The organism is Vreelandella sp. L-25 (assembly GCF_056857535.1).
On sequence record NZ_JBSXNH010000057.1, the window covers coordinates 1 to 57,450 of the forward strand.

The 57,450-nt window shown below is 57.4% G+C and carries 52 protein-coding genes (1 of these 52 only partly in view); 15 read left to right on the forward strand and 37 right to left on the reverse strand.

Going from position 1 to position 57,450, the window contains the following annotated elements:
• Window positions 1–191: 191 nt before the first annotated feature.
• The 5 genes from AC13CN_RS06180 to doeA form a co-directional block, all read right to left on the reverse strand.
• Window positions 192–1,625: an aspartate aminotransferase family protein gene (locus AC13CN_RS06180; RefSeq protein ID WP_253027849.1), complete on the reverse strand. Its 1,434-nt coding sequence runs from the start codon at window positions 1,623–1,625 to the stop codon at window positions 192–194.
• A gap of 187 nt (window positions 1,626–1,812) precedes the next feature.
• The gene (locus tag AC13CN_RS06185) at window positions 1,813–3,309 is read right to left on the reverse strand and encodes an NAD-dependent succinate-semialdehyde dehydrogenase (RefSeq protein WP_253556930.1); all 1,497 of its coding nucleotides are present in this window, start codon (window positions 3,307–3,309) and stop codon (window positions 1,813–1,815) included.
• A gap of 224 nt (window positions 3,310–3,533) precedes the next feature.
• Entirely contained in the window at window positions 3,534–4,010 is a 477-nt protein-coding gene (locus AC13CN_RS06190; RefSeq protein WP_253556929.1) for an Lrp/AsnC family transcriptional regulator, read from the reverse strand.
• An 8-nt stretch (window positions 4,011–4,018) separates the two neighbouring features.
• Window positions 4,019–5,050, reverse strand: a complete 1,032-nt coding sequence (gene doeB / locus AC13CN_RS06195; RefSeq protein ID WP_253556927.1) for a N(2)-acetyl-L-2,4-diaminobutanoate deacetylase DoeB — start codon at window positions 5,048–5,050, stop codon at window positions 4,019–4,021.
• 26 nt (window positions 5,051–5,076) lie between these two features.
• Window positions 5,077–6,276 carry an ectoine hydrolase DoeA gene (gene doeA, locus AC13CN_RS06200; protein WP_044628651.1) on the reverse strand — a complete coding sequence of 400 codons (1,200 nt, stop codon included), beginning with the start codon at window positions 6,274–6,276 and terminating at the stop codon, window positions 5,077–5,079.
• A 299-nt stretch (window positions 6,277–6,575) separates the two neighbouring features.
• Here doeA and AC13CN_RS06205 point away from each other — a divergent pair, with 299 nt between their 5' ends.
• The 4 genes from AC13CN_RS06205 to AC13CN_RS06220 all read left to right on the forward strand — a co-directional run bounded on the left by AC13CN_RS06205 (window position 6,576) and on the right by AC13CN_RS06220 (window position 10,549).
• Window positions 6,576–7,511 carry a 2-hydroxyacid dehydrogenase gene (locus tag AC13CN_RS06205; RefSeq protein WP_062374044.1) on the forward strand — a complete coding sequence of 312 codons (936 nt, stop codon included), beginning with the start codon at window positions 6,576–6,578 and terminating at the stop codon, window positions 7,509–7,511.
• Between the two features lie 155 nt (window positions 7,512–7,666).
• Complete coding sequence (locus tag AC13CN_RS06210; protein ID WP_089675805.1) at window positions 7,667–8,311, forward strand: hypothetical protein; 645 nt, start codon at window positions 7,667–7,669, stop codon at window positions 8,309–8,311.
• Complete coding sequence (locus tag AC13CN_RS06215; RefSeq protein WP_074211577.1) at window positions 8,312–9,244, forward strand: LysO family transporter; 933 nt, start codon at window positions 8,312–8,314, stop codon at window positions 9,242–9,244.
• Between the two features lie 75 nt (window positions 9,245–9,319).
• Window positions 9,320–10,549, forward strand: coding sequence for a nucleoside recognition domain-containing protein (locus AC13CN_RS06220; RefSeq protein ID WP_044628655.1), 1,230 nt, complete (start codon window positions 9,320–9,322; stop codon window positions 10,547–10,549).
• A 196-nt stretch (window positions 10,550–10,745) separates the two neighbouring features.
• On the opposite strand, the gene AC13CN_RS06225 is transcribed toward AC13CN_RS06220, so the two are convergent.
• From AC13CN_RS06225 to AC13CN_RS06240, 4 genes are all read right to left on the reverse strand, one after another.
• Window positions 10,746–11,444 carry an NYN domain-containing protein gene (locus AC13CN_RS06225; protein WP_044628656.1) on the reverse strand — a complete coding sequence of 233 codons (699 nt, stop codon included), beginning with the start codon at window positions 11,442–11,444 and terminating at the stop codon, window positions 10,746–10,748.
• A gap of 142 nt (window positions 11,445–11,586) precedes the next feature.
• Window positions 11,587–13,779 (reverse strand): OsmC domain/YcaO domain-containing protein, encoded by a 2,193-nt coding sequence (locus tag AC13CN_RS06230; RefSeq protein ID WP_089675801.1) that lies wholly within the window; start codon window positions 13,777–13,779, stop codon window positions 11,587–11,589.
• A 142-nt stretch (window positions 13,780–13,921) separates the two neighbouring features.
• The gene (locus AC13CN_RS06235) at window positions 13,922–14,092 is read right to left on the reverse strand and encodes a hypothetical protein (RefSeq protein ID WP_228168313.1); all 171 of its coding nucleotides are present in this window, start codon (window positions 14,090–14,092) and stop codon (window positions 13,922–13,924) included.
• A 30-nt stretch (window positions 14,093–14,122) separates the two neighbouring features.
• Window positions 14,123–15,007: a LysR family transcriptional regulator gene (locus AC13CN_RS06240; protein WP_253556925.1), complete on the reverse strand. Its 885-nt coding sequence runs from the start codon at window positions 15,005–15,007 to the stop codon at window positions 14,123–14,125.
• A 119-nt stretch (window positions 15,008–15,126) separates the two neighbouring features.
• Between AC13CN_RS06240 and AC13CN_RS06245 the strand changes: the two genes are divergently transcribed.
• Complete coding sequence (locus tag AC13CN_RS06245; RefSeq protein WP_253027854.1) at window positions 15,127–16,137, forward strand: zinc-binding alcohol dehydrogenase family protein; 1,011 nt, start codon at window positions 15,127–15,129, stop codon at window positions 16,135–16,137.
• A 99-nt stretch (window positions 16,138–16,236) separates the two neighbouring features.
• Window positions 16,237–16,557, forward strand: coding sequence for a helix-turn-helix domain-containing protein (locus AC13CN_RS06250; protein WP_044628661.1), 321 nt, complete (start codon window positions 16,237–16,239; stop codon window positions 16,555–16,557).
• A gap of 11 nt (window positions 16,558–16,568) precedes the next feature.
• On the opposite strand, the gene AC13CN_RS06255 is transcribed toward AC13CN_RS06250, so the two are convergent.
• Window positions 16,569–17,156, reverse strand: coding sequence for a TetR/AcrR family transcriptional regulator (locus AC13CN_RS06255; protein ID WP_044628662.1), 588 nt, complete (start codon window positions 17,154–17,156; stop codon window positions 16,569–16,571).
• Between the two features lie 215 nt (window positions 17,157–17,371).
• Here AC13CN_RS06255 and AC13CN_RS06260 point away from each other — a divergent pair, with 215 nt between their 5' ends.
• The 6 genes from AC13CN_RS06260 (at window position 17,372) to betT (ending at window position 26,640) form a co-directional block, all read left to right on the forward strand.
• Entirely contained in the window at window positions 17,372–18,577 is a 1,206-nt protein-coding gene (locus tag AC13CN_RS06260) for an efflux RND transporter periplasmic adaptor subunit (protein WP_253027855.1), read from the forward strand.
• Complete coding sequence (locus AC13CN_RS06265; protein ID WP_062374068.1) at window positions 18,574–21,672, forward strand: efflux RND transporter permease subunit; 3,099 nt, start codon at window positions 18,574–18,576, stop codon at window positions 21,670–21,672. The genes AC13CN_RS06260 and AC13CN_RS06265 overlap by 4 nt, the downstream gene beginning before the upstream one ends.
• Window positions 21,672–23,096 carry an ATP-binding protein gene (locus tag AC13CN_RS06270; protein ID WP_089675795.1) on the forward strand — a complete coding sequence of 475 codons (1,425 nt, stop codon included), beginning with the start codon at window positions 21,672–21,674 and terminating at the stop codon, window positions 23,094–23,096. The genes AC13CN_RS06265 and AC13CN_RS06270 overlap by 1 nt, the downstream gene beginning before the upstream one ends.
• Before the next feature lie 21 nt (window positions 23,097–23,117).
• A complete protein-coding gene (locus AC13CN_RS06275) occupies window positions 23,118–23,864 on the forward strand; it encodes a response regulator (RefSeq protein ID WP_058577198.1) in 747 nt (248 codons plus the stop codon).
• Between the two features lie 119 nt (window positions 23,865–23,983).
• On the forward strand, window positions 23,984–24,397 hold the full coding sequence (locus AC13CN_RS06280) for a hypothetical protein (RefSeq protein WP_062374071.1): 414 nt from the start codon (window positions 23,984–23,986) through the stop codon (window positions 24,395–24,397).
• 203 nt (window positions 24,398–24,600) lie between these two features.
• The gene (betT, locus tag AC13CN_RS06285; protein WP_089675794.1) at window positions 24,601–26,640 is read left to right on the forward strand and encodes a choline BCCT transporter BetT; all 2,040 of its coding nucleotides are present in this window, start codon (window positions 24,601–24,603) and stop codon (window positions 26,638–26,640) included.
• A 75-nt stretch (window positions 26,641–26,715) separates the two neighbouring features.
• On the opposite strand, the gene adhP is transcribed toward betT, so the two are convergent.
• Window positions 26,716–27,744, reverse strand: coding sequence for an alcohol dehydrogenase AdhP (gene adhP, locus AC13CN_RS06290; protein WP_172416473.1), 1,029 nt, complete (start codon window positions 27,742–27,744; stop codon window positions 26,716–26,718).
• A gap of 120 nt (window positions 27,745–27,864) precedes the next feature.
• Window positions 27,865–29,385 (reverse strand): acetaldehyde dehydrogenase ExaC, encoded by a 1,521-nt coding sequence (gene exaC, locus AC13CN_RS06295; protein WP_058577196.1) that lies wholly within the window; start codon window positions 29,383–29,385, stop codon window positions 27,865–27,867.
• Window positions 29,386–29,502: 117 nt separating this feature from the next.
• On the opposite strand from exaC, the gene AC13CN_RS06300 reads away from it, so the two are divergent.
• On the forward strand, window positions 29,503–30,183 hold the full coding sequence (locus AC13CN_RS06300; protein ID WP_044628671.1) for a response regulator: 681 nt from the start codon (window positions 29,503–29,505) through the stop codon (window positions 30,181–30,183).
• Here the strand turns inward: AC13CN_RS06300 and AC13CN_RS06305 are convergent.
• The 22 genes from AC13CN_RS06305 to uraH form a co-directional block, all read right to left on the reverse strand.
• Window positions 30,180–31,556, reverse strand: a complete 1,377-nt coding sequence (locus AC13CN_RS06305; RefSeq protein ID WP_253556923.1) for an ATP-binding response regulator — start codon at window positions 31,554–31,556, stop codon at window positions 30,180–30,182. The genes AC13CN_RS06300 and AC13CN_RS06305 overlap by 4 nt on opposite strands.
• Complete coding sequence (nosP, locus tag AC13CN_RS06310; protein ID WP_082051410.1) at window positions 31,534–32,691, reverse strand: nitric oxide-sensing protein NosP; 1,158 nt, start codon at window positions 32,689–32,691, stop codon at window positions 31,534–31,536. The genes AC13CN_RS06305 and nosP overlap by 23 nt, the downstream gene beginning before the upstream one ends.
• The gene (locus AC13CN_RS06315; protein WP_044628673.1) at window positions 32,672–34,906 is read right to left on the reverse strand and encodes an ATP-binding protein; all 2,235 of its coding nucleotides are present in this window, start codon (window positions 34,904–34,906) and stop codon (window positions 32,672–32,674) included. Before AC13CN_RS06315 ends, nosP begins: the two co-directional genes overlap by 20 nt.
• A complete protein-coding gene (locus tag AC13CN_RS06320) occupies window positions 34,893–35,381 on the reverse strand; it encodes a putative pterin-binding protein (RefSeq protein WP_044628752.1) in 489 nt (162 codons plus the stop codon). The genes AC13CN_RS06315 and AC13CN_RS06320 overlap by 14 nt, the downstream gene beginning before the upstream one ends.
• A 196-nt stretch (window positions 35,382–35,577) precedes the next feature.
• A complete protein-coding gene (locus AC13CN_RS06325) occupies window positions 35,578–36,399 on the reverse strand; it encodes a DUF2189 domain-containing protein (protein ID WP_062374077.1) in 822 nt (273 codons plus the stop codon).
• 282 nt (window positions 36,400–36,681) lie between these two features.
• Window positions 36,682–37,110 (reverse strand): universal stress protein, encoded by a 429-nt coding sequence (locus AC13CN_RS06330; RefSeq protein WP_483053093.1) that lies wholly within the window; start codon window positions 37,108–37,110, stop codon window positions 36,682–36,684.
• Window positions 37,111–37,120: 10 nt separating this feature from the next.
• Window positions 37,121–39,721, reverse strand: a complete 2,601-nt coding sequence (locus tag AC13CN_RS06335; protein ID WP_137094658.1) for a TRAP transporter permease — start codon at window positions 39,719–39,721, stop codon at window positions 37,121–37,123.
• Between the two features lie 135 nt (window positions 39,722–39,856).
• Window positions 39,857–40,837: a TAXI family TRAP transporter solute-binding subunit gene (locus AC13CN_RS06340; RefSeq protein ID WP_044628677.1), complete on the reverse strand. Its 981-nt coding sequence runs from the start codon at window positions 40,835–40,837 to the stop codon at window positions 39,857–39,859.
• 425 nt (window positions 40,838–41,262) lie between these two features.
• Window positions 41,263–42,564 carry a TRAP transporter large permease gene (locus AC13CN_RS06345; RefSeq protein ID WP_054644999.1) on the reverse strand — a complete coding sequence of 434 codons (1,302 nt, stop codon included), beginning with the start codon at window positions 42,562–42,564 and terminating at the stop codon, window positions 41,263–41,265.
• Window positions 42,554–43,033, reverse strand: a complete 480-nt coding sequence (locus tag AC13CN_RS06350; RefSeq protein ID WP_044628679.1) for a TRAP transporter small permease — start codon at window positions 43,031–43,033, stop codon at window positions 42,554–42,556. The genes AC13CN_RS06345 and AC13CN_RS06350 overlap by 11 nt, the downstream gene beginning before the upstream one ends.
• A 60-nt stretch (window positions 43,034–43,093) precedes the next feature.
• Window positions 43,094–44,104 carry a DctP family TRAP transporter solute-binding subunit gene (locus tag AC13CN_RS06355; RefSeq protein WP_348665546.1) on the reverse strand — a complete coding sequence of 337 codons (1,011 nt, stop codon included), beginning with the start codon at window positions 44,102–44,104 and terminating at the stop codon, window positions 43,094–43,096.
• 258 nt (window positions 44,105–44,362) lie between these two features.
• Window positions 44,363–44,884 (reverse strand): DUF192 domain-containing protein, encoded by a 522-nt coding sequence (locus AC13CN_RS06360; RefSeq protein WP_054640950.1) that lies wholly within the window; start codon window positions 44,882–44,884, stop codon window positions 44,363–44,365.
• A complete protein-coding gene (locus tag AC13CN_RS06365; RefSeq protein ID WP_483053094.1) occupies window positions 44,881–46,014 on the reverse strand; it encodes an ABC transporter ATP-binding protein in 1,134 nt (377 codons plus the stop codon). Before AC13CN_RS06365 ends, AC13CN_RS06360 begins: the two co-directional genes overlap by 4 nt.
• Complete coding sequence (gene modB, locus AC13CN_RS06370; RefSeq protein ID WP_054640951.1) at window positions 46,007–46,675, reverse strand: molybdate ABC transporter permease subunit; 669 nt, start codon at window positions 46,673–46,675, stop codon at window positions 46,007–46,009. The genes AC13CN_RS06365 and modB overlap by 8 nt, the downstream gene beginning before the upstream one ends.
• Window positions 46,675–47,442 (reverse strand): molybdate ABC transporter substrate-binding protein, encoded by a 768-nt coding sequence (gene modA, locus AC13CN_RS06375; RefSeq protein WP_062360630.1) that lies wholly within the window; start codon window positions 47,440–47,442, stop codon window positions 46,675–46,677. Before modA ends, modB begins: the two co-directional genes overlap by 1 nt.
• A 3-nt stretch (window positions 47,443–47,445) precedes the next feature.
• The gene (gene pyk, locus AC13CN_RS06380; RefSeq protein WP_054640952.1) at window positions 47,446–48,930 is read right to left on the reverse strand and encodes a pyruvate kinase; all 1,485 of its coding nucleotides are present in this window, start codon (window positions 48,928–48,930) and stop codon (window positions 47,446–47,448) included.
• Between the two features lie 86 nt (window positions 48,931–49,016).
• Window positions 49,017–49,508 (reverse strand): ureidoglycolate lyase, encoded by a 492-nt coding sequence (locus AC13CN_RS06385; protein ID WP_273682123.1) that lies wholly within the window; start codon window positions 49,506–49,508, stop codon window positions 49,017–49,019.
• A 42-nt stretch (window positions 49,509–49,550) separates the two neighbouring features.
• A complete protein-coding gene (locus tag AC13CN_RS06390) occupies window positions 49,551–50,375 on the reverse strand; it encodes a bifunctional allantoicase/(S)-ureidoglycine aminohydrolase (RefSeq protein WP_100732247.1) in 825 nt (274 codons plus the stop codon).
• Window positions 50,376–50,389: 14 nt separating this feature from the next.
• On the reverse strand, window positions 50,390–51,316 hold the full coding sequence (gene puuE, locus AC13CN_RS06395; protein WP_044628690.1) for an allantoinase PuuE: 927 nt from the start codon (window positions 51,314–51,316) through the stop codon (window positions 50,390–50,392).
• Between the two features lie 264 nt (window positions 51,317–51,580).
• On the reverse strand, window positions 51,581–52,297 hold the full coding sequence (locus AC13CN_RS06400; RefSeq protein ID WP_062360622.1) for a GntR family transcriptional regulator: 717 nt from the start codon (window positions 52,295–52,297) through the stop codon (window positions 51,581–51,583).
• Between the two features lie 24 nt (window positions 52,298–52,321).
• The gene (locus AC13CN_RS06405; RefSeq protein WP_089675526.1) at window positions 52,322–53,521 is read right to left on the reverse strand and encodes a urate hydroxylase PuuD; all 1,200 of its coding nucleotides are present in this window, start codon (window positions 53,519–53,521) and stop codon (window positions 52,322–52,324) included.
• Between the two features lie 11 nt (window positions 53,522–53,532).
• Window positions 53,533–53,886 carry a hydroxyisourate hydrolase gene (gene uraH, locus AC13CN_RS06410; protein WP_062360619.1) on the reverse strand — a complete coding sequence of 118 codons (354 nt, stop codon included), beginning with the start codon at window positions 53,884–53,886 and terminating at the stop codon, window positions 53,533–53,535.
• A 138-nt stretch (window positions 53,887–54,024) separates the two neighbouring features.
• On the opposite strand from uraH, the gene uraD reads away from it, so the two are divergent.
• Window positions 54,025–54,570, forward strand: coding sequence for a 2-oxo-4-hydroxy-4-carboxy-5-ureidoimidazoline decarboxylase (gene uraD, locus AC13CN_RS06415; RefSeq protein WP_483053095.1), 546 nt, complete (start codon window positions 54,025–54,027; stop codon window positions 54,568–54,570).
• Between the two features lie 78 nt (window positions 54,571–54,648).
• On the opposite strand, the gene AC13CN_RS06420 is transcribed toward uraD, so the two are convergent.
• From AC13CN_RS06420 to AC13CN_RS06430, 3 genes are all read right to left on the reverse strand, one after another.
• Window positions 54,649–55,005: a phasin family protein gene (locus tag AC13CN_RS06420; protein ID WP_054640956.1), complete on the reverse strand. Its 357-nt coding sequence runs from the start codon at window positions 55,003–55,005 to the stop codon at window positions 54,649–54,651.
• A gap of 177 nt (window positions 55,006–55,182) precedes the next feature.
• On the reverse strand, window positions 55,183–55,872 hold the full coding sequence (locus AC13CN_RS06425) for a glutathione binding-like protein (protein ID WP_483053096.1): 690 nt from the start codon (window positions 55,870–55,872) through the stop codon (window positions 55,183–55,185).
• A gap of 79 nt (window positions 55,873–55,951) precedes the next feature.
• On the reverse strand, window positions 55,952–56,644 hold the full coding sequence (locus AC13CN_RS06430) for a glutathione S-transferase N-terminal domain-containing protein (protein WP_483053097.1): 693 nt from the start codon (window positions 56,642–56,644) through the stop codon (window positions 55,952–55,954).
• A gap of 408 nt (window positions 56,645–57,052) precedes the next feature.
• On the opposite strand from AC13CN_RS06430, the gene AC13CN_RS06435 reads away from it, so the two are divergent.
• Window positions 57,053–57,450, forward strand: partial view of an L-lactate permease gene (locus AC13CN_RS06435; RefSeq protein WP_089675528.1) — the 5' end (the start) only. Its footprint extends 1,294 nt past the window's final position; only the first 398 of its 1,692 coding nucleotides appear in the window; the start codon lies at window positions 57,053–57,055; the stop codon falls past the right edge of the window.

The following is a 57,450-nucleotide window of genomic DNA, read 5'->3' on the forward strand; positions in this document are numbered from 1 at the left end:
TGCGGCAGACACCCTTGCTGTTCAGCTAACGGTTCCCGCTATCAGGGTCCGTAGGGGACTTTCACCCCCAAGTCATCCTGTGAGGCACCACCCTCAGGAATAGCGCCAGTCAAGGCGCTGCGCGCCATGCCTGGCGCACAACAAAAACGCCGCTGCATCAGCAGCGGCGCTTAAACGGCTAACGCAGGCGATTAAACGGTAAAAGCGGCTTCTTGCTGGCCCGTTTTCAGGTCGCCGGAGCGCACTAACTCATCGGTCACGCGGTCGATGGCACGTTTGGCACGGCCAATCATCTCGTCCACTTCACCACGATTGATGGTCAGCGGCGGCGCAAAACCTAGAATGTCACCTTGGGGCATGGCGCGGGCAATCAGGTTCTCTTCCAGCGCGGCAGCGGCGACACGCGGGCCCACTTTCAGCGCGGGGTCGAAGTGCAGGCGCTGTTTGGCATCCGGAGAGAATTCCAGCGCAGCCATCAGGCCAACACCGCGCACATCACCCAACAGCGGGTGGCCTTCAAACGTCGCTTTCAGCTGCTGCTGGAAGTAGTCGCCGGTTTCAGCCGCGTTGCCCACTAGGTTTTCGCGCTCGATGATATCCAGGTTGGCAAGGCCTGCGGCACAACCCAGGGCGTGGCCTGAGTAGGTCCAGCCGTGGCCGATAGGACCGAACTCGCCGGTACCCTGCTCAAGCACTTTCCATACTTTGTCACCAACAATTACGCCAGATAGCGGCTGGTAGGCGCTGGTCAGGCCTTTGGCGATAGTGATCAGGTCAGGCTTCATATTGTAGTGGTGGCTACCGAAGTCGGAGCCGGTACGGCCGAAGCCACATACCACTTCGTCGGCAATTAGCAGCACGTCGTACTTATCCAGTACCGGCTGAATCGCTTCCCAGTAGCCTTCCGGCGGCGGCACAATACCGCCAGTGCCAAGTACTGGCTCGCCGATAAAGGCAGCCACGGTGTCCGGCCCTTCCTCCAGAATCATGGCTTCCAACTTGTCCGCGCAGTAGGCAGAAAATTCGAGCTCGGTCATGCCATGCTGCTCGGCGGCACGCAGGTAGTAGTGCGGCGCTTCGGTATGGCGGATGGTATCGATGGGCAGGTCGAAGTGGTCGTGGAACGCCTTCAGGCCGGTCAGCGAGCCAGACGCGATGCCGGAGCCGTGGTAGCCGCGCATGCGCGAGATGACCTTTTTCTTCTGCGGGCGGCCCAGTACGTTGTTGTAGTAACGCACGATCTTGAGCTGGGTTTCGTTGGCATCAGAACCCGACATGCCGTAGTAGACCTTGGACATGTTGAGGCCTGCGATTTTCAGCACGCGCTCGGAAAGCTCGATTTGCGGCTCGTTGGAATGGCCTACGTAGGTGTGGTAGTAGGAGAGTTCCAGCGCCTGCTTATAAATCGCTTCTGCTACTTCGGTGCGGCCATAGCCGATGTTCACACAGTAAAGTCCCGCAAAACCGTCGATGAACTCGCGGCCATCTTTATCAACAATATGAATACCTTTACCACCGGTAATAACACGGCCCGGTGCGTCGCCGTGGGCGAAATCACGCAGGTGGGTGGAGGCGTGGAAGGTGACTTTACGGTCGCGTTCGATCAGATCCTGATGCAAGCTCATAACATTCTCTCTTTACAATAAACCTCCCCACTGTTGGGGAGGGTGTTTTATCTTTGGTGACTGACGTAATGTTGGGCACCTAGCGGTGCCTTCGCCCGGCGGAGCCGGCCTCCCACAGGGCCTATTCAAGCACCTCAGCGGGTGTTGTGGGAGGGCGCTTCAGCGCGCGATGCTGTGGTTCTTAAACCTAGCTGCCCGATACCGAACCCAGCGCGCCCAGGCAGTAGTACTTCGTTTCCAGATACTCATCGATACCTGTAGCGCCACCTTCACGGCCAAGGCCGGACTGTTTGACGCCGCCGAAGGGCACGGGCGGGCCGGTCATCTTCACGGAGTTGACGCTCACCATGCCGTACTCCAGTGCGCGCATCAGCTTCCAAATACGACGAATATCGTGGGTGTAGATGTACGCGGCCAGGCCGTATTCGGTGTCGTTGGCCATCTCGATCACTTCGTCGTCGCTACTATAAGCGGTAATGCCGGCCACCGGGGCAAAGTTCTCTTCCCGCCATACTTTCATTTGCGGTGTCACACCGGTCAGCAGCACGGGCATAAAGAAGTTGTCGCCCGGTGCTTGGCTTTGGTCGCCCGCGATCATGGTGGCGCCTTGGGAGATTGCGTCGTCCACAATCGCGGCTGCTTTTTCGACCGCTTGGCGGTGAATGAGCGGGCCAAGATCGACTTCGCCGTGCAGGCCATTGCCCACGGTGAGGGCCGCCATACGCTCGGTGAACTGGGCCACGAACTCATCGTGAATCGATTCGTGTACTAAAATCCGGTTAGCAGCTAGGCAGTCTTGCCCAGCGGTTTGGAACTTGGCCGCTACCGCAGCATAGGCGGCCTCTTTCGGGTCCATATCTGGCCCGACGATAAACGGCGCGTTGCCACCCAGCTCCAGTGAAAGACGCTTCACGGTGTTAGCGCTTTGCTCGATGAGCAGGCGGCCAACGCGGGTGGAGCCGGTGAACGAGAGCGCACGAATACGCGGTTCGCTGCACAAAATCTTGGAGACTTCCGCAGGCTCGCCCAATACCACGTTGAAGATGCCTTCTGGGATGCCCGCTCGCTCGGCAAGTTCTGCCAGCGCCAGCGCCGAGAACGGCGTTTCGTTGGCGGGCTTCACAATCACCGGGCAGCCTGCGGCCAGCGCGGCAGCGGCTTTGCGGGTGATCATCGCCAGTGGGAAGTTCCACGGCGTAATCATCGCGGCAATGCCCACCGGCTCTTTAATGGTGCCGAGCGATGCATTGGGAATGTGGCTCGGGATGGTCTCGCCGTAGGTGCGCTTGCCCTCTTCCGCGAACCAACGCACGAAGCTTGCGCCATACTCTACTTCACCACGGGCATCGGGCAGCGGTTTGCCCTGCTCCAGGGTCATGATGGTCGCTAGGTCTTCGCGGTTGGCTTGAATGAGGTCGTACCAGGCCAGCAGGCGTTCGCAACGCTCGTCGGCGCGCAGTGCCCGCCAGTGGACAAACGCCGCTTCGGCGGCATCCACAGCAGCGGTAATCTGCTCTGCTTCCAGCAGCGGAATATGGCCAATGGCTTCGTTGGTGGCGGGATCAAAGACGGCCTCTTCACGGCCACCTTCGCCATGGGTCCACTTGCCGTTCACGTAGGCGTACTGCCGGAACAGGCGCGGATCTTCCAGGCGTTTAGCAAGCGTGGTCGATAGTGTGGTCATGGGCACCTCCCCAGGTTGCAGCCAATACGATGAGGCCAGCTAAAGGCGACACACCGTGCACATCAAAAGGATCATCCATCGCGGCTCAAGGGTCGCGCTAAATCGATGTGTCTAGCGTAAGGGAGAATCGCCACGAAGTGTTTTTGAAAGCGCCGGTGTTTTCCGGCACTTTTTTTGTGGCAAGACGTTTTATGATGGTTTTTTTTGGCCGCAAGGCAAAGCGGCTAAAGCGCAGCGCTGGGGTCGATGCCAATCGGCTGATGCTTGACGGTCTTCGTCACGATATACGTAAAGTAGCGCTCAATGCCCACCTCCGATACCAGCCATTTATCCATCAAGCGCTGGTAGCTATCGATGGTGCGGGCTTCGAACTTCACCAGATAATCGACGCCACCGCCGACGGCCACGCACTCGGTCACTTCGGGAGTTTGCATCACCAAGGCTTCAAAGCGAGCAAAGCTTTCGGCGTTGTGCTGCTTGAGCTCGATCTGCACCCATACGGGGTTGCGCGGCACCAGCACGTCAGCATTGATGCGCGCGGTATAGCCTTCGATCACACCAGCTGTTTCCAGCCGCTTTACCCGCTCCCAGCAGGGGCTGACCGAGAGGTTAATCGCCTCGGCCAGCTTCGACTTGGTGATTCGCCCGTCCCGGGAGAGGATATCGAGGATTTTTAAATCATAGCGATCCAGTTTCATCATGCCGAGGGCTACGCCTCCAGGCGTTCGACAACATCGGCGATCACCGCCAGGGTGTCCCCCATATTGATCAGCGAGGGCGCACGGCGGGCCATGAGAATGCCATCGCGCTCGGCCTTGTACGCCACTGGTGCGGTGCCGCTGCGGGTCATATCGTAGACATAAGCGATGGTTTGGCCCTTCTTCACTTCGTCGCCCAGTGCCACCAGCAGCTCCAGCACACCGGCGTGCTGGCTCTGCACGTAGCAGCTAGCATCTGGCATATCGAGGTACATTTGCCCGCCTTCGGGCATTTCTACACTGCCCTCTACTAAACCATAATGAATCAAGAAGTTGCGCACGCCGCGCTCGGCAATGGCGATGCTTTGAGGAGTGGAAGTACCGCCGCCGCCAAGCTCGGTGGCCACGAATACTTTGCCCTGACGTTCGCAGGCGGTATCGAACAGCCTTTCAGCGTCCAGCTCGAACATCACCATGGCATAAGGCGCACCGAAGGCTTTGGCGCCTTCCAGCGCCGCCTGCTGCTGGTGTTTGTCATCCAGCACGTGGGAAGCGCCAAACGGCAGAATATCCAGCGTGCGGCCGCCAGAGTGCAGGTCGAGCACCACATCGCTCATGGGCACCAGCACGCGGGTGAAGTAGTCGGCAATTTGCGAGGTCACCGTGCCGTTAGGGTCGCCAGGAAAGCTGCGGTTCAGGTTGCCTTTATCCATGGGTGAGGTGCGTTTGCCCGCCATCACCGCTGGGGTATTCATGCAGGGCACGATGATCACGCGTCCGGTCACGTCTTCCGCTTTCAGCGTCGAGGAGAGCTTCAACAGCGAAGTGATGCCCTCGTACTCATCGCCATGGTTGCCACCGGTGAGCAGTGCCGTGGGGCCTTCGCCATTTTTTACTACCGTGACGGGGATCATCACCGCGCCCCAAGCCGACTCATCGGTGGAAATCGGCAGTTTTAAAAAGCCGTGCTGCACGCCATCGGCGTCGAAGTCAACGGTGGCGGAAATGGGGCTTGGCCGCAGTTGGTTCGGTTGAAGCGTCATTGTGTTTCCCTTGTGTTATCACGCGGCTATTTGACGAACAGCTGGCGGGGGAAATTCGCCAGGGTTTCACAGCCATCTTCGGTTATTAGGATACTTTCGGTAATCTCCAGGCCCCAGTCATCAACCCATAGGCCGGGCATGAAGTGGAAGGTCATGCCGGGCTGCAGGATAGTTTCATCCGAGGGGCGCAAACTCATGGTGCGCTCGCCCCAGTCGGGTGGGTAAGAGATACCGATGGGATAACCACAGCGGGCACCACCGCGGTCAAAGCCATATTTATCCATCGCCGCACCCAGCGCCATGGCAATATCTGCCGTGCGGTTGCCGGGTTTGGCAACCGCTAGGCCATTCTCGATACCTTCCAGCAGCGCCGACTCCGCACGGATAAAATCAACCGGTGGCGTGCCGAGAAACACCGTGCGCGACATAGGCGCATGGTAACGCTTAAACACGCCCGCAATCTCGAAGAAGGTGCCTTCGCCGGTGCGAAATGGCGTATCGTCCCAGGTTAAGTGGGGTGCGGCTGCATCTTTACCGGTGGGCAACATGGGCACGATGGCGGGGTAATCACCGCCAAATACTTTGCCGTTTTCATCGACAAAGCCCTCAATACCCACGCGATAAATCTCCGATACCAGCTTGCTCTTGGGCAGACCGGGCTCAATCACCTCAAGAATGCGCGAGTGCATCCCCTCGACGATTCTGGCCGCTACCCGCATATAAGCAATTTCTTGAGGCGACTTGATCGCCCGGCACCAGTTCACCAGCGAGTTGGCATCCATAAAGCGCGCATGGGGCAACTCTTTCAGCAGGCTTTGATACGCTTTAGCGGAGAAGTAGTAGTTATCCATCTCCATGCCCACCACACCGATATGCCAGCCACGGTCCGGCATAATCGACTGCGCCAGATACTCCATCGGGTGCATATCAGGGTTCTGGACGTAGTAATCCGGGTAGTAGGTAATATTATCGGGATGAATCCAGCAGGTGCGCAGTGCACCATTGGCATCCATCCGGCGGCCGAACCATACGGGTTCGCCTTCCAGCCCCACCAGCACGCACTGGTGGACATAAAATGACCAACCATCGTAGCCGGTTAGCCACGCCATGTTGGAGGGGTCGCTGACGATCAATACGTCAATACCACGACCGGCCATTTCAGCACGCACCTTCCACAGGCGGTTTGCATACTCTTCACGAGTGAAAGGCAGGGAAACCTCAGTCATCGGGCAACTCGCCATCAAAGATCACTAAGAACCAGCGCATGCCCTAAGGCTCACTGCGCTGGGCCACAGGATCGACCTGGCCACCGCCGCTGCTGGCCCGCCAATGTCGTCTTAAGGCGATACTAGCACCCCCCCTTGGCTGCCGGTCAAAGCCTTTATTACAAAAATTTCATATGCTGTTAACGTTAGCTTTATCTACACGTTGACAGCGTTCTCCATAATGCCCTCAGGTTGCGGTATTAAGCTCCTCTCGCCCATGATAGTCAGCATGCATTATTAACTGAGTACAAGGAGATAACATGAAAGTCGTAGTGCATATTGACGACGCGGCCCAGTGGCAGGCCGCTATTGCAGAGGCGCTTCCAGAGGCCACCGTGCTTACCAGTGATGCCCCCGCCAGCGAACGAGCCAACGCCGACTACCTAGCCGTGTGGAAAGCGCCCGCTCACCTCCTGCAAGAACAAACGCAGCTAAAAGGCATTATTAACCTAGGGGCTGGGGTCGATTATTTGCTGAAGACGCCTGGGCTCCCCAAGGATGTCCCTATTGTGAAACTACGCGATGCAGGCATGAGCGAATTGATGGCCGACTATGTGCTTTACGGCGTGCTGAACTTCTACCGCAGCATGGACCGCTACGCCGCTCAGCAGCCAAATGCCCAGTGGCAGCCCCATGCGGTGCCGGATAAAGCGAACTGGCCGGTGGGTGTATTAGGGCTAGGCGCTATCGGCAGCTATGTGGCTAGCGCGCTTCAACAGGCTGGGTTCCCGGTGCTTGGCTGGAGCCGTACCCCCAAACAGATCAGCGGCGTGCGCTGCCTGCATGGCGAGGACGGTTTAAACGAGCTACTGAACCAAGCGCAAAGCGTAGTGACCATTCTCCCCGATACAGCGGCTACCCAGCACATTCTTAACGCCGAGCGGCTGGCACAACTGCCGAAAGGTGCCAGCATCATTAACCCAGGCCGTGGTAGCTTGATTGATGAGCAAGCACTGCTGGACGCACTTGGCCATGACGGCCAGCCAGGGCACCTGCGCGGAGCACTGCTGGATGTTTTCCATGAAGAGCCGCTACCGGCAAACAACCCGCTCTGGCAGCACCCTAAGGTCATCGTCACTCCGCATATGGCGGCCCCCACACCGCTTAACGATGCCATTGATCAAGTGATTTCGTACCTGCACGCCTTTGAGGCGGGTGAAACCCTGGCTACCGTTAACCCCGACATGGGCTACTGACGTTTAACGCCACGCTCGTTATACTCGCACACGGAACCAAGCGCTCGCTAAAGGCTCTTAGGAAGACACACTGTAGGGAGGAGGAGCCTTTGCAACACACATTCGCTCGTAACACACGGCACGGCCTATTGGGCGCTACATTGACTGCCGCGCTGATGACGAACAGCGCCGTCGCGCTTGCCGATGACAGCGCTTCCTTGGCCTCTCCTCAGCCATTCGAGGCGCAGTACCGGCTTGAAATTCGCGGCTGGCCGAGCGCCAACATTACCCATACGCTCACGCATGAAGGCTCGCATTGGCTGAGCGACATGAGTTTCTCCATTGCCGTCGCCCGAGGTAACGAGCGCAGTCGTTTCTACATCGATGATGGCGACACACACTCTTTGCTTTATAACAGCAGCTACTCTCTCTTCGGCGTCGGCGACAGCTATCAGCTCAACCAAGACGACATTCCCTCCATCGATCGTCAAGCCGCCCTGTTCGACCTCTCCCGCCGGGCTGGCACCGAAGGCTGCACCGAGAGCAACCCCTGCGATATCGACTTCGTGGATCACCGTGGGCGCGACGAACACTTCCAGTACTTCGTGAACGAGCCCACTACAGCCCGTGTGCCTGCCGGTGAGTTCGACGCTAAGCAGGTCACGCTGATTGATGCCGAAAAGCCTGACCGGCATTTGCTGATCAACTTCCATCCTGACTGGCCGGGGCTCATCCTCTCAGCCACCTATGAAAAAGAGGGGCGCCGACAAACGACACTCACCATGACCCACTTCAACCCCGCCGGGGGTAACGCGCCCTAAATGCTCTCTGGCCTATTGATCGTTTTACTGCCGCTGTTTTTGGGCTACTTGGTACGTGTCCGTTCGACCCGCTTGCTGAATCTGATTAACCGAGCCGTCAGCGGCTCGGTGTACCTGATTCTGCTGTTTATGGGTGTGAGCCTCGCCGGGCTTGAGAATTTAGGCAGCCAGCTCTCTCGTCTGGGTGGCAATGCCCTACTGCTGTTTACCATCACCACGCTGTTTAACTTAGCCGCACTGTGGTGGCTTTCTCGGCGAGTGCGGCTCAGCGCGAGCGGCTCTCCGGTAGTGAAAGATGCCCCCACCAGCAAACTCGCCGCCATGCAGGGCTCGTTAATGCTGGTGGGCGTGGTCGCAGCGGGTGTCACTGCGGGGCTGCTGCTTGGGCCAATGGTTGGCGAGACGCTGTTCACCACCGCCGACTGGCTAGCCGAGTGGGTGCTGTACCTGCTGCTGGTGTTGATTGGCTGCCAGTTACGCAACTCCGGTATGCCGCTGAAGCAAATTTTGCTCAACCGCTTGGGGCTTGCCATTGCCGTCACGCTGGCGTTGAGTTCGCTACTGGCGGGGCTGGCCGCCGCCCCGCTGCTCTCACTGAGCTGGAACGAGGGCCTCGCCATGGCCTCGGGCTTCGGCTGGTACTCGCTGTCCGCCATCCTGATTGGCGACCAGCTCGGCCCGCTGATGGGTGGTGTGGCGTTCTTCAACGACCTCTCCCGCGAGCTGCTGGCGTTTATCCTGATCCCGCTGGTCATTCACCGCCATACCGCACTCGCCATCGGCTACGGCGGGGCGACCTCCATGGATTTCACTCTTCCTGTTATCCAGCAGCACGGCGGCGTGGCCTGTGTGCCCATTGCCGTGGTTAGCGGCTTTATCCTCTCGCTGCTGTCGCCTCCGCTGATTCTGTTCTTTCTTTCGCTTTCGGGTTAGCACGCACGGGCGCTCCTTGGTTAGGATACGCAGCAAACGCATACCCTCTTTTATGACCAAGGACGCCCACCCGCCATGCTCAACGGAATCTGGTTAAGCTTCTTTATTGCCGCCTTTGCGGCATCGCTCTGGCAGTGGCTGGTGGGTGGCGATAGCGAAGTGTTTGCCCGCTTGGTGCAGTCGCTGTTCGATATGGCGAAGGTGAGCGTCGATATTATCTTGGTGCTGCTGGGCACCATGACGCTGTGGCTGGGGTTTCTTTCCATTGCCGAAAAGGCAGGGTTGATACGACTACTGGGGCGGGTACTCGACCCGCTTTTTAGCCGCCTGATGCCCGAAGTGCCCCGTGGCCACCCGGCCATGGGGCTGATTAGCATGAACTTCGCGGCGAACATTCTCGGCCTGGATAACGCCGCCACGCCGATCGGTATCAAAGCGATGCATTCGCTGCAAAGCCTTAATCCCAGCAGTGAGACTGCCAGCAACGCTCAAATCCTGTTTTTAGTGCTTAATACCTCGTCGCTCACCCTGCTGCCCGTCACTATTTTTATGTACCGCGCCCAGCAGGGAGCCACCGACCCCACGCTGGTATTTTTACCTATCTTGCTCGCGACTAGCGCTTCTAGCCTGGCTGGGCTTTTGGCAGTAGCGGTGATGCAGCGTTTAAAGCTCTGGCACCCGGTCGTGTTGGCCTATTTAGTGGCAGCTGCGTTAGCGTTAGGGCTATTGATCACTACTTTAGCGGGGATGTCCGCTCAGGCGCTGGCGGCGGCCTCAACGCTGGTGGGCAATCTGACCCTGTTTAGCATTGTGATGATGTTTCTGGTGGTTGGCGCGCTTCGCGGAGTGAAGGTGTACGACGCCTTTATCGAAGGGGCTAAAGAGGGCCTGAGCTTTACCATCACCCTGCTGCCCTACCTAATTGCCATGCTGGTCGCGGTGGGTGTGCTGCGCGCCAGCGGCGTGCTGGATGCCGGGCTTGGCGGGATCCGCTGGCTGGTTGAGGGCATCGGCTGGGACACCCGCTTTGTGGATGCGCTACCCACCGCCTTTGTGAAACCGCTCTCCGGTAGCGGCTCCCGTGCCATGATGATCGAAACCATGAACACCTTTGGTGTCGATAGCTTCCCTGGGCTACTGGCAGCCACCTTCCAAGGCAGCACCGAAACCACGTTTTACGTGCTGGCGGTTTACTTCGGTGCCGTAGGCATCACCCGCATTCGCCATGGGTTGGGATGCGCCCTGGTCGCCGATATAGCAGGCATCACCACCGCCATTCTGGTGTGCTACTGGTTCTTTGGCTGAATTGCGCGAAGAGTGTTGTACCAAGCCAGGCCTGCCATGAAATTTGGCGCAGCGGTGCAGTTGGTTGCACTCACTGCGCCAATTGCTGCACCAAAGTGCATCACATAAAAACGGTGCGGGCCTTTTAAGGCAACGCACCGTTAGGGGACTTACAAAATTCACTAACTGTTCTTTTAAGACTAAACAAAACTCCTCATCAGTATTGGCGCCTAAGAGGAAGTTCTGGCTTCGGGCAAGTCGTTCTTAGCCCATCAATATGCTCGTGCAATCCTGCGGGAATCGTCTGCCACATTGGATCGAGGATGAAATCGATACCTTCGCGTCTCGCAATTTTTGCAGCAGGTACAAAATCAGCGTCACCAGCCATAAGCACAATTTGATCAACTTGCCCTTTTAACGTCAAAGAAGTGACATCAACTCCTATACGCATATCGACCCCCTTTTGCCGAACATCAACGCGCACATCATTCTCAGTCAAATCATCAAGCGATATTTTATGCTTTAGCAATGCTTTGATTTTTTCAGGTTTAAGTGTCCACTGAGCATCATCCGAAAGATGGCCCAGACGGACTGCTAATTTGCGTTTCCCCAACAAGGCTTGGTGCAGCTCTTTACGAAAAAGCGCCTCTGGCGTTTTGGAAAAGTCGATGGCTTTCCCTGAAATAGGGTTATGCATCTTTTTCGATAGGGGCGGGCAGTCGTAGAAAAAAATTCTGTACAAATCACGCCGTTGATTCGTTTGACTGTTTCCATGGCGGCTCTTCTCATGCAAGTGACTTACCGCCCACCGAAACAAACAATCAGCTGCTCTTTTTCCATCATACGCATTGGAGGGCTCTATGCGCCTGAAACGCTTAATAAAATAGCCACCATCAATCAATATTGCTGTAGGCATGGCTTTTTTCCTTCTTCAAACAAAAAACGCCCTAGGGGTCGGCTTATCCCGAGATATGTGGGAAAGCTTACTGCCTAAGGCGTGGATAATTTCTAGCTTACGGAGTACTTAATGCCTCGTCAACCCCAATCGCCTCTACAGGTTACATGCGCGCAATACCCGCTTTTGCCGCTCGCGCTGCGTGAAGCTTCTTGTAGCTTTCGATCAGGCGCTGGTGGCGATCCAAGCCCTCTAACTGCATATTGGTGGGCGTGAGGCCGTGGAAGCGTACGCTGCCGTCTACTGAACCCACGACCGCCTCCATAGTCGCTTCGCCGAACATGCGCTTGAAGTTGGGTAAGTAGTCGTCCAGCGCCAATTCGTCGTCCAGCTCAATCTCCAGTACCGCGTTCACCGCCTGGTAGAACAGGCCGCGCTCAACGGTGTTGTCATTGTACTGGAGGAACATCTGCACGCAGTCAAGCGCCTCTTCATGGCGGCCAAGTGCCAGGTAAACCAGCAGTTTCAGCTCCAGAATGGTCAGCTGGCCCCACACGGTGTTCTCGTCGAACTCGATACCAATCAGCGTGATGATATCGGTGTGGTCGTCCATCTGGCTCTCTTCCAGCCGCTCGACCAGATCAGTGAGCTGGTCGTTATCCAGGCGGTGCAGATTGAGAATGTCCTCGCGGTAATCCAGCGCCTTGTTGGTGTTATCCCAAATCAGATCTTCAATGGGGTACACCTCGGAGTAGCCTGGCACCAGAATCCGGCACACCGGCGCGCCCAGGTCTTCGTGGACCGCCATGTACACTTCCGCGCCCAGCTGTTCAAAAATGCCAAACAGCGTATTGGCCTCTTCTTCGTTGCTGCCGGAGAAGTCCCATTCACTGAATTCAAAATCAGGCTTGGCACTAAAGAAACGCCACGACACCACGCCGAAAGAGTCGATAAAGTGTTCTACGAAGTTGTTCGGCTCGGAGACGGTTTGCGAGTTAAATGTCGGCAGCGGCAGGTCGTTAAAGCCTTCAAAGCTGCGCCCTTGAAGCAGCTCGGTCAGGCTGCGCTCCAGCGCCACTTCAAAGCTTGGGTGGGCACCAAAGGAGGCAAACACGCCGCCGGTACGCGGGTTCATCAGCGTCACGCACATGACCGGGAACTGCCCGCCCATGGAGGCATCCTTCACCAGCACCGGGAAGCCTTGGGCTTCCAGGGCATTAATGCCCTCTACAATGTTCGGGTACTTGGCCAACACTTCTTGGGGTACGTCGGGCAGGGTCAACTCCTGTTCGAGGATCTCCCGCTTCACCGCCCGCTCGAAAATTTCAGATAAACACTGCACCTGAGCTTCCACCAGGGTATTGCCCGCGCTCATACCATTACTGAGGAACAGGTTCTCGATCAGGTTGGAGGGAAAGTAGACCGTTTCTCCGTCGCTTTGGCGCACAAAGGGCAGCGAAACGATGCCCCGGTCTTCACGGCCCGAGTTGGTATCGATCAGGTTCGATCCACCCAGCTCGCCTTCTGGGTTGTAAATCGCCAGGCAGTGCTCGTCGAGAATGCCTTCCGGCAGCTCGTCATTCGGCCCCGGCTTGAACCACTTCTCATTGGGGTAGTGCACGAATTCGCTGTTCGCGATCTCTTCACCCAAGAATTGATCGTTGTAGAAGAAGTTGCAGCTCAAACGCTCGATGAACTCGCCCAGCGCCGAACAGAGCGCGCTCTCTTTGGTCGCGCCTTTGCCGTTGGTAAAGCACATGGGCGAGGCCGCATCGCGGATATGCAGCGACCACACGTGGGGCACGATATTGCGCCAGGAGGCAATCTCGATCTTCATGCCAAGGTCGGCCAAAATGCCGCTCATATTGGCAATGGTCTGCTCCAGCGGCAGATCTTTGCCTTCGATGTAGGTGCTGCTCCCCTCCGGCGCGCCCATCAGCAGCGCTTGGGCGTCCTCATCGATGTTCTCGACCACTTCAATCTGGAACTCGGGGCCGGTCTGAACAACCTTCTTCACCGTGCAGCGGTCGATGGAGCGCAGGATGCCTTCGCGATCCTTTTCCGAGATATCTTCCGGCAGCTCTACCTGGATTTTGAAGATCTGCTTGTAGCGGTTTTCCGGGTCGACGATGTTGTTTTGCGACAGGCGAATGTTCTCGGTGGGAATATTGCGCGCGTTGCAGTACACCTTGACGAAGTAGGCGGCACACATGGCCGACGACGCCAGGAAGTAGTCAAACGGGCCAGGGGCCGAGCCGTCGCCCTTGTAGCGAATCGGCTGGTCGGAGATGACCGTAAAATCGTCGAACTTGGACTCCAGGCGGAGGTTGTCGAGATAGTTAACTTTGATTTCCATAAGCGGGCGTCCAGAGTAATGGGTGTGCCTAGTGCCGATGCATCAGGCGAATGGCGGCCATTATCCAGTTTTTTGCCCGCTTCGTCTTGGGCAGTCGCGTGAATCGCTTATTGCGGCTCCAGCAAGAACGGCAGCGACTCCTCTAGCAGCAGGTCAGGAATCTCTTCGGCGATATAGTGCCCGCAAGGCAGCGCTCGTACTCCGCCAGCGCTTCTAGGGCGAACGGTGCCATGCCCGCGCTGCGGGTGCCCATCCGATAGGCAGTATCGACGCCGTTAACGCGGCGTGTCTGTTTTTCAAGCCCTTCAAACATGGCTAGCTCCTCGCGGATAGATGATGCTCTTCATTCGACGACTTCTTGTAACCGTTCGATCAGAAAGTCTTTCAGCGCGACCACGGCGGGAGTGAGCGACAGCCGATGCGGGCAGACGAGATACAGCGGCGCGGGCTCGGTAGAAAACGAGGCCAACAGCGCCACCAAGCGGCCTGCATCGAGGTCTGCCTGAACATCGAGGCGAGATTTATAGGCAATGCCCTCTCCCGCCAGCGCCCAGCGGCGCACACACTCGGCATCGTCGCTCACTCGATTGCCCTGCACGCTGATACGCTCACTGCCGAACTGCCACTGGTTGTGCACCCGCTCGCCCAGGTTGAAGCAGAGGCAGTTGTGCTGGCGTAATTCATCTGGAGTGGCAGGCTCGCCGTGGCGCGCGATATAGCTTGGTGCTGCGCACACCGCCCGGTGGTTATCGCTTTTTAGCGGCAGGGCTACCAGGCTGGAATCCTCCGGCACGCCGTAGCGCAGGGCAATCTCCACCGGCTGGCGAAACAGGTCGCTCACCCGGTCACTCACCCGAAGCCGCAGGCGCAGCTGCGGATGCCGCGCCATAAAGCGATCCAGCCAGCCCAGCAGCACGTTGCGGCCCAGATCAGACGGCATGGAGAGGCTGAGCTCTCCCGCTATCTCCTGGCGCTCGCGGTGCAGTTCTTTTTCCCCTTCGGCAAGGGCACTCAGCGCCGTTTTCGCATGCACCAAATAGTGCGCCCCGGCGGGCGTTAGCCGCAAGCTGCGGGTAGAGCGCACCAGCAGCCGCGTGCCTAGCGCGTCTTCAAGCCGTTTGATCGCAACGCTAGCCACCGCTGGGGTAATCGCCAGCTCCCGCGCGGCAGCGGAAAGGCTGCCGTGCTCGGCGGCGTAGACAAGCACGTTTAGGTCATCGGTACGCATGGAGCGATAGCGCCCTTATTTTCAAAAAAAATTGGAAACTGTTAGCTACATTAGCCCTCTTTTTCACAAAACGACACCCAGGCATGATGTCGCCATTCATCATCGCTTGGAGAACGACCATGAAAGCATTTGCGTTTACCAAAAGCCTGCCAATCGACCACCCAGACGCCCTACACGCCGTCGAGCTACCGCTGCCCACCCCCGAGCCCCACGATATTCGTGTCGCGGTCAGCGCAGTTTCCGTCAATCCGGTAGATGCCAAGGTGCGCAAAAGCGCGCTGCCTGAAGGCGGCGAGCCGCGGGTGCTGGGTTACGACGCGGTAGGCGTGGTCGATGCCGTGGGCAGTGCGGTCACTCGCTTTCAGCCAGGTGACCGGGTGTGGTACGCAGGCAGCATTGCGCGCCAAGGCTCCAATGCCGAGTACCAACTGGTCGATGAGCGTATCGTCAGCCTGGCGCCGAAAAGTCTGTCTGACGTCCAGGCAGCGGCTCTCCCTCTCACCGCCATTACCGCCTGGGAGCTACTGTTTGACCGCCTGGAACTGGGCCTGCGCGACACCAAAGGCAAAACATTATTAGTGGTAGGTGCTGCCGGTGGCGTTGGCTCGATTCTGATTCAGCTGGCCAAGCAGCTCACCGATATCACCGTGATTGGGACGGCCTCACGCCCGGAAAGCCAAGCCTGGGTCACGTCGCTCGGCGCCGATGCGGTGATCGACCACCGCCAACCGCTGGATGAAGCGCTCAAAGCCGCAGGCTACGAGCAGGTGGATATGGTCATCAGCCTTAACCAAACCGATCACCACTTCGAGGCGATCATCAATGCCTTGAAGCCCCAGGGTAAACTGGCGCTGATCGATGACCCGGAGCTGATCGACGTGCGCAAACTCAAGCTCAAGAGCCTGTCACTGCACTGGGAGCTGATGTTCACGCGGCCGCTGTTTACCACCGAGGACATTGCCAAGCAGCACGACCTATTGAGCGAAGTCGCCGCCATGGTGGATAGCGGCCGTTTAACCACGACGCTGGGCGAAGTGCTTGGCCCTATCAATGCCGATAACCTAACGCGCGCTCACGCGCTGATCGAGAGCAATCGTACTGTGGGTAAGCTGGTGTTAGAGGGCTTCTAACCACGTGCACCGCTTATTTTAAGCAGGTGTGAGGGGCGAGCCGTTGCACTCTTGGGCGCAAGGCGGCACATTAGCCGCCACCGCCCAAGAGTCACGCCTATGCACGATGAATTTGTGGCCAATTTGCGCCTGCTGTGCAGCTACTACCCCTCTATTGCCGACGTGTGCCTTCGCCTGCCCATCAACCGGGCGCAGTTCAACCGCCACCTCAGCGGACGCTACTACCCCAGCCATGCCGCGCTCCAGCGTATTTGCCACTTTTTTGGCGTCACGCCGGACGACATTGCCCTGCCCCACCACGATTTTCGGGCGCTGGTACAAACCGGCCAGCTCAATGCCGACACCGCGAGCACCTCGCTGCTCGCCGCCGTGAACAACGACGTGTCTAGCGGTGATTACCACTTCCGCGCTCGCCATTGATGTATCGCCTGCTAGCGTGGCACCAGCACTTGATCGAACAAAATGGCTTCGAAGTGTTCCATAGGGGCCAGAGATTTGAGTGTTTTGGCCCGCAGAATCGCCCCTTCCCATCCGGAGAGAATAAAGCTGGCCAGCGCCTCAGGCGGGATGGCGGCATTGATCGTGCCGTCGGCTTGGGCTTGGCTCAAGCAGGCCACAAAGCGTTTTTCCCAACGCTGAAATACCAAATTCAGGGCGTCACGGAAGGTATCACTCTGGCCGGAAAGCTCCTGACCGAGATTACCGATCAAGCAGCCGGTGGTGTGATCGCAGTCGAGCATATGGGCGCGCCCGGTGGCAAAGTAGCGGCGCAAACGCTCCAGGGGCGGCAGGGCGGGGTCTTCCAGCAGCGCCGCTAACGACGCATCGTAATCGTCGGCGAAGCGCTCGATGACCGCCAAGCCGAAGTCTTCTTTGCTGGAAAAGTAGTGGTAGAACGAGCCTTTGGGGACACCGCAGGTTTTTAATACAGCATTGATACCCGTCGCATTATAGCCCTGCTGGGCAATCAGCTCGGCACCAGAATCAATGAGTTTGTCGCGGGTGGCGGTGTTTTTCATAACGTCATACAGATCAGGGAGTCTATGGCTTTTCACATGAATGATGGCAGCTATTACTTGCTGCGTCAGCGTTTGGTGCAAAAAAGCCCCGTCACGTCGGGTTGCACACTTTTTGCACAAAGCTTACCTAATCGCTGCGTGGCAATCGGTGATGCTAGCATGATACGCACTCTTTTCTGGAATTTTTGCTCTCAGCCAACGGATAACACCCGTCCATGCCCCCCTCTCGCTCTTACGCTTTTTCTCAGCAAGGTCGCATCGGCTTCGGTGCACTGGCAGCGCTATTGGTGTTTGCCGGTGGTTTAGCTCTCGCTTGGTGGATCGTTAGCCAGCCGCCACGGGTCGAGCGCCGCCCGCCGCCTCCGCCAACGCCGCCCGTGGTCGATGTCATCACCACGGAACAGCAGGTGCAGTCACCCACGCTGAACGGCTTTGGCCGCGTTGAGGCAGAAAAATCCACCGAGCTTGCCAGCCGCGTAGCGGGCCAGCTAGAGCGCTTTGGCGATGGCGTGCTGCCTGGGCGAGTCGTGGAGCAAGGGGAGCCTGTGGCCCACATCGACCAAGCCGACCTGCGCTTAACGCTAGAAGACGCCGACGCCCAGTTGGCGAATGCCCAGGCGCAGCTCGCCTTAGAGCAGGCCGAGCAGCAGCGCGCGCGCAGCGAGTACGAATCCTTTGGCCGCCAGCTCAGCGCCGAACGCCGCGCGCTGGTGCTGCGTGAACCACAGCTCCGTCAGGCCCAGGCTCAACTGACCCAAGCCCGCGTGGTGCGTGACCAAGCGGCGCTCAACCTAGAGCGTGCGACCTTAACCGCCCCGTGGCGCGCCATGGTGCAAGAGCGTTTGGTGGGCGCTGGCAGCCTGCTGAGCCAAGGCACCGCCGTGGTGAGTTTGGTCGGCGTCGAGCAGTTCTGGGTGCGCGCCTCGCTGCCGGGCGAAACGCTGGATTGGCTCTCGCCGGGGGGGAGCGTCACGCTGACCAGCCAAGGCTGGCCAGAAGGTGCCTCTCGGGAAGGCACCTTGCTCTCTATTCTGCCCAACCTCGAAGAGAACGGCCTGCAGGCCCAGCTGTTGATTGCCGTGGATGATCCGCTGGCGCTCAACCAGGACGGCCCCGCCCTGCGCTTGGGAGATGTGCTGCGCGTGGCGTTTCATACCACCGCCGAAGAGCCCTTGATTGCGCTGCCCTCAGCCGCACTACGCCCCGGCGAGCAGGTGTGGTGGGTGGATGACGAGAATCGCCTGCAGAGTACCCAGGTCACACTCGCCTATCGCGGCCAGGAAGAAGTGCTGATACGCAGCGGCCTGGAGCCCGGTCAGCGGGTAGTGACAGCCGGGCTGGCCCAACCCCGAGAGGGCCAGGAAGTGCGGATTCGCCAGCGTGGCGATACCCCCGCTCAGGATGAGGGAGCGGCTCAATGATGCGTAAAGGCCCGCTGGCGTGGATGGTCGATCACGGCGTCGCCCCCAACCTGATGATGGTACTGTTTATCGTCGGCGGGTTAATGGCCTCACTGGCGATCAAAAAAGAGGTGTTTCCCGAATTCGAGACGGAAATCGTCCAGGTCACCATCAGCTATCCGGGCGCTACGCCAGAGGACGTCGAGCAGAGTTTGCTGCTGCCGGTCGAGGCCGCGATTGCCGATGTGGAAGGCATCGATGAACTGACCGCCAGCGCCAGCGAAGGCAGCGGGGTGGTCAGCGCCACGCTGATTGATGGCGTGGACGTGATGCGGGCGTATCAGGATATTCAGCAATCCGTGAACGCCATCACCACCCTGCCCGCCGCCGCCGACCCGCCCCGCTTCACCCTGGCAGGCCGCTCGCGCAGCGTGGTCAGCCTTCAGGTGTATGGCAACGTGGGCTTGGCCGCGCTCCACGATGCGGCCGAGAACGTACGCGCCGAGCTGCAGGCCACCAGCGGTATTTCCCGCGCCGAGCTTTCCGGCAACCGCGAACGGGAAATCCAGGTTCATTTGGATGACGAGGCCATCGAGCGCTACGGGTTGGATCATCAGCAGTTGGCGAGCCGCATCGCCGAGGAAGCGCTGGACCTTGCCAGCGGCCAGCTCACAACCGACGCGGGTGAGTGGCTGATTCGCTACCAGGGGCGGCGCAACAGCGCCGAGGAGTTTGCCGAACTGCCCATCTTAACCACCGCCCAGGGTGCGCCCGTTATGCTCGGCGATATCGCCAGAGTGAGCGAAGGCTTTGCCGAAACCGACCGGGAGGAGTTTTACAACGGTCAGCCAGGGCTATCGGTAGATGTGTATCAAATCGGCGACCAAACGCCCACGAGTATTTCTAATGCGGTTTACGGTGAGTTAGAGCGGCTGCAAGCCAACCTGCCCGATGGCGTCAGCCTGGACGTTTCACGGGATAGCTCGGAAGTTTACGAAGACCGCCTCAGCCTGCTGCTGAAAAACGCCTGGATGGGGCTAGCGCTGGTACTGATTTTGATGGCGCTGTTTTTAGAGGCGCGGCTGGCCTTTTGGGTCACGCTAGGCATTCCCACGGCGTTTTTAGGGGCCATGCTGTTTCTACCCTGGGTCGGCGTGTCGCTCAATATGATGTCGATGTTCGCCTTTATCATCGCCCTCGGCATCGTGGTGGATGACGCCATCATGGTGGGCGAAAACATCTACAGTTACCGAGAGCAGGGCTACTCGCTGCGAGATGCGGCGGTTAAAGGCGCTCAAGAAATTGCCACTCCGCTGACCTTTGCCATCCTCTCCAATATCGTCGCGTTTCTACCGCTCTTGTTCCTGCCGGGATTTCTGGGGCTGATTTTTGCCACCGTGCCGGTGGTGGTGATTACCGTGTTTATTATCTCGCTAGTGGAAGCGCTGTTTATTCTGCCCGCCCACTTGGCCCACGCCAGCAAGCCCCGCCAAACGCCCGCGTGGCAGCGGCCCATCGAAGCGGTGCGACTCAGTATGCAGCGCGGTTTGCATCACTTCACCTATCAACAGTTTGAGCCTCTGTTACAGCGCGCGCTCAATCAGCGCCTGCTCACGGTCTCTATTGGCGTCGCCATTCTCTGCGTGACCATGGCCTGGGCGATGAGCGGGCGGTTAGGTTTTTCTCTGATGCCTCGGGTCGAGTCTGATCAGGTGCAAGCCACCGTCACCTTGCCGATTGGCAGCCATATCAGTGTAAGTCGCGAGCTAAGCCAACAGCTCCTCGATGCCGCCGCACAGCTCAGCGAGCAGGAAGAGACGCTCACCTTCAACAGCACCCGCAGTAGCCTAGATGGCGAAAGCCTGGAAGTGCGTTTGGATATCGCGCCGGAAAGCCTGGATGCCTGGCCTCCTTCTCGCATTGCCCAGGAGTGGCGGGATCTCACTGGGGATCTGTTAGGCGCGCAGTCAGTGCGCTTTGAATCTGACTTTGGCGGCCCCGGTAGCGGGGCGGCGCTGAGCCTGCGACTCTCCCACCCCAATACCCAAGTACTAGAAGACGCCGCCGCAGGTTTGGCAGAACGGTTGGCAGAGTATGGCTTAACCGATATCGACAGCGGCCTGGGCGATGGCAAGCCACAGCTAGAGATGCGTCTCTCCGCCGAAGGTCGTTCACTCGGGCTAACCGGCAGCGACCTCGCCCAGGCGCTGCGCGGCCCGCTGCAAGGAGCCACGGCGGTGGAGCAGTTTATCGGCCGCCAGGAGGTGAGCGTGGAAGTGCGCTTGCCAGAGCAGTCGCGCAACAGCCTTAGCGAGCTGTACCGCCTGCCGGTCAGAACCCCCGACGGGATGAGCGTGCCGCTCTCTAGAGTCGCGGATATCACTCTGAGCCAAGCCTCTAGCAGCCTGCAGCGTATCGATGGGCGGCGGATTATCACCGTCACTGCCGATTCAGAGGGCGACCAAGCGATTAACCAAGTGCTCGCCACCCTTCAAGAAGAGGTCTTCCCCACGCTCAGCAACACCTGGCCAGGGCTTGAAGTTAGCATGGGCGGCCGCCAACAGGATACCGCCGACAACCTCGCCACCCTGCGTAACGCCATGTGGCTGATGTTAGCCGCCCTCTATGCGCTGCTCGCTATTCCGTTCAGAAGCTACCTACAGCCGCTGTTGGTGATGGCCGCAATTCCGTTTGGTATCGTCGGTGCCGTGGGCGGGCATATGCTGATGGGCTTTGGGCTGTCGATCATCAGCCTATTAGGTATGCTAGCGCTCTCCGGCGTGGTGATTAACGATGCGTTGGTGTTGATCGACTACGCTAACCGTAAGCGACGGGAAGGCATGGCGCCTCGCGAAGCGATTGTGGCCGCCGCCACCCGACGCTTGCGGCCGATTATGATGACCACGCTGACCACATTCCTGGGGCTTGCGCCGATGATTCTGGAAACCTCACGCCAGGCACGCTTTATGATCCCCATGGCGATTTCGCTAGGCTTTGGCATGCTCTTCGCCACCCTGATTCTGCTGCTGGTAGTGCCCTGCCTCTATTTAGGGCTGGAAAACCTACGTGAACGGTTAAGCGCCCCGCGCCAGCCTAGCCAGCAGGGCATAAACTAATGAGTAGATGGACCCGACTGCGTCAGTGGCGGCCCTCACGGCTGGGGCTAAAGCTGTTTGTGGCAATTTTAAGCGTTAACGTGGCCATCGCGGCGAGCGTGTTTCTGGCGGTCTCTTACAGCATCGACCGCGGCTTTCTTGAGTATCTCAATCAAGCCCAGGAGCGGCGGGCCACGCTGCTTGCCGATGGGTTGATTACCCGCTGGGAAACCCAGGGCGACTGGGCTTGGTTAGAAGCGTCGCCTGGTCGCTGGCCCTATATTGTGCGCTTTGAACTCGGTCAGGAGCATCGTGACCGTCCATCGCCTCTCGGCGAAGCTGAGGATTTTGCTCTGCGCGATAGCAAAGGGGGTTATGTTGTACCACCTGCGGATGCACCGCGTGGCTCAATGGGCTGGCGCTGGCTAACGCTGTATAGCGATATGACCCCAAGCGGCCAGCGAGAAGCGATTGGCGCGCTGGGTTTTCGCCCGCCGCAGGAGATGATGGAGCGCATGGAGAGCCGCTTTCTGGAGCGCCAGCAGCGTAACCTAGTGCTAATCGTGATCTCGCTAGGGCTGGCCTCGCTGCTGCTGGCAGGCGGGCTCTCCTGGTGGCTGGGTCGGCGCACCCGCGCCCTGGCCGGGGCTACGCTGCGCTTAACCGAAGGCGACTACCACACCCGCCTGCCAGAGCGTGGTAAAGACGAGCTTTCCCGCCTTGCCCGAGATTTCAACGTGCTGGCCGCCACGCTTGAAGCCAGCCGTGAAGCCCGCGCCCGCTGGGTCTCGGACACCGCCCATGAGCTGCGCACCCCACTGGCCGTGCTGCGGGGTGAAATTGAAGCCATGCAGGACGGCATCCGCCCGCTGAACCAGGAAAACTTAAGTTCGCTGGCTCAGGAAGTGGCTCAGCTAGAGCGCTTAGTAGCCGATTTACGCCTGCTCTCCCAAAGCGATGCGGGCGCGCTGGATATCCAGCTTGCCCCCATGAATCTCAGCGAAAGCCTGGAAAGCCGCCTGAACGACGCCGACCGCTGGCTGGAAGAGAGCGGCCTGACCCTCACCACGGCCCTGGCCGATGATGTGATGATTCGTGGCGATGCCCAACGGCTGCGCCAGCTGTGGAGCAACCTGCTGGATAATAGCTGTGCCTACACCCAGCCGCCTGGCAAGCTGAGTGTTTCCCTTATCTGCGAACGGGGCGACGCGGTGATTACCTGGCAAGATAGTGCCCCCGGAGTTCCTGAAGAGGAGCTGTCACGTTTAACCGAGCGGCTCTACCGGGTGGAGGGTTCGCGCAACCGCGCCAGCGGTGGCAGCGGCCTGGGGCTTTCTATTGCCAGCGCGCTGGTAACGGCTCATGGCGGCACGCTCACACCCAGCGCCTCGGCGCTGGGTGGCTTAACTTGGACCCTACGGTTGCCACTGTTAACCGCCTCTTAAACGACCATAAGCGAGCTGACTATGTCTCAGAGTGATTCACATCCCGACGCATTACCTCAAGATGGTTTACCCCAAGACGCTTCCCTGCTGATCGTTGAGGATGAGCCCAAAATCGCCCGCCTCATGGCCGATTACTTACAAAGCAATCATTTTGCGCCCAGCATTATCAGCCACGGCAATGAGGTGATCCCCTGGCTCACTCAGCATTCGCCTGAACTGGTGCTGCTGGATGTTATGCTACCGGGCAAAGATGGCCTGACGCTGTGCCGGGAAATCCGTGAACAGTGGCCCAAGCTCCCCATTATCATGGTCACCGCCAAGGTAGAAGAGGTAGACCGGCTGCTGGGGCTAGAGTTAGGCGCAGATGATTACATCTGCAAACCTTTCAGCCCTCGTGAAGTAGTGGCACGTGTTAAGGCCGTGCTACGCCGCAGTCATGCCGCTGCACAGGCAGCACCCACCACCACCGCCCCCAAAGCGCCCATCACGCTAGATGAAGAGGGCTGGCAGGCACTGGCCGACGGCCAAGATTTAGGCTTAACAGCGGTCGAGTTTCAGTTGCTGCGTGTGATGATGCAGTCTCCAGGACGCATCTTCAGCCGCGAGCAGTTGATGGATCATATGTACCGTGATAACCGAATCGTTTCCGAGCGCACGGTGGATAGCCATATTAAGAAGCTGCGTAAAAAGATCACGGAAGCCCTCCCCGACCAAGAAATTATTCGCTCGGTTTACGGAGTGGGTTATAAGTATCAGCCGGAAGGATGAACCACTACTGCTATTGAGAAGGTCATGGTTGTTGCACACTTTGTGCAAACGATTTACACCAAGCCCGTTAATACTGACATCGTCAAATTACCATGTATTCATTAGAAACGAGGTATGCCATGAAGATGTCACTACGTCAGCTATTTGCTCCTGCCCTGCTCGCCGTTGCCCTTACACCGCTGGCCTTTACCGCCCAGGCAGACAACCATGAAGGCCGTGGCATGGACCGGGAAGCGATGATGGAGCGCATGGAAGAGCGTCGCCAAGAAGTCTATCAACGCGCAGAACTGAGCGAAGAGCAGCAAACGGCGCTTAATGAAGCACACGCTGAGCACCGCGAAGCCATGCTTGCCCTGCGTGAAGAGCATCAAGCCCGTGTCGCTGAGATTTTATCGGAAGAAGAGCAGCAGGCACTGCGTGACGCTATGCACGAGATGCATGCTGAGCACCGCCACGAACGTGGACACGGTAAGCGCGACCATCACGGTGACTCGGCCCAGGAAATGGATGCCGAGGAAACGGCTACCGAGTAAGCGTTTATTTAGCGTCAAACCCACCCTACACGCCCAGCCTAGCTGGGCGTGTTTGTTTCTATACGCCTGTTGGCGTCTTTTTTACCGCCCTGATGCGTTAGCCGTTGGCTTGAAGTGAATGCCTAAACCGCGTATTTTATTTGAACGTTCATTCAAAAATAACGTATCACTCATCTTTGTCTTAACAACAGGAGTCCGCCTCCATGGCGAAAGACAACCCCGTTCTCCCCTCACGAGACCGCCTAAACCCCGTGGTTTTCCACGGCAGCGTCGCGGGGATTCTCGTGTTTCTTATCGTGACGATGCTGTTCACCGAACAAGCAGGTGCCTTTTTTGATGCGGGCCTTGCCTGGGTAAGCAAAACGTTTGGCTGGTACTACATGCTAGCGATCGTGGCCTACCTCGTGTTTGTGGTGTTCATCGGTATGTCGCGCTTTGGCAGTATTCGGCTTGGGCCCGACCACTCCCGCCCTGAGTTTTCGTTGCTGTCGTGGTCAGCCATGCTGTTTGCTGCTGGCATTGGTATTGACCTGTTGTTTTTCAGCGTAGCCGAGCCGGTTGCCCACTACTTGGCACCGCCCGACTTAACTCCTGAAAGCCAAGAGGCCATGCGCAACGCCGTCGTGCAAACCTATCTGCACTGGGGCCTTTCCGGTTGGGGACTGTACGTGCTGACGGGCATGGCGCTGGCTTATTTCAGCTACCGCCATCGCTTGCCGCTGGCTATTCGTAGCGCGCTTTACCCACTGCTGGGCAAGCGCATTCACGGCCCGATTGGTAACGCGGTCGATATTACGGCGGTGATTTCTACCGTGTTCGGTATCGCCACCAGTCTCGGTATTGGGGTGATTCAGCTTAACTACGGCTTGAACTATATGTTCGACGTGCCGGAAACCCTGACGGTCCAGGTAGTTCTGATTGCGCTGGTAGTTGTTCTAGCAACCATTTCGGTGGTGACTGGCGTTGAGAAAGGTATCCGTCGCCTCTCCGAGTTCAACATGCTGCTGGCCCTGGCGCTGATGCTGTTTGTGCTGTTCTCTGGCGATACTCTTGTACTGCTGGATAAAGTGGTCAACAACGCAGGCGACTACCTCTCAGGCTTCGTTGCTGCCAGCTTCGATACTTACGCCTTTGCCGATGAAGGTGCCCAGGAGTGGAAGATGTGGTGGACCATCTTCTTCTGGGGCTGGTGGATCGCCTGGACGCCTTTCGTCGGGCTGTTTCTGGCGCGCATCTCGCGCGGCCGTACCATTCGCCAATTCGTGGCTGGCGCTCTGTTCATTCCGCTCTCGTTCATGATGGTATGGATGTCCATTTTCGGTAATAGCGGTATCGAGCTGGTGGCCAATCAGGGCGTTGTCGAACTGGGTGAGCAGGCGCTGAACTCGCCGCAAACCACGCTGTATACGCTGCTTGAGTACTACCCCTATGTGGGCATTACCGCCGCCGTCGTGACCGTTCTGGGTATCGTGTTCTTCATTACCTCAGCGGACTCTGGCGCGCTGGTACTGGCTAATTTCACCTCGATTTTAAGCGACGTGAACCACGATGCGCCGGTGAGGCTGCGTATTTTCTGGTCGGCCGTGATTGGCCTGATCACCGTGGCCTTGCTGATGGCGGGTGGCTTAAACGCGCTACAAAGCGCAGTCGTGATTACGGCGCTGCCCTTCTCGGTGGTGATCTTCGCCATTATGGTGGGCACCTATAAAGCGCTGAAGCTGGAAGGCAGCAAAGCCGACGCTCGCCGTATGATTGCAGGCGGTGCCCCCGGCGGCGACTGGCGTGAGCGTTTGGACCGCGCGCTGGATACCTCTAACCGCGCAGGTGCCGCCGCGACCATTGAGCACTCGATTCGCCCGGCGATGACCCAGTTTGCCCAAGAGCTTGAGAGCCGTGGCCAAACCGCTAACGTCACCGAAGAGCAGGTTGAGGGGGAATCCCTGCCCAACCTAATGCTGCAGGTCGACTTTGGCGACGCCACCAGCTTTGTCTATCAGGTATGCCCGCATCGTATGCGTACACCGAACTTCATTCCCGCGGACGATGATTTCTACGTGCGTTTAGATGTGTACCTTGCCGAAGGTGGCCAGGATAAAGACCTCAACGGCTACACCCGTGGTCAGGTGATCGGTGATCTCGTGGCAGAGTACGAGCGCCACCTACAATTCCTTGCTCTGGCGGGTGGCCATGCGCAGGCAATGCCTGGCACCATCGGCGAACCGCCTGAAGATGCGCAGATGTAAGTAGCGCTTTACGTACAACGCGTAAAACGAAGAATCCCGGCCACGCGGCCGGGATTTTTTATGCGCTCTGGGCGTTTAACCCGCCATGTCTAGCACAATACGCCCTTCGATTTTACCGTCTATCATGCGCTGAAAAACATCGTTGATATTGTCCAGTGTATCCGTTGCGACGGTGGCTTCCACTTTACCTTCCGCCGCAAAATCGAGCGCTTCCTGAAGGTCGCTACGCGTACCGACAATCGAGCCACGAATAGTGATCCCATTGAGCACGGTGCTAAAGATGGGCAGTGGAAAATCCCCTGGCGGTAAGCCATTAAGTACCAGCGTACCGCCACGGCGCAGCATATTTTGCGCCTGATCGAAGGCCTTCGGCGACACTGCGGTGACCAGCGCACCATGGGCACCGCCAATGGTCTTTTTAAGGTATGCCGCGGGGTCGGTTTTCATGGCGTTTACCGTAACCGTCGCGCCCAAGCGCTCAGCCAGCGCCAGCTTGCCGTCATCAATATCGACAGCCGCCACGTTAAGCCCCATGGCTTTGGCATACTGCACTGCCATGTGGCCAAGGCCACCAATGCCCGAAATCACCACCCATTGGCCGGGGCGGGTATCGGTCATTTTTAAACCTTTATAAACCGTTACGCCGGCACACAGCACCGGAGCCAGCTCGACAAAGCCAACGTTATCCGGCAGCCGACCCACATACCCCGCATCGGCCAAGGTATAGTCGGCAAACCCACCATTAACGCTGTAACCGGTATTTTGCTGGGACTCACATAAGGTTTCCCAGCCGCCTAAGCAGTGTTCGCAAAAACCGCAGGCCGAGTAGAGCCAAGGAACACCAATACGGTCGCCCTCTTTGACATGGGAGACACCGGCCCCGACCGCCACAACATGCCCAACGCCTTCATGCCCTGGAATAAAGGGAGGTGAAGGTTTGACTGGCCAGTCGCCGTGCACTGCGTGTAGATCCGTATGGCAGACCCCCGAGGCCGCCACCTTCATCAATACCTCCCCCTGCTTTGGGCGTGGAACATCGACTTCTTCTATGACTAACGGCTGTCCGAACTCGCGCACGACGGCCGCCCGCATTGTATTATCCATGATGCGACTCCTAATAATGGTTAACGGAAGTTCTAAGCTGCTCTTATCCGTAGAGTTAGCGCCAGAGGATGTGCAGCATCGCCCGGCCTAGGCCGGGCGATGGGACGACATAACAAACGTTTAGAAGAACCCAAGCGGATTGATATCGTAGCTGACCAGCAGGCTTTTGGTTTGCTGGTAATGCCCAAGCGCCATTTTATGGGTTTCACGACCAACGCCTGACTTCTTGTAGCCGCCGAAGGCTACGTGGGCGGGGTACTGGTGATAGCAGTTTGTCCAGACGCGACCCGCTTGAATGCCACGCCCCATGCGGAAGGCCACGTTAATATCGCGGCTCCAAACGCCCGCGCCCAAGCCAAACTCGGTGTCATTAGCAATCGCCAGCGCTTCTTCCTCATCTTTGAAGGTGGTCACCGCCACCACTGGGCCAAAGATCTCCTCCTGGAACACGCGCATCTGGTTATTACCTTTCAACAGCGTGGGCTGAATGTAGTAACCGCTGTTGATGCTGTCATCCAGCGTTTCTTTGTCACCACCGGTAAGGAATTCAGCGCCTTCATCCCGAGCGATATCCATGTACGACATGATCTTATCGAACTGCTCTTGGGATGCCTGAGCGCCCACCTGGACGTCGGTATCCAGCGGGTTACCCCGTTTGATGGTCTTGGTGCGCTCAATGACTTTCGCCATGAACTCGTCGTACATGCTCTCTTGAATCAGCGCCCGCGACGGGCAGGTGCACACTTCGCCCTGGTTAAAGAAGGCCAGCACCAGCCCCTCTACCGCTTTGTCGATGAACGTCGGCTCGGCGTTCATAATATCGGCAAAGTAGATATTCGGAGATTTGCCGCCTAGCTCCACCGTGGAAGGAATAATATTCTCTGCCGCGCACTTCAAAATATGTGAGCCCACCGGCGTCGAGCCGGTAAAGGCGATCTTAGCGATGCGTTTACTGGTAGCCAGCGCTTGGCCTGCCTCTGCGCCAAAGCCATTAACGATGTTCAGCACGCCTGGAGGCAACAGATCGCCGATCACTTCTACCACTTTCAAAATTGACGCTGGGGTTTGTTCGGCAGGCTTCAGCACCACGCAGTTACCCGCCGCTAGTGCTGGGCCTAGTTTCCAAGCCGCCATCAGAATCGGGAAGTTCCACGGAATAATTTGCCCTACCACGCCCAACGGCTCGTGGAAGTGGTACGCCACCGTGTTGGCATCAATATCAGCGGCGGTGCCCTCTTGGGAGCGCAGGCAGCCTGCAAAGTAGCGGAAGTGGTCAACAGCCAGCGGAATGTCCGCATTGAGGGTTTCACGCACCGCTTTGCCGTTGTCCCACGTTTCGGCCACGGCCAGCATTTCGAGGTTTTGCTCGAGACGGTCGGCGATTTTGAGCAGGATGTTACTGCGCTCTTGTACCGAGGTCTTGCCCCACGCCGGAGCGGCTTTATGGGCGGCATCCAGCGCTTTTTCGATATCTTCAGCGCTAGAGCGGGGAATTTCACAGAACACTTTGCCATTAACTGGGCTAATGTTGTCGAAGTATTGGCCCTTCACTGGGGGAACAAACTCACCGCCAATGTAGTTACCATAGCGTTTCTCAAACGAAACAACAGAGCCCGCTTCACCTGGGTTGGCGTAGATCATGGTACTGCTCCTGAGTATTATGATTATTAAAAGGTGCCTACCCAGTGTTGGTCATTCGCGCCATTCTCGATATAGCCCGATGGCAGGACGCACCCTCATCCCTTGGAAGGAGACGCCATGTACTCGCTGTTAGTCGCAGATGATCATCCGCTGTTCCGCGATGCGCTGCACGCGGTGATCAGCAGCGGATTCACCGATGCCCAACTGCTGGAAACCGACAGCCTAGCGGGGGCCATGGCACACATTGAAGCCTTGGAAGGGTTAGACCTGCTGCTCTTAGATTTAAGCCTGCCGGATGCCGATGGGTTAGAGGGGCTGAAAACCCTACGGGAGACCTTCCCCGGGCTGCCCGTTGCCATCGTGTCAGCCCATCAAGAGCGCCAGCTGGTGCTGGATGCGATTACTCTGGGGGCCGTGGGCTATATCCCGAAATCCACTCCTAGAGAGCAGCTTCTCGCCGCGCTACAGCAAATTCTCCAGGGCCAACTCTACCTGCCCGCCGATATCATGCGACGCCCGCCTCCCCGAGCAATACCTGCGGCAGCAGGCGAAGATTCGGAGGATAAACCGAGCCGCCTGCCCCGGCTCACCGACAAACAGCTAGACGTGTTGGGCTGTATGAGTCAGGGAATGTCCAACAAGCAGATTGCCCGAGAACTGGACATTGCTGAAACCACGGTAAAGACCCATGTATCGGCTATTTTGCGAAAACTGGGCGCCACCAGCCGGGTACACGCCATTGTGATGGCCGGAGAGGAGGATTTAAACGGCTACATCGCCAAGCGAATGGCGCGTTAACGGCCCTCTAACAGCGTACCTAACAGCATCTTCAAGCGCAGTGGTTTAAGCGGTTTTAACAAGCAGTGCATTCCCGCCTCTCGGGTGGCCCGCTTTAACGAAGCTTCATGGTTGGCGGTAATTACCACTGTGGCTAACCCAGGATAGCGGCGGCGCAGCCGAGTAGCTAAGTCGATGCCGTTCTCACGGTGCTCCCCTAAATGGTAATCCACCAGCAGCACCGCCGGGCGCTCGCCGTCGCTAGCCGCTTCCAGCGCGCTCACCGTCGCCGCTGCCCGTACCCGACACCCCCAACTGCCCAGCAGCGCCTGCATCCCTTCGGTAATGGCGGGGTCATCATCCACCACCCACACCACACAGCCCTGCAGCGGGTCATCGCCCCACTGCGCGGATGGCACCGGGCTGGATGCGCCTTCTAACGCGCCGCAAGAGGCTGCGTAGGGCACCAAAATAGAGAACAGCGAGCCATGACCTAGCCGTGATGCCAGTGTGACGGGGTGATCCAACATGGTACTAATACGATCGACAATGGCTAGACCCAGCCCCAGGCCGCGACTGTGGTTGGCCTGTGGCTGGCTGGCGCGACGAAACTCCAGAAAAATGGCTTTGCGCTGGGGCTCTGGAATACCGGGGCCAGTATCACCCACCATAATCTCCAGGCCATCGGCCCGGCGGCGGCAGCCTAACAGCAGGTGGCCGTGCTCGGTGTAGCGCACCGCATTGCTAAGGAAATTACGCACCACCCGCGCCAGCAGCGCCAAATCGGACTCCACCCACACCCGCGAAGGTACATAGTGAAGGGTAAGACCACGCACCCCCGCCACCTGGCGATACTCCTCCGCCAGCGCATCCAGCAGCGTACTTACGGCAAAGGGAGCTTTATCGGCATGAAGCACTCCGGCATCTAAGCGGGAGATATCCACCAGCGTCCCAAGCAAGCCCTCGACATCTTTCAGCGAGCGCCCGATATGGCCGACAAGCGCCTGGGAGGACTCAGGTAGTGCATGGATTTCCAGGGCGCTGGCAAACAGCCGTGCCGCATTGAGCGGTTGTAAAAGGTCATGGCTAACGGCGGCCAAAAACTTGGTTTTAGAGACGTTAGCCGCGTGGGCTTCAGCGTTGGCTGCCAGCAAACGAGCATTGACCTGGCTTAGTTCATCCAACGTGCGGTGCAGCGCGTCGGTGCGCTCGCGCACCTGTTCGGCAAGCAGCACCGAGCGCTCAAAGGCTGCATAGGGCGCGCCATTAGGGCTACCGCCGGATTCCACTCGCTCCATTAACGCCGTACACACTTTGCGTAGTCGGTGGTTCTCTTCACGCAGGGCCGCAATATCATCGCCTTGTTGCGAATCAGGGAGTTGGAAGAGCGCCAAAGGCCACCCCCGTAAACGTCTGGTTCACATGCATGCCGTGGTGCTGCTCGCCGTAGGTATTAAATCCCACGACACGGGCTTGGCGCAGCAGCGTCGATGCCTGGTCAAGTTGCCCCAACGACTCCAGCGCCATCCGTCGCAAAAAGCAGTCGCAGCCAATAATCGCAGCGGGCTCGCCTAAGCGGGCTTCCACTCGCTGCAGCATGTGGGCTAAATCGGTGAGCAGCGGCGTGGGCTGCATGGCAGTCAGCACAATGCCATTTTCCACCGCGCAGTAGAAGCTCAGGCTGCCGTCATCATTAACCCGTTGAATCGAGCGAATATAGTGCTGGCCGCCCAGGTGTACCGCCAGCGGGTGCTGGGCAAAAATGGGAGGCGCAAGCGCCTCAACCGAACAGCCCACCAGCGCGGCATACAGTTCGGCCGCGGGGACACCGTTAAGCTCCAGCACGCGGCGGCGCTCACGATCCGCAGCGGTGACCACTAGCTTGTGCTCGAGTGGCTCAAGGTGGTGGGTGGAGAATACTTCAAACGGTAGCCGAGTATTCATCATGACCACCACCGCCGCACGGGTATGAAAGCGCCCGTTGGCGTATACATGGGTATGGGTTAAGTGGTTATCGTCCCCTGCGGAACCACCAAAGCTCGGGATGCGCCCCAAGGCCGCATCCAGCGTTGCCAGCACTTGCTCTTCACGGCTGGATAGCCCATCCAGCAGCGTCAGGGCAAAGCTGTGCTCGTTGACCGGTGCGACAGCTTGGCGGCGGCAACGCTCTAACAGCTTATCCACCAAGGGCTGCGCGGTGGGGAGGTCAAAGTACTCCAAGTCATCAATCAATGCGGTTTCTATCGCAAAAAAGCGCTGGTCAAAGCAGATCGCCACCACCGAGCCGCGGTCATAGCCATCCGGCGTTAGCTCGCCTGCGGTGGTGCAACCACTAATAGGCAGTGCGCCAAAGGCGCTGCTTAGCGCCTGGGCAAGCGCGGCCAGCGGATACTCTGCGCTACAGAAAAACAGCACAAAGCCTGCATGCTCATGGTAGAGCGACGCCGCCAACTCGTTGGCGGCTATATAGGGGTCAGAAGCCCGGCTTGCAGCAGTTATCAGGCCACTGTTAGTTAAGCTGATGCTCACGATGCCATTGCTCCAACGCAGCGTGGGTGCGTGCCGCACAGTGGTGCAGCGCGCTAAAGGCCTCTTCAATCTGAGCGCTTGAGGCCTCTGGCTGCCCTGCTAGTTGCTCTAAGTGCTTTGACTGAGCGGCCAACTGCTCGGCACCTATGCTTAAAGATTCGCCTCGCAACTGATGAGCAAGGCGCTCCATCTGAGGTAGCTGCTCACTCGCTATTTCTGTATTAGAAGCGAAGCAATCAACCAACTGGCCAATATAATCATGCACTTGCTGATGATAAAGCATTACCAGTTGTTTAACGCTGTCAGCCCCTATCGAGCTGGTTAACGTCGCAAGCGTCGCTTCATTGAGCAGCACATCGTTACCTGATTCGGCGGCGATAGGCGTTGACGGCGTCTGCGCAGGCGTCAGTTGAAGCGCCAGTACATTGCTTAGCGCCAACAGCGAGAGCGGCTTGGTAATATAGTCATTCATACCTGCCGCCAGACACCGCTTGCGGTCGTCTTCGGCGCCACCAGCCGTCATCGCCACAATCGGTACATCGCTGCACCAACCACCCTGGGCACGCAGTTGCTGGGTCACCGTTATTCCGTCACTATCGGGCAGTTGAATATCCATAAAAATCAGGTGTACTTGCTGGCGCTTAGCCATCGCGAGCGCATCGTAGCCATTTTCAGCGCACACTACGTCACACCCTAATCGTGAAAGCAGGCCTAGCGCCACTTTACGGTTTACCGCGTTATCCTCCACCAACAGCAGCGAAGTACCGTTAAAGTCTTGAGTAGGCTCTGCAGGTTGCGATGTACTAACGGGGCTAGCCTCCACTAGCGGCAGCTCGCACCAGAACGTGCTGCCCTCGCCGGGTGTGCTAATGACGCCTAATCTTCCCCGCATCGCGTCGCTCAGCCGCTTGCAGATAGCTAACCCTAGGCCGGTGCCGCCATAACGGCGGGCAACGCTCTCATCCGCCTGCTGAAAAGGCTCGAACAGCGTCTCTTGCTGCTCGCTATTCAGCCCGCAGCCAGTGTCGCTAATTTCAAACAGGAGGTGCTCTACCGTTGATGTAACGCGAATGGAGACGCTGCCGTGGTCAGTAAATTTGATGGCATTAGCGATAAGATTGAGCAGAATTTGGCGCAGTCGCCCCGCGTCGATCATGACCCACCCAGGTACTAGCGGGTCAACGTGTAATGAAAGCCGCAACCCTTTCTCCTGGGCCCGTGGCTCAAATAGTGCCATCACCCCCTCTGCCAGAGGGTTTATGGCCGTGGACGATGTTTCAAGGGTTAAGTGGCCTGCCTCAATTTTAGAAAAATCGAGAATTTCATTAATCATCGCCAGTAGTTGGTTGGCACTGTCGTGAATGGTGCGGGCGTAATCCTCTACTTGGGCGGGGCTTGCCGGTTCACGCAAGAGCTCGCTCATGCCGATCACACCGTTTAGCGGCGTGCGGATTTCATGGCTTACCATTGCTAGAAAATCAGATTTAGCATGGTTGGCGGCTTGGGCCTGCTTGGCCGTTACCTGAAGCTGCTTACTAAGCTGCTCTTGTTCCCGGCGTGCCGCAGCACTTTCACGCATTTCACGCACCAAAAAGATAATCACTAGCAGCACCGCTAGGCTCATACCTATCAGTAGTGACATTAAGAGTTTATAGAGCGTGCTGAGCAACGCTCGCTCTTCCGTGGCGGACTCAGCCAAGTAGCCATTGATGGCAATAACAAAGCGCTCAGTAAGCCGTGTAAGCACCTGCAGCTCGCTTTCCAAAGCGGTGACCGGCATTCGTGCCAATTCATCATGCGGCTCAAACATAGGGTCTAAGCTGTCGAGCTGCCGTTGGATTTGGTCAAGCAGCTCCCTTGCCGAACTGATACTCTGCAGCAGCGAGCTGACCTCCCCTTCTCTTAACAGGGTGATCCGGCTATAGAGGAGTTCAAACCGTAGGTTTAGCTCATCCTGGGCGGCGGGAGAGAGGGGACCCCGTGTTTCCGCCAGCAAGTGGTTCAGTAGTTGAACGGCGTCACGGTCGAGCTTATAGACCACCCAGGCCGTATCTTCTCGCAGACTTTGCGTCAGATTATCCTGTCGCCATGCGGATAAAGCGGCCACCACCAGCGCGGCCGCAAATAAAAGTACGGTAATAATCGCCACCAGCTTGAGGCGGCGCGGATAGCGAAGCAGTCGGGGCGCTCGTGTGACGGATTCACTGGCGGACATTAATATGCATTACCTGCCATACGGCTCTAAAGCGCACTCGTTCGCTTAGCAGCGCTTTATCCTGATCAAAGGGATAAAGCACCCATAAAGGCCCGTACTCACGGATAGGAATAGCTTTCTCGTCACGCTCTAAGGCCAAAATCACATCGTAGTCGTAGAAATCCGCGACCGGAATTTCAGCTTCATACCCGTTAAGCGCCACGACGTTAATGATCTTGCCTTCCGCGCCTACCTGCTCAAGCAGGGTACGCATAAGCGGCCCACGGTAGTGGCTGTTCCCTTCCGTCCACGGTGTTCCTGTCGTAAATTCATGCTGCGGAAGTGCGCTAAGCATCGCGCGATCAAAATGGGCTTCTTCGCCCACATTGGTCACCGCAATATCACCATCAAGTTTGAGTATCACTGGCCCACTCGGTGCCGCCAGCGAATCTGCTGTCTCAGCGAGCCCCGTATGGGGAATGCTGAACGCCAGCATAATCCACCCCAATAACAACGCTTTCACTACTGACTCCTCATATCGCAGTGCCCCAGGCGACGAAACCGTGACCGCCAACGCACGCTCAAAGCAATAAAAAAAGAGATGGCGTTTAGGGTACGCCATCTCAATTCATAGGTCAGGCTAATTACGATGTTTTTGGTAAGCAGTGAGTAACCCTGGCGTTTATTAGCCGCTAGGTTTTCAGCTGTTCGACCGGTTCAAACCGTACTAGATCTTCATAAGCGTGCCAGCTTGCATGGCCAAGCACGGGCAGAATCAGCGCCAAGCCAATATAGAACGTCATAACGCCCACTAACACACAGCCAGTAAGAATGGCCGCCCACAGCAGCATGGGCCGGAAATTGCGAGCTACACAGCGTACGCTGGCTTCAATGCCTTCCATAAACGTCAGGTCTTGGTCCATCAGTGTCGGGATGGCCACCACACTGATCGCGAAAGCACCAAAAGCCAGCACACCACCTGCTACCGTGCCAACGGCCAGCATACTCAGGCCTTCCTGCGTGGTTACCAGCGTAGTGTATAGCGTTGCCGGGCTGGGCACTTCAAATCCAAAGAACAGCGCAAACAGCAGCGTGGCTAGGCGTATCCAGGCGAGAAAGAAGATCATCATCATGACGCCCATCATGGCAAGTTGCCCAGCATGGGGCCGCCAGCTACCAAACGCATCGCCCAAGTTCGGGGTACGTCCGCGCTCAAGGGCAAGGCTAATGCCATAGGAACCAACGGCCACCAGTGGCCCGATAAACATGAAGCCAGCAATCATTGGCAATAGCCAATACCAGTAACCCAGCGTGTAAGCACCAAGGGTAATGGCAATACTCAACCCCACCCAAAACATGCCGTAAGCGAGGCTAATAGCAGACGCACGACGAAAATCTTCCATACCTGCGGCTAGCCAAGCACGTGGTCTTTCCATCCCTACCTTATTGATAATGATTTTGACGTTCGGCGCACCGGATGAGTGGTCGTGTGTTTTTGTTGTTACTGCATTCATGGCGTAACTCCTGTGATTTACCCCAGATGGCTGTCACTGACCCAAGCACCAAGGGAAATAGCTACCATGTGTATTGATGACCATTAATCCAACGTTAATGGCTTAATGTTCTATTAATGTAGCTGAGCCGCTGCTTCGCGAATGCTTTTGAAGGCACTCAGTACAAAAAATCCTTCATCGGCGCTTTTAACGACAATTAATTCGATGCGTTAGCGTTTCGTTATATTCGAGCCAAAAAAAAGCTCCAAGCCGGGGCTTGGAGCTTTATGACGCACGTTGCGCTTACCGCACGATCATCACCGACACTTTAGCGTGATGAACGACATGCTCGGCGTTGGGGCCCAGTACGTAATCGACGAATTTACGCTTAGTATGGGATGCCATCACAATTAAATCGGCATCAATCTTCTTGCCGACCTTGATGATGGCCTCCCATGGTGAGCCATCAACAATCACACTTTGGGTTTTGATCCCTTCAGGCACATGTTCCTGAATGAATTTATGCTGCGCTTCTTTCACCGCCGCATGCGCTTTTTCAGAGAAGTTTTTCGGAAAGTAAGCGCCAACCATGGGCATTTTAAATTCCGGTAGTACCGTCACCACGTGCAGCGATGCGCCAAAGGTTTGGCACAGCATTATCGCCGTGGGCAACGCTTTCTTCCATGAGGCCTCTTCGTTCAAGTCTACGGGGAGTAGCACTTTATGGTACATAGCAACCTCCTTAAACAGCGGCCACTTCGTTGGCTTCTTCACGACGCCGACGGCGACGCTGCATCACGACGACCAACCCAAAGATGCCGAGTGCGGGTAACCACATCCACTCTTTTGTCCAACGATCTACCGGGGCCAGCACTTCGAGGATCTCTTGATCGAAATCGAAGCCTAGCTCAGCCGCCTGGCTGCCGAACTCGACGAAATCGACCAGGGTTTGGTCGCCATCTTCGTAAAGCTCTATGCCCAGGTTGGCCATGCGCTCTTCACCTGTTTCACCGCGCGGCACGGGGACGAGCATATAGGTGGTCATCGGCGCCCCGAAATCGTCTTCACCGGCAATTTGCACGCGCAAGTTGCTACCGTTATCGACCTGGCCCAGTGCCTCGGCAAATTGCGCAGGTGGCACCGATTCATAGGGGTCGTGGATTTTGTCCATCCAGAAGCCGGGGCGGAACAGCGTAAAGGCTACCAGCAGCAGCAGCAGCGATTCGTACCAGCGGTTGCGGGTCAGCATGTAGCCTTGTGTACCTGCTGCAAAGATCAGCATGGCGATGGTAGCCACAATAAACACCAAAATACCCTGCATCACCGTGACATCTATCAGCAGCAGGTCCGTATTGAAGATGAACAGGAATGGCAGCGCAGCGGTACGTAGGCTGTAGTAAAACGCCTGGAAGCCAGTGCGCAGCGGATCCCCACCCGACACGGCCGCCGCCGCAAAGGAGGCCAAACCTACTGGTGGCGTGACATCCGCCATGATGCCGAAGTAGAACACGAACAGGTGCACAGCAATCAGCGGTACGATCAGGCCATTTTGCTGGCCCAGCAGCACAATCACCGGAGCCATCAACGCCGACACCACGATGTAGTTCGCCGTTGTTGGCAAGCCCATACCCAGAATCAAACTCAGCAGAGCCGTCAGCAGTAGAATCATCATCAGGTTACCGCCTGAGAGAATTTCCACTACGTCCGCGAGTACTAGACCTACCCCCGTTTGGGAGACCGCACCCACGACGATACCCGCCGTGGCAGTCGCAATACCGATACCAATCATGTTGCGGGCACCGGTCACCAGGCCATCCCACAGATCCTTAAAGCCTTCTTTGATATCGGCCGCCATTTGGCTGCGGCCACGGAAAATCGCGATGATCGGGCGCTGGGTAACCATGATGAAAATCATAAACATGGTGGCCCAGAACGCTGACAACCCAGGCGAAAGGCGCTCTACCATCAAGCACCACACCAACACGACAACCGGCAGAATATAGTGTAGGCCGACCATGACCGTCGGGCGAGTTTGCGGCAGCTTCACGACCTCTGAGTTGGGGTCGTCCATCTCCAGCTCAGGGTAGTTAGCGCCTACTTTCAACAAGCCGACATATACAATCGCCAGCCCTACAGAGACCACCCAGGGGGTCGCTTCACCCAGTACCGGCTTTAACCAGCCCAAGCCGTAGTAGACGGCGATGGAGAGGCCCATCAGCAGCAGCAAACCGGTCATAAAGCCGATCACTTTGTTCAGCAACGGGCGTGCCGGATTGCTGGACGGCAGGCCTTTCATATTGGCCTTGAGCGCTTCCAAGTGAACAATGTAGATCAGCGCGATATAGGAGATCAGCGCCGGTAAGAAAGCGTGCTTGATGACGTCGACATAAGGAATACCCACGTATTCCACCATCAAGAAAGCAGCAGCCCCCATGACGGGCGGCATGATCTGGCCATTCACCGAAGACGATACTTCCACCGCCCCCGCTTTTTCCGCGCTAAAGCCGACTCGCTTCATCATCGGAATCGTAAAGGTGCCAGTGGTAACGGTATTGGCAATCGACGACCCCGAGATCAAACCAGTCATACCAGAGGCTACCACTGCCGCTTTGGCTGGGCCGCCTTTGAAGTGGCCAAGCAGCGAGAACGCCACTTTGATGAAGTAGTTACCGGCGCCCGCTTTATCCAGCAACGCACCAAACAGTACAAACAGGAAAACAAAGCTGGTCGAGACCCCCAGCGCAATACCAAACACCCCTTGGGTACCTAGCCACTGGTGGTTAATCAAACCACCCAGACTAACGCCGCGGTGGGCCAAAATGCCCGGCATGTAAGGGCCAAACAACGAGTAAGCAATAAACACCGCCGCCACGATCATCAGGGGCGGCCCTAATGCGCGACGAGTCGCCTCTAACAGCATCAGAATGCCAACAACGCCCACGATAATATCCTGGGTAATCGGCAACCCAGGCCGCTGGGCCAAATCAGCATAGAAAATAAACAGATAGGCGCCGCAAAACGCCGCTAGCGCTGCCAATGCCCAATCAGCTAAGGGCACACGATCACGAGGAGAGCGCTTAAAGGCGGGGTACGCCATAAAGGCTAAAAAGAGCGCAAACGCTAAATGAATCGAGCGCGCTTCCGTGGCGCTAAATACGCCGAAGCCAACAATATAGGGAAGTGGCGATGCAATCCATAGCTGAAACAGCGACCACACTGCTGCAATACTCACCAGCAGCTTACCGGGTACGCCTAAGGGTTTCCGTGCCCCTGTATCGCTGGAAGCGACCATATCCTCCAGGTCGTTCTCAGCGGCTGCCGAAGGTTGTTTGTCATCACGCATACGCTTGCCCTGCCTAATGGTCAGCGCTGACAATCAGCGCTCTCAACAAGAAGCGCGGACACCCAAGGTGCCCGCGCTTTGCAACTCAAAGCGACGCTACTCACCTTCCGTCAGTAGCATCACTCTTTTTACGACTTATTCGATCCAGCCACGCTCACGGTAGTAACGTGCCGCACCATCGTGCAGCGGCGCGGTCAAGCCGTCAGAGATCATGTCTTCTTCGTTGAGGTTCTCGAACGCCGGGTGCAGACGCTTGAAGCGATCGAAGTTTTCGAATACTGCTTTCACCGTTTCGTAAACAATGTCTTCATCAACAGCGGTGGAAGAAACGAAGGTTGCCGCCACACCGAAAGTTTCGACATCTTCGTCGTTACCACGGTAAAGGCCACCCGGAATCACAGAACGCGTGTAGTAGGGGTACTCTTCGATCAAACCGTCGATTTCGTCACCGGTCACAGAGACCAGACGCGCATCAATGGTGGTGGTCGCTTCTTGGATAGAGCCGTTCGGGTGGCCTACCACGTACACCATGGCATCGATGTTGTTGTCAGACAGGGCAGCTGCCTGCTCAGCCGCGTCGAGCTGAGACGCCAGTGCGAAGGTGTCTTCATCCCAACCGAACGCATCCATGACCACGTCCATGGTATTGCGCTGGCCAGAACCAGGGTTACCGATGTTGACGCGCTTGCCTGGGAAATCGCTGATGTCCTCGATACCGGAATCCGCGCGGGCCACCACGGTCAGCGGCTCACCGTGCATGGTGAAGACGGCACGCATATCTTCCCAAGCGCCCTCTTCTTCAAAGTTGGCTTCACCGTGGTAAGCGCGGTACTGAACGTCAGACTGCACAACGCCCATATCCAGCTCACCGCTCTTCATGCCGTTGACGTTAGCAACGGAACCACCGGTAGACGGGGCGTTACAACGGATGTTGTGCTCATCGCTGCCACGGTTAACCATACGGCATACCGACTGGCCAACCACATAGTAAACACCGGTTTGGCCGCCGGTACCGATGGTGATGTAGCGCTCCTGGGCAACGGCCGGAGAGGCAAAGGTTGCCGCCGCAATGAACGCGCCTGAGAAAGCCGCGGTAGAAAATACATGGCGTTTCATGAACACACCTCTTTATCTTGATGTTGTGAGCGTTATGCGCTTTGAAGCCATCTGCAGAACGGTTCCCTTCAGGTGTTTCGGCTCCAAAACGTTGTCAAGACAGTCTGTTATCGATCTCGGCATTTAGTGCCGACTGTTCCTACTTTAGCGAAAAAACTGCTAATTGGCGAAGTACGAGACAATTTTATGCCTGCACCGCAGGCAGCGCAGCGCAGCGCATTGCCTAGCCAGCGTGATGACGCTAGCTACTCTGCTCAGGAGTTTGTCCTAAGCGCTTTTCCTAAATGCTTTCACTTAGGCATTGCCATACTTTCTCGCTTGTTTGCACGTCTGTCGCCAGTCTAATAGCCGGTAACGTTTAGTAAACGTTAAACATCATGTCATATTGGCATAGGCCATCGCTTATTGGTTATCTCGATTGATCATTAGACGCTATAGCCCAACACCGTGGGCAGCCAAAGAGCAATGCTGGGAAATATCGCCACCAGTGCCAAAGCGCCCCCCATGGCAACCACAAACAGCAGCGCCCAGCCAATCGTATGCTCTAGGCGTATCTTGGCAACTTCCGTGGTCACCATCAGGTTCACCGCCACCGGAGGCGTAAATTGACCAATGGCAATATTCATCGCCAGCAAAATACCAAACCATACCGGATTCCACTCAAAATGCTGCATCACCGGAATCAGAATTGGCATCATGATCAGATAAATCGAAATCGCATCCAGCAGCATGCCCGCCACCAGTACCGCCAACATCACCAGTATCAACAGCAAGACGCCGTTATCAGTCAGGCTGATGATCCATTCCGCTAAATGGCGGAAGGTGCCGAGCATCGTGCCTGACCAGGCAAAAATTCCCGCCAGTGCGATAATCAGCATCACTACGCCAGAGATAATCGCCGCTTCCCCCAGTAGCTCCCACACATCCCGAAGTGTCAGCTCTCGGGTAAGAAACAGGCCTACCACCGCCCCATAGGCAACGGCCACCACGGCGGCTTCCGTGGGGGTAAACAGTCCTGAGCGCAGCCCACCTAAAATCAGCACTGGCGCAAACAAAGCAGGCAGCGCCTCGCGGAAGGTTCCGCGTACCGTCAGTTTTTCGGCTCCCTCTACCGGCGTGCCTTCCCAACCGTAACGCTTGGCGACCAGCATCGCCGGTACCAGCAGCGCCAAACCCGCTAGCACACCAGGGAAAAGCCCTGCGGCGAACAGCGCACGCAGATCAACGCCCGGCACCACAATCGAGTAGAGAATCAGCGCCACTGAAGGCGGAATTAAGATAGCCGTGGATGCCGAAGCCGCAATGAGCGTGGCCGAAAACGGCTTGGGGTAGCCTGCTTTCGTCATGCTAGGCAGCATCACCATGGCCACGGCAGCGGCGTCAGCGGGGCCAGAGCCGCTCATGCCGCCCATAATCATGCACACCAATACCGCAACCAGCGCCAGCCCACCGTGACGGGGCCCAATGAGCGCCTGGGCAAAACGCACCAAACGCAGCGCCACGCCTGCTCGCTCAAAAATCAGCCCGGTGAGAATAAACAGTGGAATCGCAATGAGAGGGTATTTAGCGATGCTGTTATAGGTATTGGTACCCAGGGTGGCCAGCATATCCGGCGACAGGCCCAGCACGATGCCCACCGCACCAGAAAGCGCCAAGGAAAACGCCACCGGTACGCCAGCAATTAACAGCCCGGCAAATGCCAAAATCATCCAAATATCAGGCGTCACTGGTTAGCTCCCCTTTCAAACGGTCACGGGTTTGCTGCACCAAGCGCCATAGCATGGCAGCAGACAAAATAGGCAGCCACACCAAGTACCACCACTGGGGCAGGCCTAACCCAGGCGACAGTGACTCCCACTGATATTCCTGCCACGCCAACTTGCCGCCATACCAAGTAATTAAACCCAATACGATCAGGCCACACAGGGCTTGAAAAAGAATCAGCGCGCCCCGCCACCGCTCAGGCAGGGCACGCTCTAAAAAGCCAATGCGGATATGCCGGTCGCGGCGTAATGCTACCGACGCACCGGCAAAGGTCAGCACGACCAATAGAAAGACGGAAAACTCTTCCGTGAACGAAAATGAGCCACCTGTAAGGTAACGAGTGATCACATTACCCAGGCTAATCAATGAAATCACAATCAGCGCCAGCGCACCTAGCCAGCGCTCTGGGCGTGCATCAGGAAAGCCTTTCATGGCAGCCTCACAGCAAAGAACCGCCGCCCTGGTTAAGCGGCAGTCAAAACCCTCGAAGAATTAACGTGCGTCGATAGCGGCTTGGGCGGCATTTACCACCTCTTCACCAATGCGCGGAGTCCATTTTTCGTACACCGACTGAGTGGCATCCACAAACGCCTGGTACTGCTCATCGGTCAGCTCGGTTACCGTGACACCACGCTCTTGAATCGCGGCTAAACGCTCGCTCTCCTGCTCACGGGTCATGGCAATTTCCCACGCGCCCGCTTCTTCGGCTGTTTCACGCAGCATGGCCTGCTGCTCTTCACTCAGCGACTGCCATACCTGCTGATTAACGGCAAAAACAAGCGGGTCGTTCATGTAGTTCCAGAGCGTTAGATGCTCTTGGCCCACCTGGTCAATACGCGCCACATCAAATACGGAAAGCGGGTTCTCCTGGCCATCGACCGCACCCGTGGTGAGGGCCGGTTGGGCGTCGGTCCAGCTCATCTGCGTAGGGTCAGCGCCTAAAGCGGAGAACGTATCCTGGAACAGCGGCGAGCCCACTACACGGATCTTCAGGCCATCCAGATCCTCCGGCTGGCTGATAGGGCCACGGGAGTTGGATACCTGACGGAAGCCATTTTCCCCCCAGGCCAGCGGAATAACGCCACGGGACTCAATCGCCTCGAACACCATAGTGCCCGCATCCCCGCCGGTCACGGCATCGACAGCGGTTTCATCAGGAATAAAGAACGGCAAAGAGAACAGGTTCAATTCCGGCACTTGGGGCGACCAGTTGATGGTTGAACCCACGGCGGCATCAATCAGCCCAGAGCGCATGGCAGAAAATTCGCGGGTTTGGTCACCCGACACCAGCTGAGAGTTGGGGTAGACCCGCAGAGTGAGTTCACCACCGCTGCGCTCCTCCACCAGCTCTGCCCACTTTTCAGCGGCCTGCCCCCAAGGAAAGGCTTCTGAAAGCACGGTAGAGACCGAGAGTTCGCGGGCCTGCGCGGAAAAAGCAGCCGAGAGCAGGGCAGCGCCAGCCAAGCCAGCGGTAAAACGAGCCATAGAGCGTGTCAGCGTCATTATTGTCGATCCTTTTTATCCGTTCTTTTTTTATCAATACTTTTTGCGGTTCTTATGAGATGCCCGGCCCAGTGAAAGGCAACAGGCACACGCCCATTGTAGGCATTTAGCAAGCGAAAGGAAGCCATCTAAGGTCGGTCTTGGCAACTCAGTGAGTTATCCTCAGGTGTCTACTTCGCAAAACGCCCCGCGCATCAGCGTCAGGGCGTTTCATAGGCTTGCGCTAAAAGGCTACTCGCCAGAGCATGAAATAGCGCATTACTCAGGGCGGCAAAAACCGGCCAGCGCAGGCACCGAGACACAGTCGCCTACCTGTATGCCACGTTCCGCAAAGTAACCCGCGTTAACTTCCAGCGCCGCATGGTAGGCCGTCCCGGCAGGATAAGAGGGGCACTCCTGGGGGGCATCAGATTCGCAGGGTGGCATCGTGTTTATAGCAACGATGCGCCCTTCGCCGTCGATATACGCGATATCCAGCGGAATCAGCGTGCGGTACATCCAAAATGCATTGCCTGCAGGCTGCTCACGCTCGAAGCGAAACAGCATGCCTCGTGTTTCTGGCAGATGTTCACGTCCCATCAGGCCGCGCTGGCGCTGGGAAGCGGTTTCGGCGACTTCGACATCGAGACGGTGCGGGCCACCTTCGCTATGGATCGCCAGCGGCAGCGTGTTGGCTGGCGCGGGTTCAGCTGCCCAAGCCGCTAACAGCGACAGGGGTAAACAGGCGGCAAGCGAAACACCGGCAGCGGTTTTCAGCAGTTGGCGGCGTGTCAGGGTCATAACAGGTTCCTTTTGTTGTGTGATGCCGTGTGGGTACGCTGCGCGGGCATAAGATGAATCCCCTCAGCCAGCAGCGAGACGTGTACCCTTTCCCCCAAGCTAAGCTGATTACGTTTGGCCGCGTGGGTGGCGATGTCGAAACGTAGCATATCTCCGTGGGAAACACGCAGCGAGATTGATGTCATGCCGCCCAACACCACCATTTCGCTGACCGTCGCCGCCACCGGGTTTTCGCGTTCGCCTTGGGAAGGCCGTCCCCGACGATGCAGTACAATATCCGACGGCGGCAGGTACCAGGCCAATGACTCTCCTACTTCACACTGGGCGATACCTTCGCTGACTTCTAGCAGCCATTCCCCCCACTGCAAGCGTCGCCCATGGACCGTCTCGACAACCTGCCCGGTAAAAACGTTATGGCGATCCAGCAGCCTAGCGACAAGCGGCGAAGCGGGCTGTCGAAACAGCGCTTCAGGTGTGCCCTGCTGCAGGCTTACCCCGTTATGCAACACGCAGATTTGATCGGCGAGCGCGGTGGCTTCTTCCAAGTCGTGGGTGACGAGAATAATGGGGATAGAAATTTGCTGGCGCAGTAGCGCCAGCTCACGCTGCAAGCGGCGGCGAGTCACCTGATCCACCGCAGAGAACGGCTCATCCAGCAGCAGCGCTTGGGGTTCTCTGGCCAAGGCGCGAGCCAAGGCCACTCGCTGGCGCTGGCCGCCGGAAAGCTCGCTGGGGTAGCGCGCCTCTAAGCCTTCCAAGCGCACTTTAGTGAGCCACTGAGCGGCCTGTTCAAGCCGCTGGCCTCGGGGTAGATGCCCCATGGCAAGCTGAACGTTCTGCAGCGCCGTTAGATGAGGGAACAGCGCATAATCCTGAAATACCATACCAATCTGGCGCGCTTGCGGCGGAAGTGAGTGGCGCTGGCCACTTTGAGCCAGAAACCACTCCCTGCCCGCGCAGCGCACGCTACCCTGCTGAGGCTGGTAAAGCCCGGCAATGGTGCGCAGCAAGGTAGTTTTACCACTTCCCGATGGCCCGACCAGCGCCAGCAGCTCCCCAGGGGCGCAGCGAAACGAGGCATTGAGCGGAATCGGGCCAGCCTGTTGGGCCGTCACTATCAGATCATCCACGTGACCACCTGCGCTTGCCAGCGAGCCCATAGACAAGGCCTAAGGTTGCCAGAGAAATGGCCAGCAAGAGGGCAGACATGCTCGCCGCACCCTGCTCGTCAAAGGCCTGGACGCGATCATAAATGGCTATAGAGAGCGTGCGGGTCTCGCCATCAATCGCACCGCCAACCAACAAAATCACGCCAAACTCGCCCAGTGTGTGCGCAAAGGTTAGCGCTGCCGCCGATAGGATGCCCGGCCACACCAGCGGCAATTCAATACGCCACAGGGTTTGCCATGGGCTTAGCCCACTGCACCACGCAGCCTCACGCAGGTTCGCAGGCACATGCTCAAAGGCACGCTGAATCGGCTGAATAGCAAAGGGGAGATTGGCAATCAGAGAAGCCAACAAAATACCGCTAAAGGTAAAGTTGAGCCCGCCCCCTGTCAGCGCCGCCCAGGCACCGCCTAACGGTGCATCACGGCCAAACTGCTGGAGCAGATAAAACCCTAGCACCGTGGGCGGTAGCACCAGCGGCAGCGCAATCAGCGCCTCACACAGCCCCTTGCCACGGAACTGTGCGGTCGCCAGCACGCGCCCCCACCAAATGCCTAGAGGTAATAAGAAGAGACAGGTAAACGCCGCGAGCCGCAACGATACAGAGAACGCCGACCAGTCCATTAATCGGTACTAAATCCGTAGGCTTCAAAAATCGCTTTCGCGTCAGACTGTTGCAGCCACTCATAAAACGCCTGAGCCACTTCTCCAGCCTGCGGCGTTAACACCATGCGCTGGCGCAGCGGCGTATGCCACGTTTCAGGCATCAACACCGCCTCGCTGCGCTCCGCCAGCGCGGGCGCGACTGCTAGCGAGTAAGCCACTAAGCCACCTCGCGCCTCGTCGGAAAGGGCAAACTGCATCGCCTGGGAGACATTCTCCCCTTGCACCCGCAGCGGTTCGCTGGCTTCCCATAGGCCCGCCTTTTGCAACACGTCTCGGGCAGCCACGCCGTAAGGGGCGTGTTCAGGGCTAGCAATGGCGATACGCAGCCGCTGCCCCTCTTCCCAGGCGGTAATGGCCTCCTGCACGCCGACAAGCGGCGCTTGCTCACTGGGTACGGAGTAACGGCCAGCCGGCTGTACCCAGGCTAGCCGTCCTCGGGCGTAAATCACGCCCGCGTTATCCACGTAGCCCTCGTCGTAAAGCGCCTGAACGAACCCTTCATCTGCTGACAAAAACAGCTCGAAGGGCGCGCCTTGGGCGATTTGGCGGCGAAAGTTGCCAGAAGAGCCAAAATTGAGACGCAGCGCCTGGCCGGTTTGCTGAGTGAACTGCTGGGCAGCCTCTTCCAAGGCGAACTGCAGGCTAGACGCCGCCGCCACAATGGGCGCGCCCGCCATCACAGGCGCGCTTAACAGCCAACCGCATAGCAACAGCAGTAAGCGCATATGCTAGGCCTTTGCGCTGTCGGCGTGTTGCTCGGTAATAGCCATCACTTTCATGGTGTTGGTACCACCGTGGGCGTTCATGTGGTCGCCACGGGTCAGGATGACGTGATCACCCGGCTTGGCGACGCCCTGCTTCACCAACAGCGTAAGGGCTTGGTCGTTAAGCTCGGTGGCGGTCATTTTCGAGGTATCGAAGGGAAGTGAGACCACGCCCCGGTACAGGGCCATACGGCGCTGGGCAATCGGGTTGTGAGCCAACCCCACGATAGGCAGGCCCGAGCGGATGCGCGAGGCGATCAACGGCGTGTAGCCCGAGGCGGTCATGCAAGCAATCGCCACCACGCCGTTCATGTGGTTAGCGGCGTACATCGCCGAAAGGGCAATGGTTTCATCGGGGCGGGTAAAGCCTTCGTGGATACGATGGCCCGACTCTTGGGCGACCCGCTCACGCTCGGCACCCAGGCACACACGCGCCATCGCTTCTACGGTTTCCAGCGGGTAGTCGCCTGCGGCGGTTTCCGCAGAGAGCATGACCGCATCGCTGCCATCCAGCACCGCGTTCGCCACGTCGAAAACTTCAGCGCGGGTGGGTAGCGGCGCGGAGATCATACTCTCCATCATTTGGGTGGCGGTAATCACCGCGCGGTTAAGCGAACGGGCGCGTTTAATCATGCGCTTTTGCACGCCGACCAGTTTGGCATCGCCAATTTCCACGCCGAGGTCGCCACGAGCCACCATCACCGCTTCGGAGGCTTCGATAATGCCATCCAGCGTGGCGTCATCGGCCACGGCTTCGGCGCGCTCCACTTTGGCAACGAGGCCAATTTCCTTGCCCTCTTCGCCCAACAGGCGGCGGGCTTCCAGCATATCTTCCGCAGTACGAGGGAAGGAGATCGCCAAGTAATCGACACCAATCTCAACGGCGGTTTTCAGGTCGGTTTTATCTTTTTCCGTTAGCGCGGGAGCCGATAGCCCGCCGCCCTGCTTGTTAATGCCTTTATGATTAGAGAGCTTGCCACCCACCACCACCTCGGTGTGAACCTGCTTGCCCTCTACGCGGGTAACATCCAGCACCACGCGACCATCATCCAGCAGCAGGCGGTCTCCCGCGGTTACATCATCCGCCAGGGTTTTGTAATCGCAGCCGACGCCGTGGATATCACCAGCGTCGCTATCCATGGCCATATCCAGTACAAACGGCTGGCCCTCTTCTAAATAAACCGCCCCCTCTTTAAAGCGAGCAACGCGAATTTTGGGGCCTTGCAAATCGCCCAGCGCGGCCACACTGCGGCCTAGCTGAGCGGCGATTTCACGCACACGGGCAAGGCGGCGGCGATGGTCGTCCGCCGTGCCGTGGGAAAAGTTCAAGCGGACCACATCCACCCCCGCCTTCAACATGGCTTCCAGCACGCCTTCACGGTCACTGGCGGGGCCGAGGGTCGCGACAATTTTGGTACGACGAAGGGGGATATGGGTGTTTGCGCTCATAAATGTCCTAACCGTTCATATAGAGTGGAGTGTCAGCTTATCAGCATAACCCAACCAAGATGACACTCGCATGCACTTGCGGTGGGCTATTCCGCTAAAGTGACGGTAACATCCAGGGGATATTCGTCACAGTTATTGCCATCCCCACCGCGATCCACCACCAGGAATTCCCCTTCGCGCTCCAGCACCGACTGAATCGCGTGCCAAGTACCGGCGCGGTAGTTCACCCCTTGGCGGCCGTCGGTGACAAACGCCTGCACCTCGTTTGGCGCAATGGTGTCGCCAGGCGGTGCCACCACCACGATAAAGCGCTCCTGATGCAGCGGCATAAACGCCTGACTGCCCTGGGGGTGGCGCTCTAAAAACGTGAGATTGAGCGGCAGCGTCACTGGCTGGCTGACAAAAATATTGATCAGCGTTCGAGCGTTGTCGCCGAGGGTTTCCACCTTGGCGAGATCGTGATGGCGCTGGGTGCGCCCGGCGTTAATCGGGAACGATGCGGAGGTGCGGGCATCGATGACGTCTCCAAAGGGCGCAAACGCCTCCGCCGTCAGCGGTTTTGCCGTCAGATTTAACATAGCATCATCCTAACGAGTATTAGTTATGGTGGGCTTCCCAACTCAGATTTTGAGCGCCGCATGGCGGTTAACGTCTTTGTACAACAGGTAGCGGAACGGGCCAGGGCCGCCGGCGTAGCACGCCTGAGGGCAGAAGGCGCGTAGCCACATAAAGTCGCCCGCTTCCACTTCGACCCACTGCTGGTTCAAGTGATACACCGCTTTGCCTTCAAGTACGTAGAGGCCGTGTTCCATCACGTGGGTTTCATCAAACGGAATCACGCCGCCCGGCTGAAAGGTGACGATATTGACGTGCATATCGTGGCGCACGTCGTTAGGGTCGACAAAACGCGTCGTGGCCCAGCGGCCTTCGGTGCCCGGCATTTCGATCGGTGCAATCTCCTGCTCATTGGTCACGAAGGCTTTGGGCACTTCCAGACCTTCTACATACTCGTAGGCTTTGCGCACCCAGTGGAAACGCACCGGCTCGCGGGTTTCATTGCGCACCTGCCAGTGGCTGCCAGGTGGAATAAACGCGTAGCCACCCGGCCCCATCGTATGGCGCTCACCCGCTAAAGTGAGCGTTAACTCACCCTGCACAATAAACAACACGCCTTCCGCCTGGGGGTCTAGCTCAGGCTTATCGCTACCGCCCTCAGGCTGCACTTCCATGATGTACTGGGAGAAGGTTTCCGCAAACCCTGACAGCGGACGCGCCAGCACCCATAACCGAGTGCCCTCCCAAAACGGCAGGTTGCTGGTCACGATATCGCGCATCACGCCTTTGGGAATCAATGCATAGGCTTCGGTAAAGACCGCACGGTCAGCGGTGAGTTGGGTTTGCGGCGGGTGACCGCCGGAGGGGGCGTAGTAAGTCGTTTTATTCATTATGATGCTGCCTTTTAACGAGTCGGTGCCGGATGATGCTCCGCCCAGTGGCGGGCGATATCCACCCGGCGTGCTACCCACACTCGGTCGTGGGCTTCAATATGGTCTAAGAAGCGCTGCAGTGCGCGGAAGCGCCCCGGGCGGCCCAACAAACGGCAGTGCATACCAATTGAGAGCATCTTCGGCGCTTCTTCCCCTTCGGCGTACAGTACATCAAAGGCGTCGCGCAGGTAGGTAAAGAAGTGGTCCGCCGTATTGAAACCTTGCGGAGCAGCAAAGCGCATGTCGTTGGTATCTAAGGTGTAAGGCACGATCAGGTGGTTATGCTCAGCCCCCTGGCTATCGCTCACCTTGGTCCAGAACGGTAGGTCGTCGCCGTAGTAATCGCTGTCGTAAAGGAAACCACCTTCGTCCAGAATTAAACGGCGCGTATTGGGGCTATCGCGCCCGGTGTACCAGCCTTCAGGCTTTTCACCGTACAAGCGCTGGAAGATCTCCATGGCTTTTTGCAGATGTTCGCGCTCGACATGCTCAGGAGTTTCTTGGTAGTGAATCCAACGGTAGCCGTGGCACGCCACTTCATGGCCAAGCTCTTTAAACGCCTGGGCCACATCCGGATGGCGCTCTAGCGCCATCGCCACCCCAAATACGGTCAGTGGCAACCCACGGCGCTCGAACTCGCGCAGAATACGCCACACGCCAGCGCGGGAGCCGTATTCGTAGATGGACTCCATGCTCAGGTGACGGTCAGGGTAGCTGGCCGCGCCAATAATCTCGGACAAAAACTGCTCCGAGCCTGAATCACCATGCAGCACACAGTTCTCGCCGCCCTCCTCATAATTAAGCACAAATTGAACGGCGATCTTGGCCTTGCCTGGCCAGTTAGCGTGGGGCGGCGTGCGGCCATAGCCGATTAAATCGCGAGGGTAATGAGAGGTCATGGACAGGCTCCTTAACAAAGGCAGAGCGTTTTAGTTTGTATACAAAATAGCCATTTTGAACGGCCATCGCAATTCAACGCAGGGCTAATTAATTGAGATGACGACGCTTTTCGGCTCAACAGCACACTAACCCTTTGAAACCTGAACACTTGATCAACTCTACGAGCGCTAAACCGTTGCATGAAAGGGCTTGCGCATCGCAGAAAAGCGCTCTATTTTTGTATACAATACAGAAAATATTACAGTTGAGCAGATGCGTCGTCGCTAAACACCAAAAATCTGCTGCAGATCCGGTACATTCTCTTCCTCTTCAACCATGGAGAGCGAGGCTTCGATGGCTTTGAGGTGGCGGCTCATAAAGGCTTTGGCGCGTTCGCCGTTGCCGGTTTCAAGATAGCCAATCAGGTCGTCGTGGTCGTGGGATTCGCAGCCTAGGTGGCCGCGATGGCCGTAAACGGCGAGGATCAGTGATGAGCGGGAGCAGAGGCGCTCGACGAACTCTGCCAGGGTGGCATTGCCGGAGAGTTGGGCTAAGCGCACGTGAAAATCCGCCGAGAGACGAATCGCCACGCTCTGCTGACCGCTGCGTAGGGCTTGACGTTCTTGGCGGGCCATCTCGCGAAGCTCCGCCGCCGCCGCGGCGTTCATTCGCCTGGCCACATCGGGCATGAGGCCACACTCGATCAACTGGCGGGCATCGAACACGTCTTTCGCTTCATCGGCGGTGGGGCGCGTCACGCTAGCCCCACGACGCGGGGTCAAGGTAACAAGCTGCTCCAGCGCCAGCCGCTGAAGGATCTTACGAATCCCCGTGCGGCTAATACCGAATACTTCCGCTAGCGCATCTTCACGCAGCCGAGCGCCGGGCTTAAGGCGCTGCTCCACAATCGCATCGCTCACCGCCCGGTAAATCGCTTCGTGGCGCTCATCGCCCTCTTTGTCAGAAGGCCTCCGCTTTAACGCCGCCTGCGCATCACTCATAGTGTCTCCTGTCTGCGACTCTGATTACTCCTCCCAGGCCGCAATGATATCGCGCTCTTCGTCACTCATGTTGGTGATATTACCAAGCGGCATGTAGCGACTGCCAACGACCTGTTGGATTTGCGCTTTGTGACCAAGAATATCGTCCCAGCTATCAAAGGCATAGCCTGCAGGCGGCGCGGAGAAACCGGCATGCTCGGGGTTGCGGGCATGGCACTGGGTGCAGTGTTGCTCAATCAATCCAGATATCTGCGCTTGTGTGGGCGCACCGCCAGTGCTTTCTGCGATGCTACTTGGGCTGGGCGCGGCCACCCAGAACGCGAGCAAAATCAGCCCAACGCCTACTGCAGGGTAGGCAGGCTGAATGTTACCGGCATGCATCAGTACAAAGAACTGACGAATCAGCGCTCCGGCAAAGATAAACAGCACCATTACCACCCAAGAGAGCTCGTGGGCGTAGATAAATGAGTAGTGATTACTCACCATCAGCAGCACCACGGGGAGCGTGAAGTAGGTGTTGTGCACCGAACGCTGCTTGCCGCGCTTGCCGTCTAGTGGGTTGGGAGCCTCGCCCGCCTTCATGGCTTTCACCATGCGGCGCTGGCCGGGAATGATCCAGAAAAAGACGTTGGCCGACATCGCCGTGGCCATTACCGCGCCGGTGAGCAGAAATGCCGCCCGCCCGGTAAACATCTGGGTGCTTAAGTAGGCAACCACCACCATCATCACCGCTACGGCAATACTCAGCAGGCCATCGCGCTCCATGTTGGGGCTAATACGCTTGCACAGCTCGTTATAAACCACCCAGCCGCCTAGCAGGAACCCAAGCGCCAGCAGGTTGGCCTGCCAACCGGTGAGGTTAGCCGCCCAGGCCCAGTTACTGTCCGGATTCACTAAGTAGAAACCGGGGTTCACCATGTAGAGAATGACGAACAGCGCAAAACCCGATAGCCACGTCGTGTAGGCTTTCCAGAATGACCAGTGCAGGTCGTTGGGCAGCTTGGCGGGGGCCGTGGCGTATTTCTGGTTATGATAGAAACCGCCACCATGCACAGCCCACATCTCGCCAAAAACACCCTTTTCACGATCTTCAGCGGCTTTGGGAGTGCGCAGGCCATTATCCAGCATTACGAAGTAGATCGACTCGCCGATCCATGCAATCGCTGCGATCACGTGTAACCAGCGCAGCAGTAGATTCACAAACTCGATGATATACGCTTGCATGCCTAGTCCTCTTAGCTACCACGGTAAGTGGAGTAGCCGTAGGGCGAAAGCAGCAACGGTACATGATAGTGCTGGCTTGCATCGGCCACGCCGAAGCGCAGCGGAATAACGTCTAAAAAGCGCGGTTCAGCGGCTTCTACCCCTTGAGCGCGCAGATAGTTTCCAGCGTGGAACACAAGCTCATACTCGCCTGGCATTAGCGCATCGCCTTTTAAAATGGGGGCATCGCAGCGGCCATCGCTATTAGTGACGGTGGTGCCTAAATGCTCGCGGCTGCCGTCCGCTAGCCGAAAAACCTCAATGGTAATGCCTTGGCCGGGCTGTCCTTTGGCGGTATCCAGCACGTGGGTAGTTAAGCGTCCCATCGTCACTCCTTACATTGGCGGGGTTGTTGGTGTTATGGATGGAGGGTATGTGTAGGGCTTGACCTATTGGTCAAAGAGTACCGTTGATGCTATTTATTGTATACAGCATTTCCCTTTTCGCACGCCTGGAGAGTTTTTGTGTCGACTGCTACCCCACTCACATTATCCCCTGCCCCCAGCCAATGCAGCCTGGAAGACTTCGTCGCCCACTATGGCGATGTATATGAGCACTCGCCCTGGGTGGCAGAAGCCGCTTGGCACCAGGGCCTGCGTCCTAAACATGACAACCCTGACGCGCTAGCCGAACTGATGGGTTTAATGCTGCGTCAGGCAACGCCCGAGCAGCAGATTGCCGTTATTCGGGTCCACCCCGATCTAGCGGGTAAGGCCGCACTGGCGGGAGAGTTAACGCACGACTCCACCAGCGAGCAGGCAGGCGCAGGGCTCGACCAGTGCTCGCCCGAGGAATTTTCCCGCTTTGAGCAGCTCAATGCGGCCTATAAAGAGAAGTTTGGCTTTCCGTTCGTCATTGCGGTGAAAGGGCTGAACCGCTACGACATCCTCGCGGCATTCGAAGAGCGTTTGGAGAACGGCTTGGCACAAGAGCGTGAAACCGCGATTCAACAAATTATTCGTATTGCACGCTTCCGGCTTCGGGCCCGTGCTGACGAAGCATCACGGTAATCTTTACGTCATCTCGACAAAAATGCCGCGCCCAGATTCGGTTCTGGGCGCGGCATTTTTTTCACTCAAGCGGGATAATTACTGCTTGGCAGTCTCTACCGCTTTCTTGGTCGTTTCTTCGGCCATTTTCTGGCTGTCTTGCATGAAGCTCTGGCTGATAGAAGTGACTTTTTCAGAGTCGCCTTTCATGCGCTCCATCAGATCGGCAGCAGTTTTTTGCTGGCTCTCCATCGCTTTTTTGAAGCTGTCCGCGTCTTTTACGTCTAACCACGTGCGCGCTTGGGCAATGGTCATGTCGGAGTAGGCACGGGCTGCATCCATCTGCGCGCCGACCAGCTGCTCGTAGTAGTTCAGTGCCGCCAACGTGTAGGAACGCATGGGGGACACGAATACCGACTCGAACTGCTGACTGGTTTTCTCTGCGGCCTTGTTCATCACGCAATCTCCTTGAGTGAGCTAGCGATTCGACCCGCGCCGAGGCAGGCCGGTAGTGGGCGTTTGCCGTTGCTACCCACAAAGCTAGCAGCGCTTTTTGTGCGGCGCAACATGATTTTTAAACATGCTGCGCTTGCCATGCTGTCGCGCACTCAGAGGCCAGAAAAGGCCGTTTCATTAACGGTTTCCAAACAGATGCTTACGGGCTTCAGCATCCATTGTGACACCCGCTTGTGGATTCACATCCTCCACTAGTGAATACGCTTTACGCACCGCTGGACGTTGCGATACCTCTTCAAACCAGCGTTCAAGATCGGGGAACTCTTCCAAGGTTTGACGCTGCTTCTCCCAGGGCACAATCCAGGGGTAGATCGCCATATCGGCAATGGAGTAGCGGTCGCCGCCAACATAATGCTGCTGAGAGAGCCGTTGATCCAGCACGCTGTAGAGCCGGTTGGTCTCGCGTATATAGCGCTCTATGGCGTACTCAATTTTCTGCGGTGCGTAGTGGCAAAAGTGATGGTTCTGGCCCGCCATAGGGCCAAGACCGCCCACTTGCCAGTGAAGCCACTGAAGTACCACGTAGCGCTCGCGCCCTTCTGTTGGCAGAAACTGGCCAGTTTTATCGGCGAGATATTCCAAAATGGCGCCTGATTCAAACAGCGACAAGGGTTGGCCGCCATCTTTAGGGGCGTGGTCCACAATGGCGGGAATGCGGTTATTGGGCGCAATGGTTAGAAACTCAGGGTCAAACTGCTCGCCGCGGCCAATGTTAACGGGCTTAACACGGTAAGCCAGCTTTGCCTCTTCAAGCATGATGGAGATTTTATGGCCATTCGGGGTTGTCCAGTAATACAGGTCAATCATTGCCATCTCCTTTCACACAAACGGCCTAGGCCGTTTGTGTTGCCTATGGGTAGTAGGCGGCTTGTGGCCGCCTTAACTATTATAGATCACGAACAGTGATGGCTTTGCCTGCCACTGAATCGTGCACTGCTAGCATACGCTTAAACCACGCAGCGACGGGGCCGTTTTCGTCTACTAGTATCTCAGTCGAGACGGTGTAGGCCCACATCATGCTGCCAAACAGCAGGTAATCCGCACCGCTGGGTGCATCGCCATCTAAAAACAGACTCTCTTTCAGTTGAGCACTCACCGGCACCAGCGCCTGCTTCAACATCTGCCGCCCCTGTTCAGGGTTGTTGACGGCTTCCATGGTCGCACCAAAGCGTGCTTCACGGGTTTTGCGGAAGTAATCACGATCATCTGGATGGATGGCAGCTAACAGATCTAACGCGACGATCTTAAACAGCGCGGGGGTAATGCTGCGTTCTACTAACTGCTTAAACAGCATTAAGCGCTGAAGGCTCACCCCTTCGCCCACCACCGGGGCCTCCGGGTAAGCTCGGTCTAGGTAGCACATGATGTCAAAGCTATCGGTGACCACGTTGTCGCCATCGGTCAGCACAGGCACTTTGTCGTAATCGGCAAACGCGAGAACGTCTTTCTCCTGGAAGCGCCAAGCCACGGTGGTGTACTCCAGCCCTTTATGGGCCAGCGCCATCCGCACACGCCAACAGTATGGAGAAAAGCGTAGGCGCTCATCGCGGCCGCACAGGTCATAAAGTGTTATTGCCATTGGGTCGTACTCCTTTCATCAAGTTGAGCTCGCTACTACATTGAGACAAGTAATGAGTAGCGCAAGTACCGAATCCCGCTTGGCCCATTAAGCCATGCACAGGGAGCCTTGGGACATTTACAACTGCACCGTTCTTTCTAAGACCAACTGCACTGTCTATTAGTCTAATGGGCGCTGCGTCGCGAGCACGCTCCCTAAAAGTTTAAAACACATAAAAAACAATACTTTAAATTAAAACGACCGCTTACTTCAGAAGCCAATTTACCCTCCACCACTGGTAAGACCAATTTTCCAATGTAGTCATTCAGCCCGCCTAACCGTATCTTTCAAGCTGACCCAACTATCATTGAAATGACAAGTTGGCTACTGCGGAGCACACCAAATCAATAACAAGGGGCCGTTCCTCCCATGAATGAAACTATACTCGCTCTTCTGGCATTTCTGCCGCTGTTGCTCGCCGGGATTTTGCTCGTAGGCTTTAAAGTCCCGGCCAAGATAGCGATGCCGATTGTCTTCCTCACGGCGGCCATTATTGGCCTAACCGCCTGGGATATGTCGTTTAGCCGCGTGGCGGCATCCACCGTACAGGGGCTTATCCAGACCGCTGGCCTGCTGTGGATTATCTTCGGCGCGATCTTACTGCTCAACACGCTTAAACACTCAGGCGGCATCACCGCGATTCGTAACGGCTTTTCAGGCATCAGCCCTGACCGCCGTGTACAAGCGCTGATTGTTGCTTGGCTGTTTGGCTGCTTCATCGAAGGCGCGTCTGGTTTTGGCACACCTGCTGCCGTTGCAGCCCCGCT

Excerpts from the sequence above, each read along its gene's own strand:
- AC13CN_RS06270 (WP_089675795.1), top strand. The coding sequence starts at position 21,672 with ATGAGTAGATGGACCCGACTGCGTCAGTGGCGGCCCTCACGGCTGGGG.
- AC13CN_RS06230 (WP_089675801.1), bottom strand. The coding sequence starts at position 13,779 with ATGGAAATCAAAGTTAACTATCTCGACAACCTCCGCCTGGAGTCCAAG.
- AC13CN_RS06245 (WP_253027854.1), top strand. The coding sequence starts at position 15,127 with ATGAAAGCATTTGCGTTTACCAAAAGCCTGCCAATCGACCACCCAGAC.
- AC13CN_RS06315 (WP_044628673.1), bottom strand. The coding sequence starts at position 34,906 with ATGTCCGCCAGTGAATCCGTCACACGAGCGCCCCGACTGCTTCGCTAT.
- AC13CN_RS06255 (WP_044628662.1), bottom strand. The coding sequence starts at position 17,156 with ATGAAAAACACCGCCACCCGCGACAAACTCATTGATTCTGGTGCCGAG.
- AC13CN_RS06215 (WP_074211577.1), top strand. The coding sequence starts at position 8,312 with ATGCTCTCTGGCCTATTGATCGTTTTACTGCCGCTGTTTTTGGGCTAC.
- AC13CN_RS06210 (WP_089675805.1), top strand. The coding sequence starts at position 7,667 with ATGACGAACAGCGCCGTCGCGCTTGCCGATGACAGCGCTTCCTTGGCC.
- exaC (WP_058577196.1), bottom strand. The coding sequence starts at position 29,385 with ATGATCTACGCCAACCCAGGTGAAGCGGGCTCTGTTGTTTCGTTTGAG.
- AC13CN_RS06180 (WP_253027849.1), bottom strand. The coding sequence starts at position 1,625 with ATGAGCTTGCATCAGGATCTGATCGAACGCGACCGTAAAGTCACCTTC.
- AC13CN_RS06330 (WP_483053093.1), bottom strand. The coding sequence starts at position 37,110 with ATGTACCATAAAGTGCTACTCCCCGTAGACTTGAACGAAGAGGCCTCA.
- AC13CN_RS06190 (WP_253556929.1), bottom strand. The coding sequence starts at position 4,010 with ATGATGAAACTGGATCGCTATGATTTAAAAATCCTCGATATCCTCTCC.
- AC13CN_RS06405 (WP_089675526.1), bottom strand. The coding sequence starts at position 53,521 with ATGCAAGCGTATATCATCGAGTTTGTGAATCTACTGCTGCGCTGGTTA.
- doeA (WP_044628651.1), bottom strand. The coding sequence starts at position 6,276 with ATGACTGAGGTTTCCCTGCCTTTCACTCGTGAAGAGTATGCAAACCGC.
- AC13CN_RS06340 (WP_044628677.1), bottom strand. The coding sequence starts at position 40,837 with ATGAAACGCCATGTATTTTCTACCGCGGCTTTCTCAGGCGCGTTCATT.
- AC13CN_RS06250 (WP_044628661.1), top strand. The coding sequence starts at position 16,237 with ATGCACGATGAATTTGTGGCCAATTTGCGCCTGCTGTGCAGCTACTAC.
- betT (WP_089675794.1), top strand. The coding sequence starts at position 24,601 with ATGGCGAAAGACAACCCCGTTCTCCCCTCACGAGACCGCCTAAACCCC.
- AC13CN_RS06235 (WP_228168313.1), bottom strand. The coding sequence starts at position 14,092 with ATGTTTGAAGGGCTTGAAAAACAGACACGCCGCGTTAACGGCGTCGAT.
- AC13CN_RS06360 (WP_054640950.1), bottom strand. The coding sequence starts at position 44,884 with ATGACCCTGACACGCCGCCAACTGCTGAAAACCGCTGCCGGTGTTTCG.
- AC13CN_RS06280 (WP_062374071.1), top strand. The coding sequence starts at position 23,984 with ATGAAGATGTCACTACGTCAGCTATTTGCTCCTGCCCTGCTCGCCGTT.
- AC13CN_RS06335 (WP_137094658.1), bottom strand. The coding sequence starts at position 39,721 with ATGCGTGATGACAAACAACCTTCGGCAGCCGCTGAGAACGACCTGGAG.
- AC13CN_RS06260 (WP_253027855.1), top strand. The coding sequence starts at position 17,372 with ATGCCCCCCTCTCGCTCTTACGCTTTTTCTCAGCAAGGTCGCATCGGC.
- AC13CN_RS06225 (WP_044628656.1), bottom strand. The coding sequence starts at position 11,444 with ATGCCTACAGCAATATTGATTGATGGTGGCTATTTTATTAAGCGTTTC.
- AC13CN_RS06185 (WP_253556930.1), bottom strand. The coding sequence starts at position 3,309 with ATGACCACACTATCGACCACGCTTGCTAAACGCCTGGAAGATCCGCGC.
- AC13CN_RS06240 (WP_253556925.1), bottom strand. The coding sequence starts at position 15,007 with ATGCGTACCGATGACCTAAACGTGCTTGTCTACGCCGCCGAGCACGGC.
- adhP (WP_172416473.1), bottom strand. The coding sequence starts at position 27,744 with ATGGATAATACAATGCGGGCGGCCGTCGTGCGCGAGTTCGGACAGCCG.
- AC13CN_RS06220 (WP_044628655.1), top strand. The coding sequence starts at position 9,320 with ATGCTCAACGGAATCTGGTTAAGCTTCTTTATTGCCGCCTTTGCGGCA.
- puuE (WP_044628690.1), bottom strand. The coding sequence starts at position 51,316 with ATGACCTCTCATTACCCTCGCGATTTAATCGGCTATGGCCGCACGCCG.
- AC13CN_RS06350 (WP_044628679.1), bottom strand. The coding sequence starts at position 43,033 with ATGAAAGGCTTTCCTGATGCACGCCCAGAGCGCTGGCTAGGTGCGCTG.
- AC13CN_RS06355 (WP_348665546.1), bottom strand. The coding sequence starts at position 44,104 with ATGACGCTGACACGCTCTATGGCTCGTTTTACCGCTGGCTTGGCTGGC.
- AC13CN_RS06275 (WP_058577198.1), top strand. The coding sequence starts at position 23,118 with ATGTCTCAGAGTGATTCACATCCCGACGCATTACCTCAAGATGGTTTA.
- modB (WP_054640951.1), bottom strand. The coding sequence starts at position 46,675 with ATGGACTGGTCGGCGTTCTCTGTATCGTTGCGGCTCGCGGCGTTTACC.
- AC13CN_RS06320 (WP_044628752.1), bottom strand. The coding sequence starts at position 35,381 with ATGCTGGCGTTCAGCATTCCCCATACGGGGCTCGCTGAGACAGCAGAT.
- AC13CN_RS06325 (WP_062374077.1), bottom strand. The coding sequence starts at position 36,399 with ATGAATGCAGTAACAACAAAAACACACGACCACTCATCCGGTGCGCCG.
- AC13CN_RS06390 (WP_100732247.1), bottom strand. The coding sequence starts at position 50,375 with ATGAATAAAACGACTTACTACGCCCCCTCCGGCGGTCACCCGCCGCAA.
- uraH (WP_062360619.1), bottom strand. The coding sequence starts at position 53,886 with ATGGGACGCTTAACTACCCACGTGCTGGATACCGCCAAAGGACAGCCC.
- AC13CN_RS06385 (WP_273682123.1), bottom strand. The coding sequence starts at position 49,508 with ATGTTAAATCTGACGGCAAAACCGCTGACGGCGGAGGCGTTTGCGCCC.
- AC13CN_RS06420 (WP_054640956.1), bottom strand. The coding sequence starts at position 55,005 with ATGAACAAGGCCGCAGAGAAAACCAGTCAGCAGTTCGAGTCGGTATTC.
- modA (WP_062360630.1), bottom strand. The coding sequence starts at position 47,442 with ATGCGCTTACTGCTGTTGCTATGCGGTTGGCTGTTAAGCGCGCCTGTG.
- AC13CN_RS06300 (WP_044628671.1), top strand. The coding sequence starts at position 29,503 with ATGTACTCGCTGTTAGTCGCAGATGATCATCCGCTGTTCCGCGATGCG.
- AC13CN_RS06205 (WP_062374044.1), top strand. The coding sequence starts at position 6,576 with ATGAAAGTCGTAGTGCATATTGACGACGCGGCCCAGTGGCAGGCCGCT.
- AC13CN_RS06430 (WP_483053097.1), bottom strand. The coding sequence starts at position 56,644 with ATGGCAATAACACTTTATGACCTGTGCGGCCGCGATGAGCGCCTACGC.
- AC13CN_RS06425 (WP_483053096.1), bottom strand. The coding sequence starts at position 55,872 with ATGATTGACCTGTATTACTGGACAACCCCGAATGGCCATAAAATCTCC.
- AC13CN_RS06400 (WP_062360622.1), bottom strand. The coding sequence starts at position 52,297 with ATGAGTGATGCGCAGGCGGCGTTAAAGCGGAGGCCTTCTGACAAAGAG.
- doeB (WP_253556927.1), bottom strand. The coding sequence starts at position 5,050 with ATGACGCTTCAACCGAACCAACTGCGGCCAAGCCCCATTTCCGCCACC.
- pyk (WP_054640952.1), bottom strand. The coding sequence starts at position 48,930 with ATGAGCGCAAACACCCATATCCCCCTTCGTCGTACCAAAATTGTCGCG.
- AC13CN_RS06265 (WP_062374068.1), top strand. The coding sequence starts at position 18,574 with ATGATGCGTAAAGGCCCGCTGGCGTGGATGGTCGATCACGGCGTCGCC.